The sequence below is a fragment of the Bradyrhizobium sp. NBAIM18 genome (genome assembly GCF_020193825.1).
Classification (GTDB): domain Bacteria; phylum Pseudomonadota; class Alphaproteobacteria; order Rhizobiales; family Xanthobacteraceae; genus Bradyrhizobium; species Bradyrhizobium yuanmingense.
Genome location: NZ_JADYVO010000007.1, coordinates 1 through 55,093, shown reverse-complemented (window position 1 = coordinate 55,093; position 55,093 = coordinate 1). Strand labels below are relative to the sequence as shown.

Annotated in this window: 53 protein-coding genes, 1 tRNA gene and 2 pseudogenes (1 of these 56 cut by a window edge); 21 read left to right on the top strand and 35 right to left on the bottom strand. The window is 65.3% G+C overall.

The genetic code is table 11. From position 1 onward, the window contains the following. Positions 1–626: the 3' portion of a tRNA preQ1(34) S-adenosylmethionine ribosyltransferase-isomerase QueA gene (queA, locus tag I6F17_RS17390; RefSeq protein WP_225129314.1), read on the top strand. The gene continues 448 nt to the left of window position 1, outside the view; the window shows 626 of its 1,074 coding nt (coding positions 449–1,074); its start codon lies off the left edge, out of view; its stop codon occupies positions 624–626. 121 nt (positions 627–747) lie between these two features. On the opposite strand, the gene I6F17_RS17385 is transcribed toward queA, so the two are convergent. The 5 genes and pseudogenes from I6F17_RS17385 to I6F17_RS17365 all read right to left on the bottom strand — a co-directional run bounded on the left by I6F17_RS17385 (position 748) and on the right by I6F17_RS17365 (position 4,953). Continuing rightward, entirely contained in the window at positions 748–1,773 is a 1,026-nt protein-coding gene (locus I6F17_RS17385; protein WP_225129316.1) for an aspartate-semialdehyde dehydrogenase, read from the bottom strand. A gap of 258 nt (positions 1,774–2,031) precedes the next feature. Beyond that, complete coding sequence (locus I6F17_RS17380; protein ID WP_225129319.1) at positions 2,032–2,181, bottom strand: hypothetical protein; 150 nt, start codon at positions 2,179–2,181, stop codon at positions 2,032–2,034. 173 nt (positions 2,182–2,354) lie between these two features. Next, positions 2,355–2,426: pseudogene (locus I6F17_RS37950) on the bottom strand (peptidase); the annotation flags it as partial. A 461-nt stretch (positions 2,427–2,887) separates the two neighbouring features. Then, positions 2,888–3,634: a TetR/AcrR family transcriptional regulator gene (locus I6F17_RS17370; RefSeq protein ID WP_225129361.1), complete on the bottom strand. Its 747-nt coding sequence runs from the start codon at positions 3,632–3,634 to the stop codon at positions 2,888–2,890. A gap of 134 nt (positions 3,635–3,768) precedes the next feature. Further along, the gene (locus tag I6F17_RS17365) at positions 3,769–4,953 is read right to left on the bottom strand and encodes a patatin-like phospholipase family protein (RefSeq protein WP_225129321.1); all 1,185 of its coding nucleotides are present in this window, start codon (positions 4,951–4,953) and stop codon (positions 3,769–3,771) included. Positions 4,954–5,169: 216 nt separating this feature from the next. On the opposite strand from I6F17_RS17365, the gene tgt reads away from it, so the two are divergent. Beyond that, positions 5,170–6,315: a tRNA guanosine(34) transglycosylase Tgt gene (gene tgt, locus I6F17_RS17360; RefSeq protein WP_225129323.1), complete on the top strand. Its 1,146-nt coding sequence runs from the start codon at positions 5,170–5,172 to the stop codon at positions 6,313–6,315. Positions 6,316–6,330: 15 nt separating this feature from the next. Here tgt and I6F17_RS17355 read toward each other — a convergent pair whose 3' ends face one another. Continuing rightward, on the bottom strand, positions 6,331–6,549 hold the full coding sequence (locus tag I6F17_RS17355) for a hypothetical protein (RefSeq protein ID WP_036012613.1): 219 nt from the start codon (positions 6,547–6,549) through the stop codon (positions 6,331–6,333). Positions 6,550–6,771: 222 nt separating this feature from the next. On the opposite strand from I6F17_RS17355, the gene cysK reads away from it, so the two are divergent. Further along, positions 6,772–7,749: a cysteine synthase A gene (cysK, locus tag I6F17_RS17350; protein ID WP_225129325.1), complete on the top strand. Its 978-nt coding sequence runs from the start codon at positions 6,772–6,774 to the stop codon at positions 7,747–7,749. Positions 7,750–7,752: 3 nt separating this feature from the next. Further along, complete coding sequence (locus I6F17_RS17345; protein WP_036012607.1) at positions 7,753–7,992, top strand: BrnA antitoxin family protein; 240 nt, start codon at positions 7,753–7,755, stop codon at positions 7,990–7,992. 194 nt (positions 7,993–8,186) lie between these two features. Here the strand turns inward: I6F17_RS17345 and I6F17_RS17340 are convergent, their stop codons facing one another. Both I6F17_RS17340 and I6F17_RS17335 read right to left on the bottom strand, forming a co-directional pair. After that, the gene (locus I6F17_RS17340; protein ID WP_225129327.1) at positions 8,187–9,620 is read right to left on the bottom strand and encodes a caspase family protein; all 1,434 of its coding nucleotides are present in this window, start codon (positions 9,618–9,620) and stop codon (positions 8,187–8,189) included. Positions 9,621–9,821: 201 nt separating this feature from the next. Next, on the bottom strand, positions 9,822–10,697 hold the full coding sequence (locus I6F17_RS17335; RefSeq protein WP_036012600.1) for a DMT family transporter: 876 nt from the start codon (positions 10,695–10,697) through the stop codon (positions 9,822–9,824). 153 nt (positions 10,698–10,850) lie between these two features. Here I6F17_RS17335 and I6F17_RS17330 point away from each other — a divergent pair, with 153 nt between their 5' ends. Then, positions 10,851–11,249 carry a RidA family protein gene (locus I6F17_RS17330; RefSeq protein WP_036039759.1) on the top strand — a complete coding sequence of 133 codons (399 nt, stop codon included), beginning with the start codon at positions 10,851–10,853 and terminating at the stop codon, positions 11,247–11,249. Between the two features lie 51 nt (positions 11,250–11,300). Here I6F17_RS17330 and I6F17_RS17325 read toward each other — a convergent pair whose 3' ends face one another. The 3 genes from I6F17_RS17325 to I6F17_RS17315 form a co-directional block, all read right to left on the bottom strand. After that, the gene (locus I6F17_RS17325) at positions 11,301–11,846 is read right to left on the bottom strand and encodes a hypothetical protein (RefSeq protein WP_225129329.1); all 546 of its coding nucleotides are present in this window, start codon (positions 11,844–11,846) and stop codon (positions 11,301–11,303) included. After that, positions 11,791–12,141 carry a hypothetical protein gene (locus tag I6F17_RS17320; RefSeq protein ID WP_036012597.1) on the bottom strand — a complete coding sequence of 117 codons (351 nt, stop codon included), beginning with the start codon at positions 12,139–12,141 and terminating at the stop codon, positions 11,791–11,793. Before I6F17_RS17320 ends, I6F17_RS17325 begins: the two co-directional genes overlap by 56 nt. A 229-nt stretch (positions 12,142–12,370) precedes the next feature. Continuing rightward, on the bottom strand, positions 12,371–12,958 hold the full coding sequence (locus I6F17_RS17315) for a formyltransferase family protein (RefSeq protein WP_036012580.1): 588 nt from the start codon (positions 12,956–12,958) through the stop codon (positions 12,371–12,373). A gap of 646 nt (positions 12,959–13,604) precedes the next feature. Between I6F17_RS17315 and I6F17_RS17310 the strand changes: the two genes are divergently transcribed. Further along, entirely contained in the window at positions 13,605–13,820 is a 216-nt protein-coding gene (locus I6F17_RS17310) for a hypothetical protein (RefSeq protein ID WP_036012594.1), read from the top strand. A 126-nt stretch (positions 13,821–13,946) separates the two neighbouring features. Continuing rightward, complete coding sequence (locus I6F17_RS17305; RefSeq protein WP_225129331.1) at positions 13,947–14,393, top strand: hypothetical protein; 447 nt, start codon at positions 13,947–13,949, stop codon at positions 14,391–14,393. A 24-nt stretch (positions 14,394–14,417) separates the two neighbouring features. Here I6F17_RS17305 and I6F17_RS17300 read toward each other — a convergent pair whose 3' ends face one another. Together I6F17_RS17300 and I6F17_RS17295 are read right to left on the bottom strand one after the other, a co-directional pair. Further along, complete coding sequence (locus I6F17_RS17300) at positions 14,418–14,720, bottom strand: hypothetical protein (RefSeq protein WP_027575377.1); 303 nt, start codon at positions 14,718–14,720, stop codon at positions 14,418–14,420. A 102-nt stretch (positions 14,721–14,822) separates the two neighbouring features. Continuing rightward, positions 14,823–15,050, bottom strand: a complete 228-nt coding sequence (locus tag I6F17_RS17295) for a hypothetical protein (RefSeq protein WP_225129334.1) — start codon at positions 15,048–15,050, stop codon at positions 14,823–14,825. 221 nt (positions 15,051–15,271) lie between these two features. Between I6F17_RS17295 and I6F17_RS17290 the strand changes: the two genes are divergently transcribed. Further along, on the top strand, positions 15,272–16,357 hold the full coding sequence (locus tag I6F17_RS17290; RefSeq protein ID WP_036039747.1) for an AI-2E family transporter: 1,086 nt from the start codon (positions 15,272–15,274) through the stop codon (positions 16,355–16,357). Positions 16,358–16,501: 144 nt separating this feature from the next. Beyond that, entirely contained in the window at positions 16,502–16,894 is a 393-nt protein-coding gene (locus I6F17_RS17285; RefSeq protein ID WP_157286040.1) for an NUDIX hydrolase, read from the top strand. A 4-nt stretch (positions 16,895–16,898) separates the two neighbouring features. Here I6F17_RS17285 and I6F17_RS17280 read toward each other — a convergent pair whose 3' ends face one another. Then, entirely contained in the window at positions 16,899–17,183 is a 285-nt protein-coding gene (locus tag I6F17_RS17280) for a Zn-ribbon domain-containing protein (RefSeq protein ID WP_225129336.1), read from the bottom strand. A 500-nt stretch (positions 17,184–17,683) separates the two neighbouring features. Here I6F17_RS17280 and I6F17_RS17275 point away from each other — a divergent pair, with 500 nt between their 5' ends. Both I6F17_RS17275 and I6F17_RS17270 read left to right on the top strand, forming a co-directional pair. Further along, on the top strand, positions 17,684–20,782 hold the full coding sequence (locus tag I6F17_RS17275; RefSeq protein WP_225129363.1) for a DEAD/DEAH box helicase: 3,099 nt from the start codon (positions 17,684–17,686) through the stop codon (positions 20,780–20,782). A 1,266-nt stretch (positions 20,783–22,048) separates the two neighbouring features. Next, complete coding sequence (locus I6F17_RS17270; RefSeq protein ID WP_036039743.1) at positions 22,049–22,720, top strand: hypothetical protein; 672 nt, start codon at positions 22,049–22,051, stop codon at positions 22,718–22,720. 13 nt (positions 22,721–22,733) lie between these two features. Here I6F17_RS17270 and I6F17_RS17265 read toward each other — a convergent pair whose 3' ends face one another. The 6 genes from I6F17_RS17265 to I6F17_RS17240 all read right to left on the bottom strand — a co-directional run bounded on the left by I6F17_RS17265 (position 22,734) and on the right by I6F17_RS17240 (position 25,724). Next, on the bottom strand, positions 22,734–22,904 hold the full coding sequence (locus I6F17_RS17265) for a hypothetical protein (protein WP_193375071.1): 171 nt from the start codon (positions 22,902–22,904) through the stop codon (positions 22,734–22,736). Between the two features lie 324 nt (positions 22,905–23,228). Continuing rightward, entirely contained in the window at positions 23,229–23,387 is a 159-nt protein-coding gene (locus I6F17_RS17260; protein WP_164936882.1) for a hypothetical protein, read from the bottom strand. Positions 23,388–23,498: 111 nt separating this feature from the next. Then, positions 23,499–23,636, bottom strand: coding sequence for a hypothetical protein (locus I6F17_RS17255; protein ID WP_225129369.1), 138 nt, complete (start codon positions 23,634–23,636; stop codon positions 23,499–23,501). 965 nt (positions 23,637–24,601) lie between these two features. Next, a complete protein-coding gene (locus tag I6F17_RS17250) occupies positions 24,602–24,817 on the bottom strand; it encodes a hypothetical protein (RefSeq protein WP_225129338.1) in 216 nt (71 codons plus the stop codon). Positions 24,818–25,068: 251 nt separating this feature from the next. Next, the gene (locus I6F17_RS17245; RefSeq protein ID WP_225112455.1) at positions 25,069–25,260 is read right to left on the bottom strand and encodes a hypothetical protein; all 192 of its coding nucleotides are present in this window, start codon (positions 25,258–25,260) and stop codon (positions 25,069–25,071) included. Positions 25,261–25,376: 116 nt separating this feature from the next. Continuing rightward, complete coding sequence (locus I6F17_RS17240; protein WP_036012559.1) at positions 25,377–25,724, bottom strand: response regulator; 348 nt, start codon at positions 25,722–25,724, stop codon at positions 25,377–25,379. Positions 25,725–25,963: 239 nt separating this feature from the next. Between I6F17_RS17240 and I6F17_RS37755 the strand changes: the two genes are divergently transcribed. Beyond that, the gene (locus I6F17_RS37755; protein ID WP_276573263.1) at positions 25,964–26,089 is read left to right on the top strand and encodes a hypothetical protein; all 126 of its coding nucleotides are present in this window, start codon (positions 25,964–25,966) and stop codon (positions 26,087–26,089) included. 843 nt (positions 26,090–26,932) lie between these two features. Here the strand turns inward: I6F17_RS37755 and I6F17_RS17235 are convergent. From I6F17_RS17235 to I6F17_RS17225, 3 genes are all read right to left on the bottom strand, one after another. Further along, positions 26,933–27,008, bottom strand: a tRNA-Lys gene (locus I6F17_RS17235). 316 nt (positions 27,009–27,324) lie between these two features. Continuing rightward, positions 27,325–29,988 (bottom strand): glycosyltransferase, encoded by a 2,664-nt coding sequence (locus tag I6F17_RS17230; RefSeq protein ID WP_036039735.1) that lies wholly within the window; start codon positions 29,986–29,988, stop codon positions 27,325–27,327. Between the two features lie 231 nt (positions 29,989–30,219). Then, positions 30,220–30,807 (bottom strand): hypothetical protein, encoded by a 588-nt coding sequence (locus tag I6F17_RS17225; RefSeq protein WP_036012549.1) that lies wholly within the window; start codon positions 30,805–30,807, stop codon positions 30,220–30,222. A 327-nt stretch (positions 30,808–31,134) separates the two neighbouring features. Here I6F17_RS17225 and I6F17_RS17220 point away from each other — a divergent pair, with 327 nt between their 5' ends. Then, entirely contained in the window at positions 31,135–32,694 is a 1,560-nt protein-coding gene (locus I6F17_RS17220) for a beta-(1-6) glucans synthase (protein ID WP_225129340.1), read from the top strand. Here the strand turns inward: I6F17_RS17220 and I6F17_RS17215 are convergent. Next, positions 32,654–33,034, bottom strand: coding sequence for a hypothetical protein (locus I6F17_RS17215; RefSeq protein ID WP_036012544.1), 381 nt, complete (start codon positions 33,032–33,034; stop codon positions 32,654–32,656). The genes I6F17_RS17220 and I6F17_RS17215 overlap by 41 nt on opposite strands. Before the next feature lie 141 nt (positions 33,035–33,175). On the opposite strand from I6F17_RS17215, the gene I6F17_RS17210 reads away from it, so the two are divergent. After that, a complete protein-coding gene (locus tag I6F17_RS17210; protein WP_157785148.1) occupies positions 33,176–33,322 on the top strand; it encodes a hypothetical protein in 147 nt (48 codons plus the stop codon). A 34-nt stretch (positions 33,323–33,356) separates the two neighbouring features. Here the strand turns inward: I6F17_RS17210 and I6F17_RS17205 are convergent, their stop codons facing one another. From I6F17_RS17205 to I6F17_RS17195, 3 genes are all read right to left on the bottom strand, one after another. After that, a complete protein-coding gene (locus tag I6F17_RS17205; RefSeq protein WP_162131179.1) occupies positions 33,357–33,512 on the bottom strand; it encodes a hypothetical protein in 156 nt (51 codons plus the stop codon). A 116-nt stretch (positions 33,513–33,628) separates the two neighbouring features. Beyond that, a complete protein-coding gene (locus I6F17_RS17200) occupies positions 33,629–34,069 on the bottom strand; it encodes an MgtC/SapB family protein (protein ID WP_036012541.1) in 441 nt (146 codons plus the stop codon). A gap of 133 nt (positions 34,070–34,202) precedes the next feature. Further along, positions 34,203–35,582, bottom strand: a complete 1,380-nt coding sequence (locus I6F17_RS17195) for a hypothetical protein (protein ID WP_225129342.1) — start codon at positions 35,580–35,582, stop codon at positions 34,203–34,205. A 174-nt stretch (positions 35,583–35,756) separates the two neighbouring features. On the opposite strand from I6F17_RS17195, the gene glmU reads away from it, so the two are divergent. Further along, a complete protein-coding gene (gene glmU, locus I6F17_RS17190) occupies positions 35,757–37,112 on the top strand; it encodes a bifunctional UDP-N-acetylglucosamine diphosphorylase/glucosamine-1-phosphate N-acetyltransferase GlmU (protein ID WP_225129344.1) in 1,356 nt (451 codons plus the stop codon). Positions 37,113–37,118: 6 nt separating this feature from the next. Here glmU and I6F17_RS17185 read toward each other — a convergent pair whose 3' ends face one another. Beyond that, the gene (locus I6F17_RS17185; RefSeq protein WP_036012532.1) at positions 37,119–37,337 is read right to left on the bottom strand and encodes a hypothetical protein; all 219 of its coding nucleotides are present in this window, start codon (positions 37,335–37,337) and stop codon (positions 37,119–37,121) included. A gap of 211 nt (positions 37,338–37,548) precedes the next feature. On the opposite strand from I6F17_RS17185, the gene glmS reads away from it, so the two are divergent. From glmS to I6F17_RS17170, 3 genes are all read left to right on the top strand, one after another. Beyond that, positions 37,549–39,375: a glutamine--fructose-6-phosphate transaminase (isomerizing) gene (gene glmS / locus I6F17_RS17180; protein WP_225129346.1), complete on the top strand. Its 1,827-nt coding sequence runs from the start codon at positions 37,549–37,551 to the stop codon at positions 39,373–39,375. Between the two features lie 83 nt (positions 39,376–39,458). Beyond that, positions 39,459–40,229 (top strand): DUF502 domain-containing protein, encoded by a 771-nt coding sequence (locus I6F17_RS17175; RefSeq protein WP_036012517.1) that lies wholly within the window; start codon positions 39,459–39,461, stop codon positions 40,227–40,229. Between the two features lie 106 nt (positions 40,230–40,335). Next, the gene (locus tag I6F17_RS17170; protein WP_225129347.1) at positions 40,336–41,193 is read left to right on the top strand and encodes an NAD(P)-dependent oxidoreductase; all 858 of its coding nucleotides are present in this window, start codon (positions 40,336–40,338) and stop codon (positions 41,191–41,193) included. Between the two features lie 161 nt (positions 41,194–41,354). Here I6F17_RS17170 and recG read toward each other — a convergent pair whose 3' ends face one another. The 4 genes from recG to I6F17_RS17150 form a co-directional block, all read right to left on the bottom strand. Continuing rightward, a complete protein-coding gene (gene recG, locus I6F17_RS17165; RefSeq protein WP_225129349.1) occupies positions 41,355–43,463 on the bottom strand; it encodes an ATP-dependent DNA helicase RecG in 2,109 nt (702 codons plus the stop codon). Positions 43,464–43,497: 34 nt separating this feature from the next. Next, positions 43,498–43,914 carry a hypothetical protein gene (locus I6F17_RS17160; RefSeq protein ID WP_225129351.1) on the bottom strand — a complete coding sequence of 139 codons (417 nt, stop codon included), beginning with the start codon at positions 43,912–43,914 and terminating at the stop codon, positions 43,498–43,500. 65 nt (positions 43,915–43,979) lie between these two features. After that, positions 43,980–44,603, bottom strand: a complete 624-nt coding sequence (gene prfH / locus I6F17_RS17155; protein ID WP_225129353.1) for a peptide chain release factor H — start codon at positions 44,601–44,603, stop codon at positions 43,980–43,982. Next, complete coding sequence (locus I6F17_RS17150) at positions 44,600–45,790, bottom strand: RNA ligase RtcB family protein (RefSeq protein ID WP_225129355.1); 1,191 nt, start codon at positions 45,788–45,790, stop codon at positions 44,600–44,602. Before I6F17_RS17150 ends, prfH begins: the two co-directional genes overlap by 4 nt. 315 nt (positions 45,791–46,105) lie before the next feature. Here I6F17_RS17150 and I6F17_RS17145 point away from each other — a divergent pair, with 315 nt between their 5' ends. Both I6F17_RS17145 and mfd read left to right on the top strand, forming a co-directional pair. After that, on the top strand, positions 46,106–46,396 hold the full coding sequence (locus I6F17_RS17145) for a succinate dehydrogenase assembly factor 2 (protein WP_036012510.1): 291 nt from the start codon (positions 46,106–46,108) through the stop codon (positions 46,394–46,396). After that, on the top strand, positions 46,393–49,911 hold the full coding sequence (gene mfd, locus I6F17_RS17140) for a transcription-repair coupling factor (protein WP_225129357.1): 3,519 nt from the start codon (positions 46,393–46,395) through the stop codon (positions 49,909–49,911). Before I6F17_RS17145 ends, mfd begins: the two co-directional genes overlap by 4 nt. Positions 49,912–50,043: 132 nt before the next feature. On the opposite strand, the gene I6F17_RS17135 is transcribed toward mfd, so the two are convergent. The 3 genes from I6F17_RS17135 to I6F17_RS17125 all read right to left on the bottom strand — a co-directional run bounded on the left by I6F17_RS17135 (position 50,044) and on the right by I6F17_RS17125 (position 54,706). Further along, a complete protein-coding gene (locus I6F17_RS17135; RefSeq protein WP_036039711.1) occupies positions 50,044–51,267 on the bottom strand; it encodes a hypothetical protein in 1,224 nt (407 codons plus the stop codon). 87 nt (positions 51,268–51,354) lie between these two features. Continuing rightward, on the bottom strand, positions 51,355–52,857 hold the full coding sequence (locus I6F17_RS17130; RefSeq protein ID WP_225129359.1) for a class I adenylate-forming enzyme family protein: 1,503 nt from the start codon (positions 52,855–52,857) through the stop codon (positions 51,355–51,357). A gap of 4 nt (positions 52,858–52,861) precedes the next feature. Then, positions 52,862–54,706: an extracellular solute-binding protein gene (locus I6F17_RS17125; protein WP_225129365.1), complete on the bottom strand. Its 1,845-nt coding sequence runs from the start codon at positions 54,704–54,706 to the stop codon at positions 52,862–52,864. A gap of 258 nt (positions 54,707–54,964) precedes the next feature. On the opposite strand from I6F17_RS17125, the pseudogene I6F17_RS17120 reads away from it, so the two are divergent. Continuing rightward, positions 54,965–55,093 (top strand): annotated as a pseudogene (locus tag I6F17_RS17120) (invasion associated locus B family protein); the annotation flags it as partial.

Sequence of the window (55,093 nt, the reverse complement as noted above, 5' to 3'; positions counted from 1 at the left end):
TCGCCGATCTCGGCAGCCTGCCGCTGCCGCCCTACATCGCCTCCAAGCGCACGCCAGACGATCAGGATCTTGCCGATTACCAGACCATGTTCGCGGCGAACGAAGGGGCGGTTGCAGCGCCGACTGCAGGCCTGCATTTTACGCCCGCGCTGGAGCAGGCGCTGCACGCCCGCGGCGTCGGCCTCAACCGCGTGACGCTGCATGTCGGGGCAGGGACGTTCCTGCCGGTGAAGGTCGACGACACCGAAGTCCACAAGATGCACGCCGAGTGGGGCACGATTTCGGCCGCAACGGCGGAGCGGCTCAACGGCGCGCGGAAGAATGGCGGCCGCATCGTTGCGGTCGGCACCACGTCATTGCGGCTGCTCGAAAGCGCCGCGAGCGAGGACGGCACAATCCAGCCGTTCGCCGCCGAAACGTCGATCTTCATCACCCCCGGCTATCGCTTCCGCGCAGTCGATATTCTGATGACGAATTTCCATTTGCCGAAATCGACGCTGTTTATGCTGGTGTCGGCCTTCTCCGGGCTCGCGACGATGAAGCAGGCCTATGCGCACGCGATCGCGCAGGGCTATCGCTTCTATTCGTATGGCGATGCGTGTTTGCTGTTTCGAGCGGTCCCGTAGGGTGGATTAGCCGTCAGGCGTAATCCACCGCTTCTGTTTCCGCGGATATGAAAGAGGTGGGTTACGCCCAGCGGCCGCGCTTCGCGCATCCGCTAGGCTAACCCACCCTACGCACCTCCCGTTACGCCATCACCCGCTGCGGCAGGAGCTCCGCGATCTGCACCGCATTCAGCGCCGCGCCCTTGAGCAGCTGGTCGGCTGCCACGAACATCGAGATCGAATGGCCGGTGGGATCGCTGAGATCCTTGCGGATGCGACCGACCAGGACGTCGTCCTGGCCCGAGGCGTCGATCGGCATCGGGAAGTAGTTCTTGGCGCGGTCGTCGACCACCTTGACGCCGGGCGCCTGGGCCATGATGGCACGGACTTGGTCCTCGCTGATCGGCTTCTCGCATTCGAAGGTGATGGCTTCGCAATGGGCGCGCAGCACCGGCACGCGCACGCAGGTGACGCCGACGGCGATGCTGTCGTCCTCGAAGATCTTGCGGGTCTCCTTGATGACCTTGGTCTCTTCGTCGTTGTAGCCGGTCTCGGGGTCGATGGCGGTGTTGTGGTTGAACAGGTTGAAGGCGTAGGGGTGCGGCATCACCTTCGGCGTATAGACCTGCCCGTTGAGGTTGGCGCGGGTGGATTCGACGAGCTCCTCCATCGCGGCGGCGCCGGCGCCGCTGGCCGCCTGATAGGTCGAGATGATCACGCGCTTGATGCGGTTCTTCTGGTGGATCGGCCACAGCGGCACCAGCGCGGTGATCGCGGCGCAGTTCGGGTTGGCGATGATGCCCTTGTGGTCGCGGATGCGGCGCGCGTTGATCTCGGGGATCACCAGCGGCACGTTCGGGTCCATGCGGAAGGCAGAGGAGTTGTCGACCACGACGGCACCGGCCTTGACCGCGATGGGTGCGAACTTCCTGGAGATGCTGCCGCCGGCGGAGAACAGGGCGATGTCGACGCCGTCGAAGGAGCGCTCGGTCAACTCCTCGATGACCACGCTCTGCCCGCGGAACGACACCGTCTTGCCGGCCGAGCGGGCGCTCGCCAGCGCCTTGAGCTTGCCGACGCGAAAGCCGCGCTTGTCCATGGTGGCGATGAATTCGGCGCCCACCGCACCGGTGACGCCGACAATCGCGACGACGGGATCGTTACTCACTTTGTCCTCCGTTCCATTGAGAATTTAGACAACAAAAAAGCCCCGGACCATCAAGGGCGGGGCTTGCAGTAAAGCTGATGCGTTTAAGTCGACGACCTACGCGCGCACGCCTCCCCGGGCCCCTTCGGCCGTGGTGGTTTTGGTCGTGCGTTTGGTGGTCGTGAACATGGCCGCGACTTATGCGGGAGAGTCTTGCGGCCGTCAATGGCTTTTCGGCCCGGCCGATGCCGGGGGCAGCCTGCCGCTATTTGGCACCCGCTATTTCCCCTTGGCGCCCGGCGGCTCCAGGGTGACCTCCTTGAGGTCGTCGCCGCTGACGACGACGATCGAGAAGTTCAGCCGGCCGCGTTCGCGGACCAGCCCGCCGCTGATGGCCTTGCCCGCAGCGGCACGCTCGGCGACGCGCACGGCATCGGAGAGGCGGTGCCTGATCGCACCCAGCGCTGCGAGGTTGCTGCGGTCCTCGCGGTCGAGCTCGGTGAGGGGTAGGGCCGCTTCCCCGCCGACCAGTTCGCCGGCGAAGCATTGATGGTGTGGCGCCAGATCCGGTCGTTGTGCAGTGTCTTCACCCGGTAGACCGGCACGCCCGAGCCGCCATCGAAGCTCACATCGGCGGTGGTGGCGCCGGCATGGCGGGCTTCGGCAATCGCCATGGCCTGGCTGATCGTGATCGAGGAGCTGCGGAATCGCTCTATTTCGCGGCTGACTGCCTGGCGGTCCGCTTCGGCATCACCATCTGTGTCGCTGTGAAGCGGTCGGCGTGCTCGCGGTCACGACAGCCTGTGCCGGCGCGGCGATGAGCAGCGCGGGCAATGCCATCGCAAGCAGGTGCGAGGTCCATCGTTTGGCAGTCGTCATGCTCGAAACCCTCGGGCTAGCGAGTGTGCCGGATGATCGTAAAGAATTCGCGGCCGGCCTTGGGCATCGGCCGGCCGCGGAGCGCCGCGGCAGGCTGTACCCGCCGCGGCGATCTGGGTGATACGGGCCTCCTTTGGGGCTGGTGAAAAAAGCGGTCCGCATCGCCTTATAACTAAACCATACCGTATCGTTTTATTTCGGTCAATGACGCCGCACCGTCGCCCCCTGGGGGAAAGCACGCAAGCTCACGGAATTGTCAGCGGGAGGAGCGGCGCCGTGGCGCGAGTTTCGAGGTGTCCTGGACGCGGTCGGCAGGCCCCAGCGCGCCGGCCAGGAACAGTTTGATCGCCGCACGCATGCGCTTCTCGGCAGCCTTCAGTTCCAGCGCCGTTCCGAACGTCGCCATGCGGTGGGTGTGACCGACGACGACGTCGAGGAACACCTCGGCTGCGATGGTGGTGTCATCGACATCGAGCGCGCCTTGCGCCACCAGATGGTCGAAGAAGCGCGCCGTGGTGGCGACGGCCTTGAGCCAGCCTTCCTCCTTGCCGAGCTTGGCGACGTCGGGGAAGTTGATGGCCTGCGCCGTCATCATGCGGCTGAAGGCGACGGCATCCGGGCCGCAGGTGAAGGTCAGCATCTCGCGTCCGATCTCGACCAGCCGCTGCTCGACCGGGATGTTCGAGGCGCTGGAGAGCTGCGTCTCCGCCGCCGCCGACAGCGGCGCAAGCCAGCGCTCGATCTCGCGCCTCAGCACGGCCGCGAACAGGCCGCGCTTGTCGCCATAGCGGGAATAGACGGTGGGCTTGCTGACCCGCGCAGCTTCCGCGACCGCATCGAGCGAGGTCGCATCGAAGCCGCGATCAAGGAACAGGCGGGTGGCGACCTCGATCAGCCGCAGATCGCGCTCGATCGCAGCGGTCTTCGTCGGCCGGCCACCACGCGATTTCGGCACCTCGCGCCGTGGCGCTGCCGGTCTTGTCTTGGTCGCAGTCAATCCCATGCCCAATGATTCCTGCGCGGTCGTGATATCGGTCATTCGCTCTATATCGCGCAGGAGCGGAGGCGTCACGCGAATCTGGCCGAATTGGCCATATCGTCAACGGTTTCGGTATTGCCTCGTTCCGTCACGAGGGATCACGGCAGCGTCGAGGTCCAGGCCTGGCCGGATGCAGCCTTCTCGTATCCGTACTGGTAGAGCGCCCGCATATAGGTTGTGTCGAACCCTTCCGACGGCGGCGCAGGATAGTCGCGCGCGATGTAGGAGAGATGGAAGCCCAGCCGGTTGCGCTTGGCGAAATCGTAGGTCGAGAAGATGATCGAGCGCGTCTGCGATTGGGTGATCGCCGACAGGCTGCGCGAGGCGACGTCGATGGTGCCGTTGGAGACGAGCTCGAAGTTGCGTTCGATCTTCTTGTTGACGAGGATGTAGATGTCCACCTTCGCATTGCCGGGCAGACGGCCGCTCTGGAACAGCAGGGCTTCGGGCAAGGTCAGCACCGGCGCGGTCACGCCGCCATCGACATGCATCTCCTGAAACTTGCGGCCGCCGCCTTCGGCATCGATCATGATGGGCGGAAACACCAGGGGAATGCTGGCGGAGGCCGCCATCACGTCGCGAAACAGCTTGAGCGCCTCGGGCGTTCCGACCGCGGCAATCCTGCCCATGTCCCAGATCGCGGTGCGCTGCGTGTCGAGGTCGGTCGTCACCACGAGCAGCCTGCGGCCCTTGGCATGCTCGCGCGCGACTTGCGCCATGATCTCGGGCCCGACATAGCGTGCAACGAGCTCGCGCAGCCGCGTGTTGCCGAACAGGCCGGATCCGAACACCACGCGCATGATGCTGGGATCGTTCAGGAGGCTCTCCGCGATGCCGCTGGTGTAGACCTCCTTCAGCGTGTCGTCATATTGCGGTCCGAGAAACGCGAACGGCGCAATCAGGCCGCCGGTGCTGACGCCCGAGACGACCGAGAAGGTGGGGCGGGTTCGGGCCGCGGTCCAGCCGTTGAGCACGCCGACGCCATAGGCGCCGTCAGCGCCGCCGCCGGACAGCGCCAGATAGGTTCTCGTCGCAGTGCTGTTGTCTTTCTCCAAGCTGAACTTGGTGGCCGGCTCGTCGGCGTAGCGCCGGAGGCCGTCGATATCCAGCACGCGCGAGGCGCTGGCTTCAGCGGCCGTGTAGGGCGTGCGGGGCAGGGCGGTGCAGGCGCCGAGCGCCAGGCTGCAGATCAGGACCACCGATCCGATCAGCCCGACGCCAGTCTGCCTGATCCGGTCACGCGAGGAGACGGATGCGTCGGTCGAACACGAAGGGTACGGCATTGTCGGTGGCTGGCGATCACGCATCTACCGCCGCCGGCAAGTTCGCCGCGGCATCTCGTTCCAGCCCCCAGACAAAAACTACACTGTATCGTTTCGTTTGACAAGGGTGCGGGCACACGATCCTTGTGTGGGTCGTTGTCCAGTCTGATGCACAAACCGGCCCGAAGCGCGGTCGGCGGGTTGATCAGCCTGCTCCGACACGCAATAAGCACCGCCATGAATCCCGACAATGACCTTCCCAATCACTTTGAGTTGCTCGCCACCGACGGGGCCGCGCGCACCGGGCGCCTGACCACCCCGCATGGCGTGGTGCGGACCCCGGCCTTCATGCCGGTCGGCACCGCCGGTGCCATGAAGGGCATGCACTGGCGCGAGGTGCGCGATGCCGGCGCCGACATCGTGCTCGGCAACACCTACCATCTGATGCTGCGTCCAAGCGCCGAGCGGATCGCGGCGCTCGGCGGCCTGCAGACGTTCACAGGCTGGAACGGACCGATGTTGACCGATTCCGGCGGCTTCCAGGTGATGTCGCTGGCGGATTTGCGCAAGGTCAGCGAGCACGCCGTCACGTTCCGCTCGCACATCGACGGCGCCAAGGTCGAGCTGTCGCCGGAGCGGTCGATCGAGGTGCAGCGTTTGCTCGGCTCCGACATCGCCATGCAGATGGATGAATGCGTACGGTTGCCTGCCGAGCGCGCCGACATCGAGCGCGCGATGCAATTGTCGCTGCGCTGGGCGGAGAGAAGCAAGCGCGCCTTCGCGAGCGCCCCGGATGGCTACATGCTGTTCGGCATCGTGCAGGGCGGCGACGTGCCCGAGCTGCGCCGTGCGAGCGCGCAAGGCCTGGTCGGGATCGGCTTCCATGGTTATGCGATCGGCGGGCTCGCCGTCGGCGAACCGCAGGCGGTCATGCTGGCGATGATCGACGAGACCGCGCCGCTGCTGCCGAAGCAGCGGCCACGCTATCTGATGGGCGTCGGCACGCCCGACGACATCCTCGAAGCGGTGAAGCGCGGCATCGACATGTTCGATTGCGTGATGCCGACCCGCAACGGCCGGCACGGCGTCGCCTTCACGCGCTACGGCCAGGTCAATTTGCGCAACGCGCGCCATGCCGACGATCCACGCCCGCTCGATGAAGAGAGCTCATGGCCGTCGACGCGGAACTGCGCGCGCGCTTATCTCCATCATCTCGTCAAGGCCGGCGAGACGCTGGGCGCGATGCTGCTGTCCGAGATCAATGTCGCGTACTACCAGTCCCTGATGCAGGGCATCAGGGACGCGATCGCGCAAGGAAATTTCGAGGAGTTCTATCAGCGTACGCGCGCGGACTGGGCGAGGGGCGATATCGCCCCGCGCTAGCTCAACAGTCCAAACTCAGTTGCACACGAGCCGCCGCTTCACGGCATGCTTGGTCACGAAGCCGTAGCCGCAATTGTCGCAAGTCCAGAGGTAGCTGATGATGTGGTCCGAGACGTAAGCGGAAGCTTCGGCGGCGACCATGGAGTCGGCGCAGACCGGACAGGTCGGCAACTCGCTGCAGCGCGGATCACGCCTGAGCACTACGGTCGACATCACTTCAGCAACCGCTGACATCGTGGTGACCTCCCTGCTTTAAGACCTAAGTCTAACATAAGCAGAATCAGTTGACGAGGTCGCAACACAAATGAGTTGGTTTTCTGCTAATTAAAGCTCACGCGATTTTGCGATGCAGCGTATTTAACATGTGCTGCATTGCCGCTTGCGTGTCGCCGCAAGCTGTCCGTAACTGCGCAGGGCCGCGACAGACGTGCAGATCGTCGCCACAGGGAGTTCATCATGGACGTATCGTCCAACACGGGTGCAGCGCACCAACCCGGCCGTGGCCGGATCTATGACTCGATCGTCGATGCCTTCGGCAACACGCCCATCGTGCGCTTGCGCCGGCTGCCCGGCATGCACGACGTGAACGCGACCATTTTGGCAAAACTTGAGTACTTCAATCCTGCCGCGAGCGTGAAGGACCGCATCGGCGCGGCCATGATCATCGCGATGGAGAAGGCGGGCATCGTCAAGCCGGACACCGTGCTGATCGAGCCGACCTCCGGCAATACCGGCATTGCGCTCGCCTTCGTGGCGGCCTCCCGCGGCTACCGGCTCAAGCTGGTGATGCCGGAATCGATGTCGATCGAGCGACGCAAGATGCTGGCCTTTCTCGGCGCGGAGCTGGTGCTGACGCCGGCGGCGCAGGGCATGAAGGGCGCCATCGCGGCCGCCGAGGAGCTCTTGAAGACGACGCCGAATTCGGTGATGCCGCAGCAGTTCAAGAACCTCGCCAATCCGGAGGTGCACCGCCGCACCACCGCGGAGGAGATCTGGAGCGACACCGGCGGCAGCATCGACTTCTTCGTGGCCGGCGTCGGCACCGGCGGCACGATCACCGGCGTCGGCCAGGTGCTCAAGCCGCGCAAGCCGGGCTTGCGTGTGGTCGCGGTCGAGCCGGAGGAGAGCCCGGTGCTCTCGGGGGGACAGCATACTCCGCACAAGATCCAAGGCATTGGTGCCGGCTTCGTCCCTGACATCCTCGACCGCTCCGTGATCGATGAGATCGTGAAGATCAACTCGACCACGGCGATCGAGACCTCGCGCGCGCTGGCGCGGCATGAGGGCATTCCGGGCGGCATCTCCTCGGGCGCCGCGATCGCCGCCGCACTTGAGATCGGCAAGCGGCCGGAAGCTTCCGGGAAGACCATCCTGGCGATCGTGCCGTCCTTCTCCGAGCGGTATCTTTCGACGGCTCTGTTTGAGGGAATCTAGGACATGGCGGATCAACCGAGACGGCCGCGCACGCTGGGCGATGCCAGGACCGAGGCCGAGGCGGCGTTCAAGAAGGTGACGGCCAAGGTCGCCACGGCGCCGCCCAAGCAAAACGCCGTGCCCGGCATCAAGGAGCAGGTCACGCTGCGCATCGACCAGGACGTGCTGGAGTTCTTCCAGGAGGGCGGTCCCGGCTGGCAGGATCGCATCAACGAGGCGCTGCGCAAGGTGGCGGGGAAGTAGACGTCGCGGATGGGCTGTAGCTTCTCATCCTGAGGAGCTTGCGAAGCAAGCGTCTCGAAGGATGAAGGCCCCGCTGGTCGAGGCGCGCCTTCATGGTTCGAGACGGCGCTTCGCGCCTCCTCACCATGAGGATCACAAACGAAGAAAAAGCCCGGCGCGAGCCGGGCCTCTGTCGTCTGGGATCCGTCTCGCTCTCAGCGGCGGAACATGCCGCCCATCATGCCGCCGACGACGCCGCCGACGAAGGCCGCACCGGCAGCATCGCCGGGATTGCTGCGTGGCTGGGGAGCCGGTGCCGGCGCGCTGCTCTGAGCCGGGGCGGTGGCGGCGCGCCGAGCCGGCTTCTGGCTGCCGTCGCTCGCCGTTGCCGGGGCAGCCACGATTTCCGAGAGCAGGGCCTTGTGCTGGTTCTTGTTGAGATAACCCGACGAGGGATAGCCGCGCGCAGTCTGCCAGCGCTTGAGCACGGACCGCGTTTCGTCGTTGAATACGCCGGTCTGGTTGGTGTCGAAGCCGAGCGCCGTGAGTCGACGCTGCACGTCGCGACGCTTGTTCTTGTCGAGACCGATTTGGTCCTCGGTCACTTGGGTAGCCTCATCCGTGAAGGTGGCAGGATCGACGCCGGCATTGAGCGTGCGGGTCGCGGTCGAGGGGCCGCTCTTGATCGCCGCCAGCCGCGCCAGCGCCAGCGCCTTGAACTGGCCGTTCGGGTAGGCGGTGAGGTAGGCATTGAGCTCCTCGGACTTGTTGGACTCCTTGACCGAGCGCCAGTATTCGAGCTCGACACCGTCCGAGCTTCCGGTCGCCGCCGGCACGATGCCGGTCGCGGTTGGGGCCGCGGCGGCGACCTGGGTGGTCGGCGCCTGATTGAGATAGACGGAGCCGGTCAGGTTGGTGTGGCCCCAGGGCAGCTGGCCCTTGCGGGTCTCTTCATTGACCTGAGCGCGCACCGACGTCATGGCCTGCTGGATCTCGACGCCGGGCTTGGTGATGTTGTCAATCAACGCCCGCGTGAACGGGCTGTTGTTGCCTTCCTGGCCGTCGAGTGCGGTCTGGCCCGGGCCGGTGGCGAACGCGATCAGCGTGCCTTCGCCGGACTTCATCTCGGCGAGGCCGCTCTGGACGTTGACGCTGCGGGTCGCCGAATTCGACTTGATCTTCGCGGCGAACGGATTGTCGCGGCAGGCGTCGAGGAAGACGAGCTTGACCTTGGCATCGCCCATGGTCTGCTCGAGCGTCAGGTCGATGTTGATGGCGGCGCCCAGCTTGACGTCCATCTCCGACTTGATGTCGGCATCGACGGGCAGCAGGTAATTGGTGCCGCTGACGGCGATGCCGTGGCCGGCATAATAGAACAGCGCGATATCGGAGCCTTGCGCCTTGCGGCCGAAATCGAGCAGCTTCTCAGTCATCTGGTCGCGGCTGAGATTGGAGCCTTCGATCACCTCGAAGCCGACATTGCGCAGCGTGGCCGCCATCGCCTTGGCGTCGATCGGCGGGTTCGGCAATTGCGCGACGTTCTTGTAGGAGCCGTTGCCGACGACGAAGGCGACGCGGCGGTCAGCCTTGGCGGCACTGATCGACAGCGCCATGCACATCAGCGAAGCGAGGAGGGTGAGATAGCGCATTCTGAAATCCCCAGAATCGAATTGCAGGCAGCAACAAATCGGCCACGAACCTACACGAAGTGCCCGACTTCGCGCCACCAAAACGGCAGTTCGTTGCGTTCAACCCGCTGCTGTGTGGCCGAATGTGCACGATGGAGTGTCGCTCCAACGTGATCCAAATCACACGGCCACTTGGTTTTGTCGCGCGAGACGGCGCGAGGTTCACCTGGCCCGGGCGGGAACCGACGAAGCGGGCTTCAAATTGAGTAAATTGCCGAACAGGATCAGCGCGGCGCCGAGCACGGTCCAGGCGTCGAGCCGCTCGGAATACAACAGCCAACCGGCAGTTGCAGTCAGTGGAACCCGCAGGAAGTCCATCGGAACCACGACCGTCGCGTCGGCGTAGCGCATCGCACTGGCCAGGCAATAATGTGAGAACGTGCCGCAGACGGCGATCACGCCGACCCAGCCCCAGACATAGAGCGACGGCCACGTCCAGACCAACAGCGTCGGAATGAAACCCGCAACCGACTGCACCACCAGCATCCAGAACAGGATCGAGAGCGCGCTCTCGGTGCGGGTCAGCGATTTGACCAGCGCCATCGCCACGCCAAATCCCATGGCGGCGCCAAGCGCGATGAGCTGGCCCGGATTGATCTCCCCGGTCGAGGGGCGGACAATGACGATAACGCCGACGAGGCCGAGCACGATGGCGGCGATCTTCCATGGCGTCATCCGCTCGGACAGGAAGCTCGCCGCGAGGACGGCCGTCCAGATCGGCATGGTGAACTCGATTGCCACCACCTGGCCGATCGGGATCAGTGTCAGTGCGAAGAACCAGCCGAGTTGGGCAACATAGTGCACCAAATTGCGGCCGACATGCTGCGGCAACCGCGATGTCTTGAGCACCTTCCAGCCGCCGGCGCGGTAGATGATCGGTGAGAGCAAGACGAAGCCGGCCAGCGACCTCATTTCCATGATCTGAAAAACATTCAGCTCGCGCGTGGTCTCGCGCCCGGCCACCGCCATGATCAGCATCAGCGACAGCCAGCCGGCCATCCACAGTGCAGCCATCATTTTCGACGGTGTGGTGCTCATCTGCGGCGGATACGGAAAGGGATGGACCAAGGAGGGGCGGCCGGTATCGGCGACATTGCCGCCGTTTGCAACGGCCAAATCTGCGGATGCAGCGATGCTGGGCGGCATGCTAAGGCATCAGCGAACAACGACAAAGATCGGGAGACATTGCCCATGCGCATCTTGCAGCCGGCCGAGTGGAAAAAACCGCGCGGCTTTTCCCACGGCGTCGTGACCGAGGGGCCGGGCCGGTGGGTGGTACTCGCCGGCCAAACCGGGGGCGACGAGGCCGGCAGTTACGATCCCGACATGGCAGCCCAGGTCGCGACGGCGCTGAAGCGGATCGTCAAGCTGCTGGGCGAGGCCGGTGCCGGCCCCGAGCACATCGTCCGCCTGACCTGGTACCTGACCAGCCGCGCCGAGTACGAAGCGGCAGGTGCCGGCATTGGCGCGGCCTGGAAGGAAACGCTCGGCCGCAATTTTCCGCCCTCGACGCTGCTCTATATCGGAGGCCTCGTGGACGAGCGTGCCAAGGTCGAGATCGAGGTCACGGCGTTCGTGCCCGGCCCATAAAAAAATCGATCCGGCGCGGGCGCCGGATCGATTGTCGCGTGAGCTAGCGTCTTATTTCGACATCGAGATGTGCGCGCCGCGGAACTGACTGTCCGCGCGCATCGTGACGTTCTGCTTGTTGCCGGACGTCTTGAGAGAGATGTTGGCGTTGAAGCCCGCGGTGGAGGCCACCAGCTCGTAGCTTCCGCCGCTGCCGCGGCCCTGGAGCGAACCGGAGATGTTGCGGCTGGTCTCGGACCAACTGCCTGCAATGGCGCCGCCTTCGGCCTTCACGTTGGCGCCGAGGTTGAATTTGTAGGCATCGCTGGCGCAGGTCAGCGACATCTCCATGGTCGGTCCGATCGGAGCGTATTTGGCCCGGCAGCGGATCCGCTCGGTCGAGCCGTCATCCAGCGTAACCGTGCCACCGCCGCTCCAGCTGCCCGCCAGTGGGGCGAACGGACCCGACTGGGCACTGCTTTCGGTCGCGGCGATCCCAGCCCCAAACAAAACGGCGGCCGCGATCAGCAGCCGCCGGTTCCCGGCGCGAGCCACAATTGGTTTATTGGCGCGATGCTTCCCACCGCCCGCTGCACGGTATGCCTGCAGATGCTCCATTCCACTTCCCCGATCCGGCGTTGCCGCTGAGTTGACCGTTGGCATATGCACCATTGATCGAAACTTTCACAAGTCCCCCGCTGCCGATGGTGCCGGAAACGTTAGCGCCGGGCGCGGTGATCTTGCCGCCGGCAACCGTCAGCATCGAGCTTGCGGTCGGCTCGCACGAACCGCTCTTGGTCACGATGGTGACTTGCCAATTTCCGTCATAGGGATTCTGGGCGAAGGCGGGGGCGGCGAGGGTGCCAGCGAGAACTGGGGCGGCACAGAACACCGCAATGCGACCAAAACGCATGAATTCGTCCTTGAATGTGTCTGAGTTGTTGACGCTTATTCGGACGAAATGTGACGGAAATTTGTTGCGATGCCAAAGCGAAAATTGTGCCTTTAGGAACAATGGTTTATTTGCGCTTTTGGCTCCAATTTCCGAAGCAGAATCAAGGGCGCCGCACGTTAAGGGTAAACGTCAGGACGACTCGGAAAGAGCTTGCTCCAGGAGACTTCGGCTCAGAGGGGGTCTTGGCTCAGGAGAGGCTCGGCGCGGAGGTCGCGAACTGCTCGTCCTGGACTTTGGCGGGTAGCGCCTTGTGGACCTTGGCGTAATCGATCACGTCGGCCAGCAGCTTGAGCCCGAGCGGCGCCAGCGCGCGCTCCCAAAGCTCTCGTGCGGTCTCGCCCTTCTTGACGAAACACCAGTCCTGGGCGGCGATCGCGCCAGCATCCATGCGGTCGGCGAGATGGTAGATCGTGCCGCCGGCGATCGGGTCGCCTTCCTTGATGGTCCATTCCACCGCGGCCTTGCCGCGGTGGCGCGGCAGCAGCGAGGGATGATAGCCGATCCCGCCGAGCCTGGCGGCGGCGAGCGCATCCTTGCCGATCCTGGCATGGCTGTGCGCGGTGATGATCAGATCGGTGTCCGGGGCGATCTCGGAGGCCACCACCAGCTTGGGATTGGCTTGCACCTGCACCTCGATGCCCGCCGCCTTGGCCGCCGCGGCGAGGCGGTCGTCGGCGTCCGCCACCACGACCCGGACGACCGAGACGCTGTGCTCCCGGAGCATGTTCAGGGTGGTCACGCCAAAATGGCGGGAGCCGACGAGGGTAATTCGCATGGGTGTCCGATCCGTCTCGCAACTGCGTCATCCCCCGATAACACGTCCGCATGCCCTGTCACCACCCGCGCAGCGTTCGCGTGGGTTATCAACAATGCGCCGGGCGCCGCTTGCGCGAACTCCGGGATTGCGCCGTCGCGCTGGCTTCCATGCGGGCATGACACCGGCTCGGGAGTGAAGGCAGCGCAGCGTCGGGTTTTTTGTTGTCGCGACGCTGCTGGCGGCCACGTCGGCCCAAGCCGGCGGGCCTTACCCGGCGGTCCCGCCCGAGACCGGCGTTGCGCCATCAGTGGGGTCGATCTCGGACGCCTACCGTTGCCTGGGGCCCTGCGTCGTCGACGAGAGCCTGCAGCGGGTTCCTGTGTTTCGTTTTTAACAGAGATGCCTCGGATTGGCTGATAAGGGTGCGCCAACCGGGGCTGGCGACATTTTCAACCCGCATCCGTTTTCGAACCCGGTTTTGGCCGCCGGCGTGACCGCCGGCGGCCTTTTCATGCCGTGCCTCGCGAAATCATCGAACGGTAACACGATCTCAACCAGCTTGGCGTATCGACGAATCCGTCGCGGATTTGTATTGCGTACCGCGACACCGAAATCGTCCGCCGGCATGGGCGCGCCGCCGGGCCTTTTCGCCGGGACAGATCTCATGCCGAACGCGATCGAGCAGATCGTCGACGCCTATGTGCGTCTGAAAAACCGCCGTGGACTGGACGAGCTGATGATGCACAGGCAGCGGCTCGCGGTCGATCTGAAGAGCCGGTCCGGCTATGATTTCAGCCTGCCGATCGGTCAGATCGACGAGGAGATCGCGATCATCGAGGCGGGGCTCAGCCGGCTCAAGTCGGATAAGTCCACGATCTAGACGTCGGCATCGTGCGCGATGCCTGGCGTTGACGCATTGTCGCAGTCCGAGCCCGGTTCATGCGGAGTTCAGGCCAGCCATGCGTCAATTGCCATGTCGTTTCGTGGGACGCGAATCCTGATAGGCTTGTCCCCATGTTTTGAAGGAATCGTCATGATCGAACTTGCGCTGGCCGGCCTGCTTGCGTTTGCAACCGTGCCTGCGGCGCCGACAGCGCCCATGGTGGAGCAGGTTCAGTTCAGGGGCGGTCCGGGCGGGCAATGTCCACACGGCTACGATTACAACCACTCGAACGGCCGCTGCTATCCCAACGACCGTCACGCGCCGGGTGTCTACACCGGGGGCCACGGCTCGGGCTATGGGCGCCGTGGTGGCCTGTGCCCGCACGGTTACGACTATAATTACACGACAGGCGAGTGCTACCCGAATCGTGCGCACGCGCCCGGCGCTTACGGTCGCCCTCAATATTACGGACGACGCGGCGGGCTCTGTCCGGACGGCTATGATTACAATTACTCGCAGGGACAGTGCTACCCGCACGGGGCACGTGCGCCGGGCATGTATGGGCGGTAGTCATCGCCGTGCTGAGGCGGGCGCTCAGTCGCGCCGGCCGCCGTCGATCACCGTGAACAGCGGCCGCGCCGGGGTGGGTTCGACCAGCAGCTCCTCCACCAGTGCGGTTGCGGCATCGACATATTTTCGGGTCGGCTTGTCGAGAGGGCGCTTGGCCTCGTCGTCGAGCGCGACTTTTGCGGCCTCGACCAGCTTGCGCATGCGCGCGGCATGGTCGTCGCCCGCGGTCAATGTCGCGCGCGCCAGCGAGCGCAGCACGAACAGCTCGCCCTCGAGGCGAAGCAGACGGTCGTTGAGCCTGGTCAGGACGGCGTTGAGGTCGGCCATGGCGTTCGAAGCGGAGGATCCGTCCTGATCTAGCCGCGATCGGTGAACGGAGTGCAAACGGCGCCGGCGCAATTCGGCGGATCGGGAGTCACCGCAGGCGGCTTACCATTCGACGCCGGCCCAGCGCCGCCCGAACACGGGCGGCCTCGTCTTCACGGCCTGCCAGCCGAAGAAGTGGTGCTTGCCGGACCAGGCATGCACGATGCTGCTGCAGATGCCGCATTTGAAGCTGCCGCTGTGAGCCTCGCTGTGCTCCTCTCTGGTCGCGGTGTAGTTCATGCCGCAACCGGTGCAGGTGAATTCTTCGATCGTCCAGATGCTGTTGGCCATGGCCCAGAATGCATTTCAGTGACTGCGGATGGAAGGTAGTCACCAGCATTTGCAGCGGCGTAAACCGGCGCGGGGAAATCCGGTTAACCCGCGTTAGCCAAGCCGGGTTGGGACGGGCGATGCGGTATCCGGCAGCCGGTCGTCTTGACGCCAGATGCGTTGCTGGCAATAACGGCTGAGCCCGCAAGCGCGGAAGTTGCGTTCATGCCGCAAGGAAAGCTGTGCCCGTGAAAAGCCTCCGTCAGTTGCTGACGGGCGAGGACGTCATCCAGCTCGTGATCCGCCTCGGCCTGCTCGCCCTGCTGATCATCTGGACCTTCCTGATCATCCGCCCATTCGTGCCGATCCTGGCCTGGAGCGGCGTGCTGGCGGTCGCGTTCTATCCGGCATTCAGCTGGGTCGCCAAGATCCTGGGCGGCCGACCCAAAACCGCAGCAATAATCCTGACCCTGATCACGCTGGGTATCGTCATCGGCCCGGCGACCTGGCTCGGCATCAGCGCGGTGGACGGCGTGCGTGAGCTGGCGCACCAGCTCGGCACCGGCGACCTCGTGCTCCAATCGGCTCCGGAGCAGCTTAAGTCCTGGCCGCTGGTCGGCCCCTGGCTCTACGAGCTCTGGGATCAGGCCTACAACAACGTTCGGACTGCGGTGCGCGAGGTGGCGCCGTATCTTCAGCCGCTGGCGGGGCCGCTGCTCTCGCTCGCGGGCGACGCCGGCCTTGGCACGCTCCAGTTTCTCGTCTCGGTGTTCGTGGCAGGCTTCCTGTTTCCGCATGGGCCGCGCCTGGTCGCGGCCGGCCGCAACTTCCTGTTTCGCATCGTGCCGGAGCAAAGCGAGCATTTCCTCTCGCTCGCCGGTGCGACCATCCGCGCCGTGGCGCAGGGCGTCATTGGCGTGGCGATCGTCCAGGCGCTGCTCGCCGGAATCGGCTTCAAGCTCGCCTCGGTGCCGAGCGCGGGCCTTCTTGCCTTCATCGTCCTGCTGCTCTCGATCGTGCAGATCGGTGCTTTCCTGGTGCTGCTGCCAGTGATCATCTGGATCTGGACCGCTAAGGACGTCACCACCGCGCTGCTGCTCACCGTGTTCTTCGTCCTGGTCGGCTTCATCGACACCATGCTGAAGCCGCTGGTCATGGGCCGTGGCCTGACCACCCCGACCATCGTGATCTTCGTCGGCGTGATCGGCGGTACGCTGGCCCACGGCATCGTCGGACTGTTCATCGGACCGATCATCCTGTCGGTGGCCTGGGAACTGACGATGGCCTGGATCAGGACCGAGGACCGGGCGGAGACGGGGAAGGGGTGATCTCGCGCCCGCCAGCGCGCGGACTGCCCGCCATGGCGCACCGGGATCGGGTTGGTTCGGCCTGTGATCAAGCTGCGCCGCTAACTTGTCTGTTCGACTAGACAAGTTACCATTGGGGCGATTCTGTTTTCGACAACGGCAGCAATGGCAAAGTCTTCCAAGCTGGTTGCCGCCAGGCGCGGCAAGGTATTGTTGGTCAGACGCCGGTCGGACGGCCTGTGGATGTTTCCGGGCGGCCGCAAGCGTGCGCGCGAGTCGGAGAAGGACTGCCTGCGGCGGGAGATCAAGGAGGAATTGCCCAAGCTGAAGCTCGGCAGGATCAGCCTCTGGAAGGAAGTGAAGGCGAGGAACAAGCGCTCCGGCCGCAAGATGAGCGACGCGATCTTCATCGCCAAGTCCGCCAAGGGCAGGCTGGCGATCGGTGACAAGAAGGAGATCGACCGCGCCGCCTGGCATAAGCCCCGCGGCATCCGCCTGACGGCGACTTCGCGCTACATCCGCGACCGCCTGTTTCCGCGCAAGCGGCGGCGAAGCTGAGCCGCTAGTCCTCCCGCGCCGCCGATCGCGTCCTGCCAGCAAACCTCCTCGATTGCGCCACCTCCGGCTCGGGTGCGGCGAGCTTCTCGGCCTGGAGCTCCCGCATCTCCTTGCGGACCTGGCGCGCACTGCGCATCGCCCGCTTGATGAATGGATGCTGCGAGTCCTCGGCGAAGAACAGCACGACTTCGCAGCTCGGACATTGCCTGGAATAGCCGTCCTGCAACCGGCCGGCGCGATCGCGAAACACGTTCTTGCACCGCGTGCACTGAACCTGGACCGAACTCATGCGCGGATGACAATCACTTTGAAATGGATCGTCAGCTGATCCGAAATGTCTGAAGAAAGCTTGAATGCCGGCTTAGCTGGATGCCGTCAGATATCGCCGAGCCAACAAGACGTGTGAACCAGTTCACAAGCGCGCGGCGAAACCGCTGCTATGAAGACGTCATTGCTTAACCGATTCATTTCGAACGAAACGCCCCAGCGTGGCTCCAAGCGCTGGGGCTTTTTCGTGCCTCCATTCTCACGGCCAAGAGCAGATCGAAAGGGATCGCGCCGCCGCCTCGAACGTTATCGAGGAGGGGTGCGTTCGCAGGGCAAATCCCATATGCATGGCGCCGAGCTGCCGATTCGAGGGGCAAGGCGGCTCGCATTCAGTTTGCGGCGGTTCAAGAGCAGAAACGGGTCCAAGTGAGGCTTTCCACGAAGGCAAGGGTGGCCAAGAAGCCGCCGAAGAAGAGCAAAGGATCGCAGCGCGCCACGATCTCGTCTTCGTCGCCTCTCGGCATGATGGCCCTTCATCTGCTTGGACAATGGAAGCAGTCCGGACGCAGCGGCATCGTGTTTCTCGCCGAGAGCGAGAACAGGGCGGAGCGGCTCGGCAGCGTCATTCACGCGCTCGACCCCGTCTGCGAGGTGCTGGTGTTTCCGCGCTTGAATACCTTGCCGTTCGATCAACTGGAGCCCTCGCACGAGCTCGCGGGGCGCAGAGCCTCCGTGCTGAGGCGCCTTGCGAAGTCCAAGAAGCCGGTGTTTCTGGTATCGACGGCCGAAGCGGTGATGGAGCGGATGCCGCTGCCGGCCAGCCTGTCGCGCCTCAGCCTGAGCTTGAAGGTGGGCGGCACGTTCTCCGAGCAGGAGCTGGAGTCCCGCCTGCAATCCCTCGGTTACGATCTTGACGATGAGCCGGATTATCCGGGCGGGGCGCTGTTCCACGGCCAGACCTTCGAGATATTCCCGGCAGGCGCGCTGGGGCCGTTCCGGATCGAGCATTCGCAGCACACGATCAAACGGATCGTGGCCTTCGACCCGCATGAGCACAGGATCATCTTCGAGACCAGGGAGCTGCTCGTCGATCCCATGTCGGAGCGGCTCGGCCTTGCCGCCAAAGGCGGTAAGCGCGCCAGCCTGTTCGATTATTGCGCGGGCGCCAGATGGATCGCCGATGCCGGCGTGCCGTCGCATGCCGACGGATGGCTCGATACGATCGAGGAGGCCGCGCCCCGCAGCGAGCGGGAGCGCGAATTTCTCGGGCGCAGCGATTGGAAGCGGCTCTCCAAGGGCATCAAGGTGCTGCCGCGGACGGCACCGTTCCAGGCCATCCCGGAATTTTCGAAGCTGACATCCTCCCGGAAGGCGTTGCGTGGCTTCGTCGAGGAGACGCGCCGGGCCGGGTCGCGGCTGATCCTCGTTGCCGCGCACGAGGACGATCTGCGCGTGATGGAGCGGATGAGCGGCGTCAAGGCGGAGCGCTGCGAAGACTGGGAGGAGGCCGCGCGCGGGCGGGGCGGCGAGGCAGCGCTGCTCGCCGATCTCGATGCCGGTTTCGTCGTGCCGGCGAAGAAGCCTCTGGTCGTGGTGACGGCGTCCGACGTGCTCGGCAGCCGCGCGCATCATCCGCAGCCGATGGCGCGCGCCTGGAGCGCGGCCTTCGACCATGCCGATGCGCCGGAGCAGGGCACGGTGGTCGTTCATCTCCAGCGCGGCCTTGCCGTGCTCGACGGCCTGCAGACCGTCAACACCGGCGGGGGCGCGATGCGCGAGATGATCCGCCTGAAGTTCGCCGGCGACAATGCGGTGCTGGTGCCGCCGCCCGATCTCGCCTTGATGTGGCCTTACGCCGCCGAGCTCGGCAGGCTTTCGCTCGATAAGGCGGACGGCAGCACGTGGTGGGCGCGCCGCAGCGAGGCCGAGCGCGAAATCCAGATCGCCGGCAAGGCGCTCGCCAAGCACATCAGCCAGCGCCGGCGGCGGCGCGGCGAAAAGCTGGTGCCGCCGGGATCGGCCTACGAGAAGTTCGTCGCGCGTTTTCCTTACTTCACGACGATCGACCAGGCCCAGGCGATCCGGGACGTGCTGGATGATCTCGCATCCGGCCATCCGATGGACCGGGTGATCTGCGGCGACGTCGGCTTCGGCAAGACCGAGGTCGCGCTGCGCGCGGCGGCCGCGGTGGTGCTGTCGGGCAAGCAGGTGGCGGTCGCGGTGCCGACGACGGTGCTGGCGCGCCAGCACGTCGCGACGTTCCAGAAGCGATTTGCCCCGTTCGGCATCGAGGTCGGCAACCTCTCGCGCGCCACTTCGGGCGCGGCGCTGCGGGAGACCAAGGAGGGCTTGCGCAGCGGCCGGATCAAGGTCGTGATCGGCACGCAGGCGCTCACCGGCAAGGACGTCAGGTTCGACGATCTCGGCCTCGTCATCGTCGACGAGGAGCAGCATTTTGGCGCTGCGGAAAAGGCAAAGCTCGCGGGGCTCGCCAAGAACGTCCATGTGCTGATGATGAGCGCGACGCCGATCCCGCGCACGCTGGCCGCCGGCCTTGCCGGCTTCCGTGATCTCAGCGTGATCGCCTCGCCCCCGGTGCACCGGCTTCCGGTCGCGACCCGGATCGCGCCGCTGTCGGATGCGGCGATCGCCTCGGCGCTGCTGCGCGAGCAGCGCCGCCACGGCCAAAGCTTCCTGATCTGCCCGCGCATCCAGGATCTCGATCCCATGCTGGCGCGGGTGCGGGCCGTGGCGCCGGACCTGCGCATCGTCTGCCTGCACGGCAGGCTGGCCGCGGACGAAATCGACGACCGCATGATGAGCTTCGTCGAAGGCCATGCCGACGTCCTGCTCGCGACCAACATCGTGGAGAGCGGCCTCGACATTCCCCGCGCCAACACCATCGTGGTGTGCTGGCCGGAAAAATTCGGCCTCGCTCAACTGCATCAGCTGCGTGGACGCGTCGGCCGCGGCGGCATCCGCGCCTTCGCGCATCTGCTCACCGAGACGGAGTCCGGACAATCCGAGAAGCGCCTCGCCGTGCTCGAGGAGTTCAGCCGGCCGGGCGCGGGCTTTGCCATCAGCGAGCGCGACCTGGATCTGCGAGGCGCAGGCGACTTGTTTTCCGAGCAGCAATCCGGCCACGTCCAGGTGTTCGGGCCCGTGCTCTACAGCCACCTGCTGAAGATGGCCTCGGAGAAGAGCGACGAGCAGCTGTGGGTGCCCGACCTCAACCTGCCGGTCGGGGACATGCTGCCCGAGAGCTACGTGCAGTCCGAGCCGGTGCGGCTCGAGCTCTATGCCCGCGCCGCACGATGCAACGACGAGGACGATCTCGACGACCTCGAGGAGGAAACCTCCCGCCGCTTCGGACCCTTGCCAAAGCTCGCGCGCGACTTCTTCGCCGCGGCCAAGCTCAGGATCGAATGCAAACGACGCGGAATCATCCGCCTCGACGTCGGCCCGGACGCTGCGGCCGCGACGTTCCTGCCCGGACGCCTGCGCAAGTCGCGAGGCAAGTCACTGCAACGCGACGGCGACCGCGTCGTCTATCACAGCCCGATGTGCGATGCGCCGTTCGAGCGGGTGGAGGAGCTGTTCGAGCTGCTCGATGAGGGGTAGGGGCTTGCGTTTCGTCAGCGCGCGCAACTGCGAATTCGTAGCGGAAACCCTGCTCCACCATTATAGTTAATTTGGGCGTGGCGAAGGAGATCGTCCGATGTCACATGCCATTCGTCCAGTGATTGCCACGATTGTCGCAGGCTCATGTCTGTTGGCCCTGGTGCAAGCGGGCGGCGCAAATGCCGGCTCCGCCGGAGCGGGCATGGGAACGGGGCAGGGGAGCGCTGGCGGCTCGGCGCCTTCTGGAATGGGGACGAGTGCGGGCAATGCAGGTCCCTCAGCCCCCCCAGGGATGGGGACGAAGGACATCGCGCCCGGCGGAGATCTGGGCACCAACAGCGAAGCGACCAATCCGAACGTCCAGCCCGCCACGCCTGCGAGGTCGCGGGCGGCAGCTCAGGCCGCGAGAAATGCCGGGGCTGGTCGCGCTCAAAATGGCCTGCCGATCGGCGCAATTGGCAGCGGCACGAGCAATGAAGATCAAAAGGCCGCTGGTTCGGCGTTCTCCCAAAGCAGATTCCGACCGGCAACACAGGCTCAAGGAAACGCCAGTGTTGGTTCAAATAGTCTGTCAGGGAGAGGCTCGAGCCTTTCGGACCAGATCAGTCGGCCGCGAGCCGCACGAGCTGGAGACAAGGTGCTGGATGCCAAGGCCCGGGTCGAGCGACGAACGACTGTGTCGCCCAAACGCGTTAAGAGCCCGATAGGACCAGGTTTGTAATCTGCGAGCGACGGGGGAACAGGTCGACTCGGTGCATCGCGCTCTCCACATGTGGCGCTCGCGTTTGAGCGGACGGACGAGCTGTTCGAGCTGCTGGATGAGGGGTAAATCGGAAAGTGCGAAAACAACCCCATGCACAGTAGCTATGTGTTTGTGCGATAAGGCGTTCTGCATTCGGCGCGTCCATCGCGGCCGAGGTGGCCCAAGCAAGCGTGGTCCACGACCCGGATCGGGCCTATCGTGCCGAGTCCGTGCCGGAGGCGCCGTCACTTGGCCGTTGATTTGTCGGGCAAAACAGTGGCATCATGCCAACTTCGGAAAATCCGTTGCTGGCATGGCTGTTGCCGAATGCACGGCGAGGAGCTTGCACCGAATCCGTAATCGGCCGGGGTCGCCTGGCCGTCCGCCGGCCGCGCCGCTAACGCGGAATTAATCCAGAAAGCCGACAATTTTAGGCAGTTGTGTATGGGTGCTGCGTAAGCGGATCGTCGCGAGGGCGTTCCAGGGGCGGCTTCCTGTTGCTCGCTCCATGGGGGTCAGTGCAAATGACCACGTCCTTCGAAACGCCAAGCTTCGCCGAAGAGCTCGACGCCGTCGCCCTTGCAGCCGCTGCAGGCGCGCAGGAACCCGCAGGCCCGGAAGCTGAGCCGCCGCCGATCACCCCCCGCCGCAAAACGATTCTGCCGCTGGCGGTGTGTGCCCTGGCCATCAATGGCGCTGCGGCCATCTATACGTCGCCCTCCGGCATGCCGTCACTGAATGTTGCCAGCCTGGCTGAACTGCTGCCGCGACAGGAAGCGTCGGCGCCGAAACCGGATCCGGTCGTCACCGCCCTGAAGGAGATCCAGTCGGCCCAGCAGCAGCACACCGCTTCGCTGCAGGAGAACAACCAGACGCTGCAGCAGAATGCAGCCTTGCTGCAGCAGGATTCACTCTTGCTGCTGTCGCTGCGGCAGAGCATCACGGACGAGCGGGTCGACGTGAAGAAGATCTCGTCGCAGCTCACCACGCTGATCGCCAAGGTCGACTCGCTGCAGAACGTGATGATATCGGACGTGACGTCGTCCGTTCGCAGAGCGAATGCGCGCTACGGACTGTCCGCCGCGATGCGCAAGCGGCTGGTGCGCGAGCCCAAGCCTCTGGGGCCTCTGGGCCCGGTGTCGATCGGAGGGGCGCCGCTGAGCGTCCCGGCCGCGGTGGCGGGGCCGGAGAGCTGAGGATGCGTCCTAGCTAGGCCGCTTCCTCCTCGAACGAGGTATAGACCCGGCCTGTGGGATCAACGACCTGAACGTCCCAGCACCCGTCCTCGACCAGTTCCCTGGCCTTTTTGAGGGCCGCGGCGAGTGACGCCCGCTTGAGGCTGACGATGCCCGCCGTGTCGAAACCGTTGATTTCAAACATGCCGTTCCTCCGGTTTTGGGGAATCCTACACGTTTCCGGCGCGATGTCAGCGGGTTTGTCAAAGTTTCAGTTGCTGGGCCTTGGCCGCCAACCGTATTCCTGATGGGAAATCGTGGCGGTGATGTCGGCCTCTTTGTCTGCCGAGAGGCGCCAGGCCGCTACTCCAAAGCACAAAGTCAGGACCAGGGCCGTCGCAAGCAGAAGCATCGAGACGAAATGGCTCACGCGCATCACCAGCGGTTGGAAGCTACGAGAGAGCGAACACGGGTTGCCGATTCGGAAAATACAGACGGGCTGACCTAAAGCCCTGGTTTCCACATCAAGTCACACAGGACCAAAGGCGCTCACGATCCCGATCGTGATCGGGACCAGCGCGACGATCGTCCATAAGGCGGGCGAGCTGGAAGACAGACCGGCGAAAAAGATCAAGAGACCGAAGCCCACAAGGGCCGCCGAGATGGCATAGGCGAGTGCTTTTTCCATCGTTCGATCCACGAGGAAACGGGATGGATTGCGCCTGTAGGACTCACTGCCGTTCGAAACGTTCCCATGCTGATCTGGATTGGCGGTGCATCAGCATCTCTGCAGCTCCGCTCAGCATGTCAACCACCACTGCGGCTCCGAACTGTCGAACACTTCGCGCTTGGCTGGAACGGTAGCCAAGTCGCGGATCAGGGCGCGTTCGGCCGCATCTTTGCGAAGTTTCTCGATCTGCGCCAGATAGTCCTTCATTGGCAACTGGCTCCGTTTGCGCAAACAAAACGTACAAGCAATGTGCGAAAGCGAGCAGAAGTGATTGCCGATTTTTCCTAGTCTTCGATGGCTTTGGCCTTCCCCAAGGTCCAAGCACCTCCAGCGGCCCCGGCCTCACACCCCAAAAGCCCCTTACGGTCGGGGCCGTCATTGGATCGTAGCCGTGACGTCTGCTCCTGAGCGTTCGCGGGTGGAGGAGCCGAGTCGCATCGCTCGAGCTGCGACAACGGCGCAGCGCTCTTCAAAGGAACTGGCTCCATGCCTCTGCATTCCTCGATTGCATGATTTTCCCACTTTTCGGTCGGCTCGGGTGACGGAGGGGGTACATGGGCACTTTCGATCACACCGCTGTTCTGAAGCAGCGTTTCGATGAGCTTGCTTCTGGGCTTTCCGAATTGGAAGACCTGCGCTCGCGCGTAGTCGCAGCCGAGCAAATGCAAGAGAGGCATAGTCACGAGGGCAAGCCGCCCCCGACAATTCGCAACGGTGGCACCCCTAAATCGCGATCAGCAGAAACCGATCGGCCAAAGAGGCGCTAGGCGCGGCCCCCGGTTCACGCTTCAGAACAAGGGCCGCCGCTCTGGAACAGCGGCCCTGCCGGGTTACGATAGATCCGAGATGAAACTTGCCAGCCCCGGTAACGACATGGTTCCTCCTGGAGGGACGTTCCTGCATCAACAAACGTGAATCCAAAGGAACGGCCCCGGGCGTCCCGGGGCTGGCTGCGGACACACCGAGGCCGCCCGACGCACCACTCAGCGTGGCACGCCGGGTGATATCGTCTGCTCAAACATTCGAGCTGGGTGTCTCAAAAGATACCGTCCGGGATTAAAATTTCGAGGTCTAGGCCAGAACCAGCCCCGACCGCACGCGAACGGCGGCCGGTGAACACGTTCGAATGCGGCGCCCGAGAAAGTAGACCCGCAGCCTTGGGGCCCGCCGGTTCACGCCCGCGAGCCACCCCCATTCGCCGCACGCGGCTTCTCCGTGCGCGGAGGCATCAGCAAAAGTAGCAATTGTTCAGCTCGCTCCTTGGTCAGATTGGCCGCCATATCGGTCCCGATCAGTGCTGGGCCCCTGCGTTCTCGATCGTAGACCATCCAACCCTTGCCGCCCATGCGAATGAAAAATCGGCTTTGCGACGGAACCTCGTCAGTCAATGAAGCATGCTCCCGATTTGCCCAGCACCTCTCAGGAAGCGGCATTCTTCTTTGTAGCTTCATTCGCATATGTGAATCGTTTCGGGAAAAAGTGGCAATTGGTCGAGTTTTCGTTCACAGTTGAGTGCACTGTCACCGTAGATTGTCAGATCCGGCGGGCGGGCTGCTTGAAACGCCTCGCTTGACTTGACGACCGTGGTCACGCGCCAGCGGTTGTTGAGTTCGTGGGGAAGCCAATGATGCAGTGCGCATCAACCGGCGAAGCTCCGGCCTTCCTGCGTCAGCTCGAAGCTCTCGCCATTTGCGCAGAGCAAACCCGCCTCGACCATTTGCTTGGCAAATGACAGGCTGCACACCGGCTGCGAGCCGCCCGGATGATACAGCCGCGTGCCCCGCGCGATCAGGTGCCCATACAGCAGAGCGAGCCGCAGCGGCCTGACCATCCCGGGCGAGACATTTGGCATTCCTGCCAAAGCGTGCGGAAGGCCCTTCGTTCCTGCGTGGAGTCGAACGACTGACAATTGTCAGTCTGCGGAGCATTGACCGCGGCTGGCTGCAGCTAATCGCCCGCGAGCGACTGCATCGCTTCCAAGAGGCGTTCAAGCCCGAACGGCTTCTGGAGCATGATGCTGCCGGACACCGGACGCGGAGCGGCGTGCGTGTAGCCGGTGGCGTAGATCACAGGCATGCGCGGATTGGATTGCCTGCACTGGATGGCGACATCCCAGCCCGTCAGCGAGCCCGCCAACCTGATGTCGGTGAACAAGAGATCGGGTGTGGCTTCGGCACAGAGCTCGAGCGCGCGCTCGCCGCTATCAGCTTCCATCACCTCGTGCCCGTGAGTCTCCAGGATGTCGACCACCACGTCCCGGATCAGGTCTTCGTCTTCGGCTACAAGAACCCGCAAGTCTCCCTCCAGTCGCGCTCTTCGTCCACGACGCGAGGACCCATGCGCGGAAAACATAGTGCCGGCTGGTCGGGCCGCCTCCGCCAACCCGGCCGACGAGCCAGCGAGGCTCAAGCTGGAACGGGTGGCCTTTGTTCCTGCCCACCTGCTGAGCCGGACGGCATTTCGATTTTTGCTACTTGATTCTATTGGTGAGCGCGCCGGGGCTCGAACCCAGGACCGGGAGCCTGGATCGGGCAATGAACCAAGAGCATGGTTGGCGAGGCGACTACTTCACCGACATGGAGCAGGACGACAGCGACGCTGAGGACGACGATCCGGAGGAGGCGAAGCAGCAGGCTCCGGAAATGTGCCCGTGCGCTTGATTCTGCTCATGCCATATCGGTTGTCTCACGAGTCTCGAAATCGAACGCTGCCGGGCTCGAAATACATGTCCCGGCAGCGTGTCATTCTCAAACTGAGCGCTGAAATCCCAGTTGGCTTCGACTGTGCAACGGACATGCCACAGACTTGTGACAGGAGCCCGCCGGTTCGTGCTGGCGGGCCTTTGATAGCTTAATAGTAATGGCGCCTTGGGCGGTGATAATAGTCGCCATAACCGTAATATCCCTGCCGGCCCTGCTGAAACTGTGGCGGCACCGTGCCGTTGGGGTAGCACCGACCGTCTCGAATATCGACGTCGGCGCCGTGGCCGCATCGGACGGGATGTCTACCGTAGCCTCCACCGTAACCTCCGCCGTAACCTCCGCCGCCGCGATGATAGTACTGCCGCGCAGCCTGTTCTTGAGGAGGGAGGGCTCCGTTCGGATAACACATGCCGTCTCGGGCGCTCAGGTCCCAACCGTGGCCGCATGGAGGCGGGTGTCTTGGCACACCATACTGGACCTGCTGGATGGGTGGCTGAACCAGCCCCGGCACGGGCGGGCCCATAAGTAGCGCTGCGGCGAGCACGGAAACGATCATCTGAGAACCTCCATGGGGCGCAGCGTGCCTCAGCACGTATGAACCCGCTGTGAATGGCACGGCTCACGTTGGCGGCTTCTTGGCAAAGCCTAGGGTTAGCACCATAACCACTGCCAAGAGAACCCAGCCGACAATATCGATGGCGGTCTTGGCTGCACCCGGCGAGTGTGCACACTGTGTGCAGGCCCCAAAAAGTCCCCTCAACTCGAAGGGCTGAATTTTGGCTCTAGGTGCTTGATCTAGCTTGGTGAGCGCGCTGGGGCTCGAACCCAGGACCCCGTGATTAAAAGTCACGTGCTCTACCGGCTGAGCTACGCGCTCCCATGGCCGCTGATGGCTCGAAGAGATCGCCATCGTGTTCGGACATTCGAGAGGCATGTCTTGCCGCTTCGCCTAGAGATCGCGTCGCGGGGAAAACCGGCTGTTTCCGGATCATGCCTTCGGCCCGCGCTGTGTAGGGGGAGTGGCTGCGGAGGTCAATAGCGCGGGTGGTTGCCGAAGATCGCGGCAGGAGCGGGGATTTGCCTGGGCTATCCGTCGCTTAGGCCAAAATTCTCACCTCGATTGGCGGCCGGTCATCCACGCCGAAGACCGCTTGCCTCCAGGCACGAGGTCCGAAGACCGGCGTGGAGCAGGATCAGTTCGTCTCCCGCCGGACCTCGCTCGGCACCGGCTGCGGCGTTGTGCTCGGGTGGGGCAGCGCGACCGGACGCAGGCCGATCAGCTCGGCGGTGCGGATCGCGCTGTCGCGCCAGAACTGGAACGAGTTGATGCGGCTGAGCTCGAGGATGGCGATGGCGACCGCGGCGAGGAACGGCAGGCTCTGCAGCACCAAGACGCCCGCGAAGATGTAGATCTCGGTGATCTGCTTGTAGCTGTTGGTGGCGATCAGCACGCCGGCGCCGACCAGGAGCAGGGTGCCGATCACGGCTTCCCAGAACGCCTGGAACTCGATCGACATGCGGGACAGGCCGCCTTTGGAGGTGCGGGCGAAGGCGATGTGCTCGGTGATCAGGCCCTGCGCCACCGCGCGCGACACCGTCCATTGCACGCTCATCGCCGCGATCATGGCGCCCAGCATCTGGCCGGGCTTGATGGCGACGCGTGCGCGGTACATCGACAGGAAGTGCACCAGCGAGACGATGAAGGCGCCGATGATCGGCAGCGTCAGGATCTTGTCGGGAATGGCGATGTCGGCGAAGGCGACGATCGGCACCCAGATGAGGTTGAGCAGCGCCACGACCACGCCGAGGCTTTCGGCGCCCAGCCAGTTCAGCCAGCCGAGGCCATATTCGCGCTTCTGGTCGGGCGTCAGCCGGCTTGCGCCGGGCAGGAAGCGGCGCCAGTGCTTCTTGACGATCTGCAGGCCGCCATAGGCCCAGCGGTGCCGCTGCTTCTTGAAGGCCTCGTAGGTGTCCGGCAGCAGGCCTGCGCCGTAGCGGGTATTCGTGTAGTGGGTGGTCCAGCCGAGCTCCTGGATGGCAAGGCCGAGATCTGAGTCCTCGCAGATCGTGTCGCTCGACCAACCACCGGCCATGTCCATCGCGGCGCGGCGGATCAGGCACATCGTGCCGTGCACGATGATGGCGTTGGCCTCGTTGCGCTGGACCATGCCGATGTCGAAGAAGCCGGCATATTCGCCGTTCATGATGTAGTGCATGATCGACAGATCGCCGTCGCGGTGCTCCTGCGGCGCCTGCACGAGGCCGACGCGCGGGTCGGCAAAAGCAGGCACGAGGTCCTTCAGCCAATCGGGCTCGACGACATAGTCGGCATCGAGGATGCCGATGATCTCGGCATCCGCCGCGGTGCGGTCCATCGCAATCCGCAGCGCGCCGGCCTTGAAGCCCTGCACCTTCTCGGCGTTGATGAATTTGAAGCGTTCACCGAGCGCGCGGCAATGGTCCTGGATCGGCTGCCAGAAGGCGGGATCCGGCGTGTTGTTGATGATGACCACGCATTCGTAGTTCGGGTAGTTCAGCCGCGACAGCGCATCCAGCGTCTGCTTCAGCATCTCGACGGGCTCGAAATAAGCGGGGATATGGATCGAGACCTTGGGGCAGTAATCCTCGGGCACGTTCTCGACCGGCTTGTTCTTGGCGATCAGGCGCTGCGGCGGCCGGCCGAAGGCAACCGCGGCGATCTCGTCGATGCGCGCCATCGCGATGAGGACCAGCGGAACAAGGAGGATCATGCCGAGCGTCAGCGCGAAAGCCGAGCCGAACAGGAAGTAGTGGCCGTTCCAATAGGCGAACACGGTCGCGGCCCAGGCGCCGACGCCGTTGGCGGTCGCCGACAGCAGGAAGGCTTGCCTCGCGGTCGCCTTCTCGATCCGCAGGATCGGCAACGACAGCAGCACGCCGACCAGCAGCGCGATGCCCATCAGCTTCCAATAGTCGGGGTTCTCGACCGGGCCGGTCCAGGCGAATTTCGGCTCGCCGCTGGCATTGAGGACGCCCCAATACGGACCGACGCCGCCTTCGAAGAATTTCCAGGGCCGATCGAGGGCTTCGACGATGTTGTAGTCCATGCCGAGCGCTTCGGCGCGGGTGACGAAGTTGCGCAAGGTCAGCGCCTGCTGGAACGGACCTGGATCTGCGTTGCGCAAATTATAGCCTGCGCTCGGCCAGCCGAACTCGGCGATCACGATGCGCTTGCCCGGGAACTGATTGCGCAGGAGGTTGTAGCGGTCCACGGCCTGGTCGACGGCCTGATCTGAACGGAAATTTTCCCAATAGGGCAGCACGTGCGCGGCGATGAAGTCGACGCTCGAGGCGAGGTCCGGAAAATCGCGCCAGATGTTCCAGATCTCGCCCGTCGTCACGGGAACACGGACCGCGCTCTTGACCTTCTTGATCTTGCTGATGAGGTCCTCGACCTTCATCTCGCCGCGGTAGATCACCTCGTTGCCGACCACGATGCCGATCACGTTGCTGTTCTTGCGGGCGAGCTCGATGGCGGCCTTGATCTCCCGCTCGTTGCGATCCTCGTCCTTATCGATCCACGCGCCGACCGTGACCTTGAGGCCGAACTCGGCCGCGATCGGCGGCACCAGTTCGCTGCCTTCCGTCGCGGTGTAGGACCGGATCGCTCGCGTGAGGGTCGAGAGCTTCTTCAAGTCCGCGCGAATCTTGTCGGGGTCGACGTTGAGGTCGACGACATGGCCCGGTTCGAACGGCGTATAGGACAGGCTCGGCACCAGGCCCTTGAAGTCCGGCGCAGGTTCCCTGTCGCGCAGGACTCCCCAACTGCCTGCGTGGAGCGCAGACACGAGCAACAGAACGGCGGCGACAACGCGCATCGCGGCTAAACCAATAGGGGCTGAGGTGGCAGGGAAGCGGATCCGACCCCGAGATCCGACCAAGTCCGCGGCAAAGGGAGCATATCTCTGCCGCGCGGTTTCACAACTGTCATGGCCTCATGTCCTTATGAGGGCATGGCCTTTTCGAACGACGCGCGGCAGTGCCGACCGTCTCTATGGCCGGTCGTTCCTGAACGGCAGCTGAAACGACCGGAGCTATTTTGGTTGGGGCTATTTCGCCGGCGTGGGGGACGGGCTTGCCGCAGGCGAGGGGCTCGCGGCCGGCTGCGGCTGCGCATTGGCGGCCGGCGCTGCCGGCTGGGCGGCCGCGGCCGCCGCCTGCTGCGGCTGGGCGGCCGGGTTGATCCAGCACGCGTGCACGCGGCTATCCAGAGTTTCGGCCACCTTGGGGTCGATCTGGCCGCCGAAACGGGTCAGGCAGCGGAACGCGGCCTGGATGTGGCCGCCGGGACAGCCGAAGCGGTCGTAGAGGTCGAGATGACGGAATGCGGTATCGAGGTCGTCCCGCCACATCAGCCGCACCACGCGCCGGCCGAGCCAGACGCATTCGGGATTGCCGGCCGGGCCGTTGATGACCTGGGCGGCTTCCGCGAACTCGTCGGTGCGGCGCTGATTCTGGGCGGCGTCCTTGGCGGCGTCGGCGGGCTGGGCGGCCGCCTTGCCCTGTTCGGGGCCCGGCGGACCGCTCTGGGCGGAAGCGCCGCCAGCACCGGTCAGAACGAGCAGGCAGGAGACGGCCAAGGTGGCGGCGAACTGCCGCAGGACCGCATTTCGTGACTCGAACACCCGTTGCCGCATGAATTCCCCAATGTATCCGCTGGCCGTCCGCGTCAGGAGCCCCGCGGACGCGCTAGCTGATGGCGTCCAAATGGGTCTCCAATGCGGCGGAAAAGTCTTTCGGAGTCCATGACCTGTATTTCGAATTTTGTCCAGCAAAGTCACGATCCTAGATCACGGTGAACCGGCGCAGGTAAATTCCTTGGGGGCGCAAGGGATCCACCGGACGTGCCCCCTTGGCAGACGGCGTGCGAGAAGGTAATCGACGGCCCTTCGCGGAGGACGGAACCGATTTCTCTTCGTACGCCACTGGCGCTTCTGCTCGTCTCACTGGGTGCGATCGCTGCCGTGTGGTGGTGGCTTGCCACGCCGATCACGCTCGCGCGCGCCCCGATCGATCCCGCCGACAAGGTTCAATGCGTCTCCTACGCGCCGTTCCGCGGCGAGCAGTCGCCGCTGGAGGCATGGACCCATATCGATGCCGACCAGATCGAGCAGGACCTGCGCCAGCTCAAGGAGATCACCGACTGCGTCCGCACCTATTCGCTGGAGAACGGGCTCGACCAGGTGCCGGCGATCGCCGCCAAGGTCGGCGGGATGAAGGTGCTGCAGGGCATCTGGCTCTCGAGCAACCGCACCAAGAACTACGAGCAGGCCGGGCTCGCCATTCGCCTCATCAAGCAATTCCCTGACGTCATCACCTCCGTCATCGTCGGCAACGAGGTGCTGCTGCGCGGTGAGATGACGACGGCGGACCTCGTCGCTCTCATCCGCCTGGTGAAGACCCAGGTCGGCGTGCCCGTGACCTATGCCGATGTGTGGGAATATTGGCTGAAGAACCGCGAGGTGTATGACGCCGTCGACTTCGTCACGATTCATATCCTGCCCTATTGGGAGGATTTCCCGATCAGGGCGAAGTTCGCTGCTGCCCATGTCGAACAGATCCGCGAGCGCATGGCGGTGGCGTTTCCCGGCAAGGAGATCCTGATCGGCGAAACCGGCTGGCCGAGCGCGGGCCGCATGCGCGACGGCGCACTGCCCTCGCGCACCAATCAGGCGCGCGTCGTCTCGGAAATCCTCGGCCTTGCGAAGGCGCAGAAGTTCCGCGTCAATCTCATCGAGTCCTACGACCAGCCCTGGAAGCGCAGGCTGGAAGGCACCGTCGGCGGCTATTGGGGCCTCTACGACTCGGTGCGCAGGAGCCTGAAATATCCGCCGGGACAGCCGATCAGCAATTTCCCGTACTGGAAATGGTACATGGGCGCCGGCATGGGGCTTTCCGTGCTGGTGTTCGCTGTCGCGCTGATCACGCTGCGCCGCCGGCCGTGGACACCGCGTTTCCCGGCCTGGCTCGGCGTCGGCATCTCGGCGACGACCGCCGGAATCCTGCTCGGGATCGGCGCCGACAAGATGTACTACGAGAGCTACGGGATCGGCGGCTGGCTGCTCTGGGGCGCGTTGCTGCTGGCCGGCATCCTGTCGCCGATCTTCTGCGCGCAGGCGATGGTGATCGGCCGCAGCCTGCCGACCTTCCTCGACCTGCTCGGCCCGCGCGAGGGCCGGAAATGGTCGAAGCTCACCGCGGTGCTCGGCGTGACGCTGGCGGTGACCGCGGTGATCGCTTCCGCGAGCGCGCTCGGCTTCGTGTTCGACCCGCGTTACAAGGATTTTCCTTACGCCGCGCTGACGATGGCCGTGGTGCCGTTTGCGCTTCTGATGCTGAACCGGCCGCAGATCGGCCAGCGTCCGATCGCCGAAGCGGTGTTCGCCGGGGTGCTGGCGCTGTCCGCCGTGTACGTGCTGTTCAACGAAGGTCGCGACAATTGGCAGTCGCTATGGACCTGCGCGATCTATCTGTTGTTCGCGCTCACGCTGTGGCGGGCGCGGGCCGAGCAAAGCCAAGAATAAGCAGGCCGATCGCAAGGCCCGACAGCACGACATTGTAGAGCACGATGCCGAGGCCGGCGGCGATGAGGCCGACGGTCAGCAGCACGATTGACGGCCGCATCAGGTTCAGCGTCGCAACCACCAGCGCCACGATGCCGAACACCGAATTCTTGAACAGCACGGTCGAGACCGAGCGCGACTTGCAGACCAGGGTCTGAAGCCCGGCGTCGCAGGCGAGCGCGACCTGCGAAAACTCGATCGCGAGATAGCGCACGTAGAGCGCGCAGCCGACGGTGACGAATCCGACCACGAGCAGGAACTGCACCTGGTAGGGCGTGAGGCGGAAGGGCTTCTTTGTCATGGCGGCAATATGGTCGGGAAGGCGCGGCCAGGCAACAGCGCAGGCGAGGTTTCTGTTGATCCGCCCGGGCACTCTCCAGGAACACGCGAGCCTCCCGCTGGTTCTCAACATTGTGTTGCCAACACCGCCTAGGAGTGAGGCATGGACAAGCCGACGCAGGAGCAGCTGAGCGAGCTCAAGAGGCTGAGCAGGGAGGCGCGGGTCGAGGATTGGTCGGAAATCGTCCGCTCGAAGGAAGAGGCGGAGATGCGCATCCGCGATCTGAAGGAAAAGGCGCGCATGGAATAGGTCATCGCCTGCGCCAAGGACGATCAGCGGGCGATCAATTGCGACCTTGCGTGTTCCGGCTCTGCTCCGCCAGCCGGCGCTCGTATTTTTCAGCCAAGGCGAGCAGTCGCTTCCTGATGTGGGGATCGGCCCGCTCGGCCAGTTCGCGGATCAACGCGAGTTGCTCCCGCAGAAAGTTCGCGTCCGTCATCTCCGCTCCGAATCAAGTCCGGTGCGGAGTGTGCCGTGTCAGGTTGGTCTCGTTCGTATCATTTGGTACTTGGGCGGAGGCATGAAGCCGCTCACCGGCCATCTGCGACTACCAGACTACTTCAACCCCAAGCGACGTTCGAGCCAGCTGAGCGCGAACAGCACGAATAACGTGACTGCGATGGCGGCGCCCACCAGCAGCCAGGCGCCCAGCGCGCAGGCGATGCCAAGACCGGCAGCGATCCAGACAGTCGCCGCCGTAGTGAGGCCATGAACCGTCTTGGCCTTGACGTCGTGCAGGATGACGCCCGCACCGATGAAGCCGACGCCGCTCAGCACGCCGGTAACAATGCCTTGGACCACCCTCGAGACTGCATCCGGGTGGTCGCGCAAATTCTGAAACTCGATCACGGAAATCGAGATCAGCGCAGAGCCCAAGGCCACCAGCGCGAGGGTGCGCATGCCCACCGGCTTGTCGTTCATGTCGCGGTCGATGCCGATCACGAGGCCCGTAGCCGCCGCGACGAGTAGCCTCAGCACATCATCCAGTTCGTTCATCAAGACCCGCGTTTCTGGAGGGGCGACGCTTCGCGCACGTCGGACATGGACCTGCGAACTTGCTGCCAAGCGCGGCCGAGGTCCAAGCGTCCGTTGGTCGCATGCTGGCTGCGTGCGCGCCGGGGCCGAGGCGTCATTGTCGCCGGAAGAACGACGACAGCGTCGATCCCGCGGACGACGCTGCCGCCTCCGGTTTCGCCGGCGCTGGTGCCGGCTGCGCGGCGGGAGCGGGGGCGGGCTCCTCGCGCTTGGTGCGTTTTGAGGAGTAGCTGCGGCGGCGTTGCGGCTTTTCGGGCTTCGCGCTCGACACAGGCGCCGTTTCGGCTGCAGGGCCAGCGTCCTGGCTCCTCTCCGAACCCTTGTCCGGGACTCTGTCCTGAGTCTTCTCTTGCGTCTTGTCTTGTACCTTGTCCGGACCGCTGCGCATCGACAGGCGCTGGCCATCGAATACGGTGGTCTCGCAAGCGCGGCCGTTCTCGACGAGACCCGCGCAGAATTTTGCGGCGGCGGCGGCGTTGACCAGGGGGCCGGCGCCGAGGCGGAGCTGCATGCCGAGCCCGGTGTTGCCTTCCTTGATCATGATGATCGGACGCAGTGTTGCGATCTCCGGGTTGGACTTGGTCACGCCGCGCCAGAGCGCGCGCAGGCCGTCAACCGAGTTGGCGCCGCCGAGATCGATCGCAAAGCGCGTCTGCTGAACGGCGATGGCAGGGGATTCGCTCTCGGCGGCGTCCGGCGGCTTGGTTGCTGCCGCCACGATTTCGGCCGCGGCGGGCGCCGGCTCGGCCTCCTTCTCGGCGGCCTTCTCAACCGTTTCTGGTTGAATCAGCTTCGACGCGGCCGGATCCGGCGGCGCCATCAGCGACTTCGTGGGTACCAGCGGAATCGTCGGCAGCGCCGAAGTCATGGCCGGATTCTGTTGCACGAGCGAGGCGGCGGCCGCGGTCTGTGGCGGCTGGCTCGGCGGCTCCTTCGACGCTTCCTTCTGAGCGTCCTTTTGCCCATCCTTGGCGGCTTCGCTGCGCGGCTTCTCGCTCGTCGGGGCCGGCGTCGAAGCGACCGGCGCGACACTGGGAGCCGTGGGTGCCGCGTCCTGCGGCTTCGCGCCCGGCGGCGGCGTGGCCGTTTGCTTGGCAATGGCGCCGGTGACGGAATCGAGCCCTTGCTCCAGCACGGTGACGCGCGAATACAGCCGGTCGCGGTCGCTGTTCAGCGTCTCGATCGCGGCGGCGAGCCGGCGCGCTTCGTTCTGGCTCTCCTTGGTCAGCAGCTGCAGCCGGTCGGCCTGGCGCACGAGATCAGCGGACGCAACCCGGTCGCGCCGCCAGCCGAGCTGGGCCTGGTTGGCTATCACGGCAATGACGACGGCGCCGACGGCCGCCACGCCCCACGAGCCCAGCCGCCACAGCAAGCGCCGGTCGAAGGCGCTTTCCTCGGCCAGAAGTCCGGAGAACAGCCCGCCGGTCTCCTTGGTGGAGAAGGCATCCGCCAGTGGGTCGGAATCCTTTGCCATGAATGTTAAGCGCCCAGCCCCGTCCGGCTTCCCCGAATCAATCAGGGAACATTAACAGGAAAAGCGCACCGCACTTGAATTCCGGGCGTTTGCGGGGTTAGCAAGGCGGTAGTTCCGAGGGGCTGCGCCGCCCGTCCGCGCCAATTTGATTCGGCCATAGCTGTCAGGATTTCGATGACCGCCCGTTCCAGCCTCACGATCGTGCTCGCCGCCGGCGAAGGCACGCGCATGCGATCGAGCCTGCCGAAGGTGCTGCATCCGGTCGCGCACCGGAGTCTGCTCGCGCATGTGCTCGCCGCCGCACCCAAGGGAACCGGCACCTCGCTCGCGGTCGTGATCGGTCCCGATCATCAGGCAGTCGCGGATGAAGCCAAGCGCATCCGCCCCGACGCGCTGACCTTCGTGCAGGCCGAGCGGCTCGGCACCGCGCATGCGGTACTGGCGGCGCGCGAGGCGATCGCGAGCGGCGCCGACGATCTCCTGATCGCGTTCGGCGACACGCCGCTGATCTCGGCCGAGGCCTTTGCGCGGCTGCGCGCGCCGCTCGCCCGCGGCGCAGCCATTGCCGCGCTCGGCTTTCGCGCCGCCGACCCGACCGGCTACGGCCGCTTCATCGTCGAGGGCGACCGCCTGGTTGCGATCCGCGAGCAAGCCGACGCCAGCGCGGACGAGCGCAAGATCGCTTTGTGCAATGCCGGCGTGATGGCGATCGACGGCCGCCGTGCGCTCGACATTCTCGGGCAGATCGGCAATGCCAATTCCAAGGGCGAATATTATCTGACGGATGCGGTCGAAATCGTCCGCAGGCAGGGATGGGAGTCGGTGGTGATCGAAACCAGCGAGGACGAGGTGCGCGGCATCAACACCAAGGCGCAGCTGGCCGAGGCCGAAGCCGTAATGCAGGCGCGTTTGCGCAAGGCGGCGATGGAGGCCGGCGTCACGCTGATCGCGCCGGAGACGGTGTATCTGTCCACTGACACCGTGTTCGGCAAGGACGTGACGATCGAGCCGTTCGTGGTGATCGGCCCTGGCGTGTCGATCGCGGACGGCGCGGTGATCCACTCGTTCTCGCATATCGTCGAGACTACGCTCGGCAAGAAGGTCTCGATCGGACCCTATGCGCGGCTGCGGCCCGGCACCTCGCTCGGCGACGGCGCGCGCATCGGCAATTTCGTGGAGACCAAGGCGGCGACGCTGGAGGCCGGCGTCAAGGTCAACCATCTCTCCTATATCGGCGACGCCACCGTCGGCGCCAATTCCAACATCGGCGCGGGCACCATCACCTGCAACTACGATGGCTTCAAGAAGCACAAGACGGTGATCGGAAAGGGCGCCTTCGTCGGTACCAACTCCTCGCTGGTCGCCCCCGTGACGATCGGCAACGGCGCCTATATCGGCTCGGGCTCGGTGATCACGAAGGACGTCCCCGACGACGCGATGGCGCTGGAGCGGAGCCCGCAGACCATCCGGGAAGGCGGCGCGGCGCGTTATCGCGAGATGAAGACCGGCGGCAAGAAGCCGGAGACGTGAGCGGCGCTATTCTTCGTCGGCGAATTCGGAGAAGATCGCGCGGGTCAGGCGCCAGCCGCGCGGCTTGGCGCGCTTCACCGGCTCGCCTTCGGGATGCTTGATGAAGAGGGGCTTGTTCTCTTTGCCGCGCAGCGGCGGCGGCCAATGCGCAAGGTGCGTGCCCGTGGTCTCGCTGGCGCGCAGATACATCGACGACAGACCCTTGCGGTCGGATGAGCCTTTCATGGCCTGGTTCTCCTGACCGGAATCGTTGGCCAAATGTATTGACAATAAGTTAACGGGCGCGGTTTAAGCCGGCCAATTCGACGCAGCGGTCGCGGGCCCGTGCTGTCTCAATCAGCAATAATTATTGAGTATCTGGTTCCCTGCGATTTTCGCTAAAAACCAAGCGCGTCGTTTAGGCGATTTTTCGACGATTTGGGGGATAGTGATCCGCATGTGCGGGATAGTCGGCATTCTCGGGCGCGAGCCGGTTGCAGAGCAATTGGTGGATTCGCTCAAACGCCTCGAATATCGCGGCTACGATTCCGCTGGCGTGGCCACGCTCGAAGGCAAGCACCTGGAGCGCCGCCGCGCCGAGGGCAAGCTGAAGAATCTGGAGAAGCGGCTGGAGGCCGAGCCGCTCAAGGGTACCACCGGCATCGGTCACACGCGCTGGGCCACCCACGGCAAGCCGACCGTCAACAACGCCCACCCGCACGCGACCGAGCGCGTCGCCGTGGTCCACAACGGCATCATCGAGAATTTCCGCGAGCTGCGCGAGGAGCTCGAAAAGAAGGGCACGGTGTTCCACACCGAGACCGACACCGAGATCGTGCTGCATCTCGTCGACGATTTGCTCACGCGCGGCAATAAGCCCGTGGAAGCGGTGAAGCTGACGCTGGCGCGCCTGCGCGGCGCCTTCGCGCTCGGCTTCATCTTCGCCGGCGACAACGACCTCATGATCGGCGCCCGCAACGGCCCGCCGCTGGCGATCGGCTACGGCGACGGCGAGATGTATCTCGGCTCGGACGCCATCGCGCTCGGCCCGTTCACTGATACGATCAGCTATCTCGAGGACGGCGATTGGGCCGTGCTGACCCGCAAGAGCGCCGCGATCTTCGACAAGGACGGCCATGCCGTCCAGCGCGACAAGATCAGGCACGCCGCCTCGACCTCGCTGGTCGACAAGGCCAATTACCGTCACTTCATGGCCAAGGAGATCCACGAGCAGCCGGAGGTGGTCGGCCACACGCTGGCGCGCTACGTCGACATGGCAACCGAGCGCGTCGCGCTGCCGGTCGCGCTGCCGTTCGATTTCAAGAACATCCAGCGCATCAACATCACGGCCTGCGGCACAGCGAGCTATGCCGGGTTCGTCGCCAAATACTGGTTCGAGCGCTTTGCGCGCCTGCCGGTCGAGGTCGACGTCGCCTCCGAATTCCGCTACCGCGAGGCGCCCTTGCGCAAGGGCGACCTCGCCATCTTCATCTCGCAGTCGGGCGAGACCGCCGATACGCTGGCGGCGCTGCGCTACGCCAAGGCCGAGGGCGTGCACACGATCGCGGTCGTCAACGTGCCGACCTCGACGATCGCGCGCGAGAGCGAGACGGTGCTGCAGACGCTGGCGGGACCCGAGATCGGCGTCGCCTCGACCAAGGCGTTCACCTGTCAGCTCATGGTGCTGGCAAACCTTGCGATCGCGGCCGGCAAGGCGCGCGGCGAATTGTCGGACGAGGACGAGACCAAGCTGGTCCACGGGCTCGTCGAGGTTCCGCGCCTGATGGCCGATGCGCTCACGAGCGAGCTCCAGATCGAGAAGCTAGCGCACCGGATCGCCAAGTCGCGCGACGTGCTGTATCTTGGCCGCGGCACCAGCTTCCCGCTGGCGCTCGAAGGTGCGCTCAAGCTGAAGGAGATCTCCTACATCCACGCCGAGGGCTATGCCGCCGGCGAGCTCAAGCACGGCCCCATCGCGCTGATCGACGAGACCATGCCGGTCGTCGTCATCGCACCCCACGACCGCGTGTTCGAGAAGACCGTCTCCAACATGCAGGAGGTCGCCGCGCGCGGCGGCAACATCATCCTCATGACCGATGCCAAGGGCGCGGCGGAGGCGACGGTCGAGTCCCTCGTCACCATCGTCATGCCCGATATGGCAGCAGCCTTCACGCCGATGGTCTATGCCGTCCCGGTGCAGCTGCTCGCCTATCACACGGCCGTCGTGATGGGGACCGACGTCGACCAGCCGCGCAACCTCGCAAAATCGGTGACCGTGGAATAGGCAATCTGGATATCGATCGGCCGCTCTCTTCCAAAACCTGCTAGAAGACCCTAGCTTGTGGTAGCGACCGACCTGGAACCCGAATGACCCCCCGCGACGACGCGCCTGCGCCTCTTGATCCCGTTCCGGAACCGCATACCGGCCTGATGGGCCGTTTCCGCAATTATTTCCTGACTGGCCTCGTGGTGACGGGGCCGATCGCGATCACCCTCTATCTGGTCTGGTGGTTCGTTACCTGGGTCGACGGCGTGGTGCGGCCGTTCGTGCCGCTGGCCTACCGGCCGGAAACCTATCTTCCCTACGTCATTCCCGGCTGGGGACTGATTGTCGCATTCTTCACGCTGACGCTGGTCGGCTTCCTCGCGGCCAATCTGATCGGCCGCACGCTGGTCGATGTCGGCGAGACCTTTCTCGGCCGGATCCCGGCGGTGCGCGCGATCTATCGCGGCCTGAAGCAGGTGTTCGAGACGCTGTTCTCGGGCAAGGGCTCGAGCTTCCGGAAAGTGGGCCTGGTCGAGTTTCCTTCGCCGGGCATGTGGTCGATCGTACTGATCTCGCAGTCGCCGAACGAGGACATCTCGCGCAGCCTGCCGGGGCAGGAGGAGCACGTGTCGGTGTTCCTGCCGTGCTCGCCGAACCCGACCACCGGCTTCTTCTTCTATGTCCCCAAAAGCAAGATCATCGAGGTCGATCTCACCGCCGAGGACGCCGCGACGCTGATCATGTCGGCCGGCGTGGTGCAGCCGGGCTCGTCGCCCGATCCGAAGAAGGCGGCCGCGCTTGCGGGCATGGCGAATGCTGCGCGGATTGCCAATGCCTCCACGCTCCGGCCCGAGCCTGCGAAGGCGGAGTAGGGCCATTCCGCCGCGGGATGGTCGCGTTCACGCGGGCGCATTCGTCCTCTGTTAGTCTCAGGTCGACCGAACCTGCCGCTCGGAATTCTTCGACCTGGAGTGCACGATGTCCAAAACCATTGCGATCCTCGCCCCCGGTGCGATGGGCAGCGCCGTGGCCCGCCGCCTCAGCGAGAACGGTGCGCGCGTGCTGACGTCGCTGCAGGGGCGGAGCGAGGCGACGCGCAAACGTGCGGCGGACGCCGGCATGGTCGGCGCCGAGGACGACGCGATCGCGGACGCCGACATTATCCTCTCGATCGTGCCGCCGGGCGAGGCCGTCGCGCTGGCCGAACGGCTGGCCGCGCTGATCGTCAGGCGCGAGAAGAAGCCAGTCGTGGTCGATTGCAACGCCGTCAATGTCGATACCGTGCAAAGAATCGAGGAGATCATCGGCTCGGTGCAGGCGCCATTCGTCGATGCCAGCATCATCGGCTTTCCGCCGCAGCCAGGTGGCAAGAGCCCGGCCTTCTACATGTCGGGCGAGCATGCTAAGGACGTTGCCGTGCTTGGGAATCTTGGCCTCGACGTGCGGATCGTCGAAGGCCCGGTCGGCGCGGCCTCGGCGTTGAAAATGTCCTATGCCGGCATCGTCAAGGGCCTCGCCGGCATCGGATCGGCGATGGTGATCGCAGCCACGAAGGCGGGCGCGGCCGATGCACTGCGCGACGAACTCGCGCTGAGCCAGCCCGCCATCTTGGCGCGGCTCGAAGTCGCGCTGCCCGACATGCTCCCGAAGGCCTATCGCTGGGTCGCCGAGATGCGGGAGATTTCAGGATTCCTCGGGCCCGATCATCCCGCCAGCCAGATCTACGAGGGCTTTGCGCGGTGGTTCGAGCATCTGGCGGAGGATGCGAAGGGGGAGGCTGTGGATGCGGGATTGATGAAGGCCTTCGCGGCGAGCATTGAGCGGAAGAACGTCTGATCGCGCGCATTCTCGCTCTCTCAACACGTCATTGCGAGCGCAGCGAAGCAATCCAGACTGCCTCCGCGGAAAGATTCTGGATTGCTTCGCTGCGCTCGCAATGACGTGGAGGTTCCGGTGCCTTTGCGTCTGTCACGAAACCTTGCGGCACTGCCTCAAAGTTAGCCCGCTCCGATCAGCGGAATCGCCTCGTCGCGCTCATAGAGATACAGCAGGCACCGCAGCGCTTCGCCGCGTTCGCCCTTTAATTTCGGATCGTCCTTCAGGATCCGCAGCGCTTCGTCTCTGGCCTGGGCGATCAGCTGGCCGTGCACCTCCGGGCGCGCGATGCGGTAGCCGGGCAGGCCGCTCTGGCGCACTCCCAGCACGTCGCCTTCGCCGCGCAGCTTCAGGTCCTCCTCGGCGATGCGGAAGCCGTCGGTGGTCTCGCGGATCACTTTCAGCCGCGCCTTCGACATCTCGCCGAGCGGCTCGCCATAGAGCAGGATGCAGGTCGATGCTTCGGAGCCGCGCCCGATGCGGCCGCGGAGCTGGTGGAGCTGGGCAAGACCGAAACGCTCGGCGTTCTCGATCACCATGATGGTGGCGGCCGGAACGTCGACGCCGACCTCGACCACGGTGGTCGCGACCAGCAGGCCGATGTCGTGCGCGGCGAACTGGGCCATGACGCGGTCCTTCTCGGTGCCCTTCATCTGGCCGTGGACGAGGCCGACGCGATCGCCGAAGCGCTTTTGCAGGGTCTCGAAACGCTTGGTGGCGTTGGTGAGATGCTCGGTGCCCTCAGCCTCGGACTCCTCGACCAGCGGGCAGATCCAGTAGACCAGCTTGCCGGCTTCGAGCGCGCGGCCGACGCCTTCCATGACCTCGCCGATGCGGCTCATCGGCACGGCGCGGGTATCGATGGGCTGGCGGCCGGCCGGCTTTTCGCGCAGCTCGGAAATGTCCATATCGCCGAAATAGGTCAGCACCAGCGTGCGCGGGATCGGCGTTGCGCTCAGCACCAGCACGTCGACAGCCTCGCCTTTGGACGTCAGCGCGAGGCGCTCGCGCACGCCGAAACGGTGCTGCTCGTCGACGATGGCGAGCGCGAGATCCCTGAAGACGACATCGTCCTGGATCAGCGCATGGGTGCCGACGAGCAGGTCGATCTCGCCGTCGGCGAGCTCGGTGATGATCTCGCGCCGCTCCTTGCCCTTCTCGCGGCCGGTGAGGATCGCGACCCGCAATCCCGCGCGCTCAGCGAGCGGAGCGATGGTCTTGATGTGCTGGCGCGCCAGGATCTCGGTCGGGGCCATCAACGCGGCCTGCTTGCCGACCTCGGCGACCGCGGCGGCCGCGAGCAGCGCCACCACGGTCTTGCCGGAGCCGACGTCACCTTGCAGCAGGCGCAGCATGCGCAGCGGCTGCTTGAGGTCTTCGGCAATCGCCGCCGCAGCGTTGCGCTGTGACGGTGTGAGCGCGTAAGGAAGGGCATCGATGATCTTGTTGCGCAGATGTCCGTCGCCGGCATTGCGCACGCCCGCGGGACGGCGCAGCTGCGCGCGGATCAGGGCGAGCGCGAGCTGGCCGGCCAGCAGCTCGTCGAAGGCGAGGCGCGACCAGAACGGCCGATCGGGCAGGATGTCGGTCAGCTCGACCGGCTGGTGCACGCGATTGAGCGCCTCCGCGATCGGCGGGAAGTCACATCGGCGCAGCACCTCCGGGCTGATCCATTCCGGCAGTGCGGGAAGCTTTTGCAGCGCCTGCGCGATCGCGCGGCGGAGCGATCCCAGCGCAAGGCCTTCCGTCAGCGGATAGACCGGGTCGATCCCCGACAGCTTCGAGATCGCCTCCTCGTCGAGCACGCGGTCGGGATGCACGATCTGCGGGATGCCGTCGTACATCTGCAGCGTGCCGGAGACGTAGCGCTTCTCGCCGACCGGCAGCAGCTTCTCGACATACCCGGGCTTGGCGCGGAAGAAGGTCAGCACCACGTCGGCGGTATCGTCGCTGGCGTAGACCAGATACGGCGCGCGTGCGTTGCGCGGTGGCGGCGGGCGGTGGCGGTCGACGGTGACCTCCAGCGTCACCATGGTTCCAACGGCCGCGTCGCGGATCTTCGGCCGGGCCCGGCGGTCGATCACCTGGCTCGGCAGATGCAAGAGCAGATCGACCAGCCGCGGCGTCTCGCTGCGGCTGAGCAGGTACTGCAACAGCTTGTCCTGCTTCGGACCGACGCCGGACAGGCTGGTCACGGGAGCAAACAGCGGATTGAGCAGGCTGGGGCGCATCGGGAGATCTAGCTCGGCGTCATTGCAGGCGGAATCAAGTGGTTCCTTTTTCCATTTTGTGAGCTGCCGCCCATTTCATGAAATCAATTGCATATTGCTGCTGCTCACTGGTCGCGCGCCAGTCAACCAATTGGTCTGATAAACCGAGACTCGTCAGAACTTCGTCTATCAAGGACTCAGCTCCGAACTCCGCAAGGATAGCGGCGTCGACTTGGACGTATGGCCCCTTCTCGCCATAGTGATCAATCAAATGTTGGCGCTCGATGAGCACGACCACCCGTCCCGTGGGGAGCCGAAGGCACATTGCACCTGTCGGGCCTAATTCGTCTGTCCAGCTTTCGATCTCAAACCCCAGGGACTTTGCAATTTCGGAAAGCCGCACCTGAAAGCGCATAATCTCATATTCGGGGTTGGAAAACCGATAACCGAAAATCTGTACCACGTTCGTCATGGGGGCGTTCCAAGGCGGTGAGACGGGAGCCATAGCGAGGCGCATCCGGCGCTCGCCAACCTATACTAAAATGCCCGGAAGGCGCTGCCCTTGAACCGCTTCACCGGTCGCCCGCGTTCCAGGCTATCGTGCGCGGCATGCGCATCGTTCTGTGCGGTGATGGCCGCCACTTCACCTTGCAGCCGGAGTAGTGCCGCCATTCGCTCCAACGCCAGCGCCTTGTTGCGGTGCTGCGAGCGTTCCTCCCGCACCACGACGGAGAGACCGCTCGCGATGTGGGTGGCGCGCACCGCGCTCTCGGTCTTGTTCTGGTGCTGGCCGCCGGGCCCACCGGCCCGGAAGGCTTCGAAGCGGACATCCTGGACGGCGAGCGCCTTCGGTGCATTCGGCACTGCCGGAAGCTCGAACACGCCGAAGAACCAGTTCTTCCGCTTGTGATGCGGCCGGACCGGGCTTGGCGCCACCCACTGGATTGCACCGATCCACGGCTGGGCGAACGCCGCCGCGGCCCCGCCATGGATGACGACGATAGCCGAGGCGGGACCATGCCCGTCGGGCTTCGGTCCCTCGACGCAATCGGTTTCGAGCCCGAGCGCGGCGGCTTCGGCTGTCAGCGCCGAAACGGCCTTGCCGACCGCGATCCGGCATTCCGCCGGACCGCGTCCGCTGGTGAACAGGAGGCGGATCATCGGCGCTCCTCCTTCCAGCTCTTGTCGCGCTTGCCGCTCGCCGCGGCGGTGGACTGACCCTTCTTGAAGGTCAGCAGCGGCCGGAACGTAGCCACCACGCGCACCAGACCAAACTCCACGAGATCGGCGATGACGCGCTCGATGCTCTTGTAGGCGTCCGGCGCTTCCTCCGCCAGCAGGCCGCGATCGGCGCAGACCACGATGCCGCCGAACGGGTTGCGTTCCAGCTTTGCGACGTCTGACTTCTTGACCCGGACGCGGCCATGCATGGACGCACGGTCGTATTTGCGCCCCGCGCCGTGCGCGAGCGATGCAAGCGCCTCGGCCTGCATGTCCGCCAAAGGCTCGACCAGATACGACAGCGTTCCGCGCGACCCCGGCACCGGCACCAGTCCGCGATCGGCCGCCGCGGCGCCCTTGCGATGCAGTGCCAGCACATCGCCGGCGGCGCTGGGCCGGCACTCGACCATGTTGTGGGCGAGGTCGCTCACTGGACGCAGACCGGCGCGCGCGGCCGCTCCGGTCCGCTCTGCGATGATGCGGCGATTGAGCTTCGCCCATCGCACCGCGTGATCGTGGTCCGCCAGATAGGCATTTGCCGCGTCGCTGCCGATGGACAGCGACGGCTGTCCGCCTTGCAAGGCCCGCTCCAGGATCGAGAAACCGAGACCCCGCGAGCCCGAGTGAACCAGGACATAGGCCAGGTTCCGGTCGAGGCCGGCGCGTGCAGCTGCGTCCGGCGCCAGGATCTCGTCGAGAGCCTGGAACTCGCAGAAATGATTGCCCCCGCCGATACTGCCGAGGGCGGCATCGAAGACGCTGGCGCCGAGGTCTGCGTCGGCAAGCGCGGCCTCGACGCCGCCATCCCAGGGCTGGTCGAGCGCTTGCATGCGTTCGGCCAGATGGTCGAGCCGCAGCTTGCGTGCTGCGATGTCGAGCTCGAACAGGCCCATGCCGCAGCCGATGTCGGAGCCGACGAGTTGCGGATGGATCCGCTCCGACAGAATGGCGCAGCCGACAGGTCCGTACTTGCCGGGATGCAGATCAGGCATGGCAGCGACCGACCGGACTCCGGGGAGGCCGGCGACCTGTTCCAGTTGAAGTGTTGCATTGCCTTCGATCCACGATTTGGATGAGGCGAAGAGGTGGATCGGCGCGCGGCCGTCCACGTTGGGAAACGTGCCCATTGAAAGCTTCCAGAAGATAGGGATCGTCGACACGCGCGAGATGCGCGTGGTTTCCCTAACGGCGCGGCCAACGCACGCGCAGTTTAGGCGATGCCCTCGACGGGGCGGCGAGACATGGACGTCATCGAGCCTTCTCCCTGATGATCGCGCCAGGCGGCGCCGGATCGGGGCAGACACATAGCGGCGAAAGCGAGAAGCCGCAAGCCACAGCCGGTGTGCTTCCGGCGACAAAAGCCTGCTGACATTTGGAGGTCCACCGCCTATATCAGCCCCGCCCGGCACGTCCGGGCTTTCTGCGTTGACTGGATTTGGGACATGACGGGAACGACACGATCGAGCAGCGGGCTGGATGACCGCCGCAAGCGGCTTCTGTTCCGCTGCTGGCACCGCGGCACGCGCGAGATGGACCTGATCCTCGGCCGCTTTGCGGACGCTGAGATCGGCAATCTGTCCGATGACGAGCTGAGCCAGCTCGAGACTTTGCTCGAGGTCAACGATCCCGATCTCTATGCCGCCATCACCGGCGACAAGGTGCTGCCGGCCGACGTCGCCGGCGCGCTGTTTGCCCGCATCAAGGCGTTTCCGATCGCGGACGGCAACGCATGAAGCAGGGGATGAAATCTCCGGCCGAGCTGCTGACGCCCGGCCGCGCGCTGACGCTTGCCAATGTCGCGGAAGGTGCCGAAGGCCTCGTCGTCTCCGATCTCGCCCGTGCCATCGCTGCGCGGCCGAAGAAGCCGGCGGTCAGCCTTGCGGTGGTCTGCCGCGACGGCGGGCGCATGCAGTCGCTCGAACGGGCCTTGTGGTTCTTCGCGCCCGATCTGCCGGTGCTGACCTTTCCGGCCTGGGATTGCCAACCTTACGACCGCGTCTCGCCACATGGCGGCATTCTCGCGCAACGCCTGACCACACTGGCGCGGCTGGCCTCGCTCACCGGCAGCGACAAGCCGCTGATCGTGCTGACCACGGTGAACGCGGTGGTGCAGCGCGTGCCCGCGCGCGAGCTGGTCGCGGCGCAGGCGCTGTCGGTCGCGCCGGGCAATGTCGTGCCGATGGACACGGTCGTCGCCTGGCTCGAGCACAACGGCTACAACCGTTCCTCCACCGTGCGCGAGCCCGGCGAATACGCCGTGCGCGGCGGCATTTTGGATCTGTTTCCGGCCGGCCTCGAGCAGCCGGTGCGGTTCGACTTCTTCGGGGACAGTCTGGAATCGATCCGTTCCTTCGACGCGGAGACCCAGCGCACGCTGCTCGACATGCGCTCGCTCGACCTCGTGCCGGTCTCCGAGTTTCAGCTCGTCACCGACACCATCCGCCGTTTCCGCATGGGCTATGTCGCCGAGTTCGGCGCGCCCGAGCGCGACGATGCGCTGTATGAAGCGGTCAGCGAAGGGCGCCGCCATCCCGGCATGGAGCACTGGCTGCCGCTGTTCCAGGACCGGATGGACACGCTGTTCGATTATCTGCAAGGCGCGGCGATCGCGATCGAGCCGCAGGCCGAGGACGCCGTGCGCGAGCGCTTCAAGCAGATCCTCGACTATTACGAGGCCCGGCGCGAGGCGATGGAGCATCCCGGCAGCGGCGCCATCTACAAGCCGCTGCCGCCCGACCGGCTGTATCTGACCGAGGAGGAATGGAGCAAGCGCCTCGGTGCGATCCCGCTGGCGCGGCTGACGCCGTTCTCGGTGCCGACCGACGGCACCGGCGTAGTCGATGCCGGCGCGCGCAAGGGCCGCGACTTCGCGCCGGAGCGCAACGACAGCAATGTCAACGTGTTCGAGTCCGTCGTCGCGCATGTGATGGCCTTGCAGGCGCAGCGCAAGAAGGTCGTGATCGCACTGTGGACCGAAGGCTCGCGCGACCGCATGACCTCGATGCTGCGCGACCACAAGCTCGCCCACACCACCAGCGTCAATTCCTGGCGGACGGTGCAGGCGACGCCGCGCAACGAGACCATGCTCGCGGTGCTCGGCCTCGAGAGCGGCTTCGAGACCGACGAGATCGCCATCATCAGCGAGCAGGATATCCTCGGCGATCGCCTGGTGCGGCCGCGCAAGGCCAGTCGCAAGCTCGACAATTTCATCTCAGAGGTGACGAGCCTCACCGCCGGCGACATCGTCGTCCACGTCGATCACGGCATCGGCCGCTTCATCGGCCTGCAGACGCTGGACGTCGCCGGCGCGCCGCATGACTGCCTCGAGCTGCATTATGCCGCCGAGACCAAGCTGTTCCTCCCGGTCGAGAACATCGAGCTGCTGTCGCGTTACGGCTCTGATCAAACCACGGTCGAGCTCGACCGCCTCGGTGGCTCGGGCTGGCAGACCCGAAAAGCAAAACTGAAGAACCGCATCCGCGAGATCGCGGGCGAGCTGATCAAGATCGCGGCCGAACGCATGCTGCACGAAGCGCCGAAGCTGCCGGTGCAGCAGGGCGTCTACGACGAGTTCTGCGCACGCTTCCCCTATGACGAGACCGAGGACCAGCTGGGCGCGATCGAGTCCACGCTGAAGGATCTCGAAAAGGGCCGCCCGATGGATCGCCTGATCTGCGGCGACGTCGGCTTCGGCAAGACCGAGGTGGCGCTCCGCGCCGCCTTCGCCGTGGCGCTCGACGGCAAGCAGGTCGCGGTCGTGGTGCCGACCACGCTGCTGGCGCGCCAGCACTACCGGACCTTCAGCGAGCGCTTCAAAGGCTTTCCCGTCAATGTCGCACAGGCCTCGCGCCTGATCCCGACCAAGCAGCTCAACGAGGTCAAGAAGGGTATCGCCGACGGCTCGGTCGACATCGTCGTCGGCACCCACGCGTTGCTCGGCAAGGCGATCAAATTCCGCGACCTTGGCCTGCTCATTGTCGACGAGGAGCAGCATTTCGGCGTCAGCCACAAGGAGCGGCTGAAGGCACTGCGCGCCGAGGTGCACGTGCTGACGCTGTCGGCTACCCCGATCCCGCGCACGCTCCAATTGGCACTGACCGGCGTGCGCGAGCTCTCGATCATTGCCTCGCCCCCGGTGGATCGCTTGGCGGTGCGTACCTTCGTCGCCCCGCACGATCCCCTGATGATCCGCGAGGCGCTCTTGCGCGAGCGCTATCGTGGCGGCCAGGCGTTCTACGTGGTGCCGCGCATCGACGATCTCGCCGAGGTCAAGGACTTCCTCGACAAGAACGTGCCCGAGATGAAGGTCGCGGTCGCGCACGGCCAGATGCCGCCGGCCGTGATCGAGGACATCATGACCGCGTTCTACGACGGCAAGTTCGACGTTCTGTTGTCGACCACCATCGTGGAGTCCGGCCTCGACATCCCCAACGCCAACACGTTGATCGTCCATCGCGCCGACATGTTCGGCCTTGCCCAGCTCTACCAGCTGCGCGGCCGCGTCGGCCGCTCCAAGCTGCGGGCCTATGCGCTGTTCACGCTGCCGGCGCAGCAGAAGATCACGGCGCAGGCCGAGCGCCGGCTCACCGTGCTGCAGTCGCTGGAGACGCTGGGCGCCGGCTTCCAGCTCGCCTCGCACGACCTCGACATCCGCGGCGCCGGCAATTTGCTCGGCGAGGAGCAGTCCGGCCACATCAAGGAGGTCGGCTTCGAGCTCTATCAGTCGATGCTGGAGGAGGCGATCGTCAATCTCAAGGCCGGCGTCTCCGAGCCCGCCGCCGATCGCTGGTCGCCGCAGATCACCATCGGCATGCCCGTGCTGATTCCGGAGGACTATGTCAGCGACCTCTCGGTGCGGCTGTCGCTGTACCGGCGCTTGGCCGATCTCGACACCGAGGAGGAGATCGAGAATTTCGGCGCCGAGATGCGCGACCGCTTCGGCGTGCTGCCGGACGAGGTGCGGTATCTGTTCAAGGTCGCCGCGATCAAGGCGTTCTGCCGCCGGGCCAATGTCGAGAAGATCGACGCCGGCCCGAAGGGCGCCGTCATCGTCTTCCGCGACAATTCCTTCGCCCATCCCGAGCGCCTCGTGAGCTTCATCCGCAGCTACGGCCAGGCCGCCAAGGTGCGCCCCGACATGAAGGTGGTGTTCCTGCAGGACTGGGAAACGCCGGAGGAGCGGCTCGCGGGCACGACGGAGATCATGCGGCAGCTGGCGCAGCTCGCCGAGAGCAAGAAAGCGGCGTAGAGGCACCGGCCTCACCGCGTCATTGCGAGGAGCCCTTGCGACGAAGCAATCCAGAGTCTTTCCGCGGAGGGATTCTGGATTGCTTCGCGGCGCTCGCAATGGCGGTGGTTATTGCGACAGCCCGCGAGAAAGCTAAGACGCCGCCCTGGACGCGTCCGCCGACAGCCGGGCCAGCAGCGACCGTGCCGTATCCGACGGCGACAGCGAGTCCACGCTGACCACGGGATCGCTGCGCATCTCGTGCTTGCCATTGGAAGTGTGCCGCATCACCGCGGAGAGGCGGCGGGCGATCATATGCGCGGTGCGGAAGTCGGTCTCGGCGAACACGACGATGACCGAGCCGTCCTTCTGCGCGGCGCCAAAATCCATCTGCCGCATCAGGCGGCTGAGGATGCGGGCGGCGTCGAGCTGGGCGCGGGGATTGTTGGGATCGAAGGCGAAGCGGGCGACCGAGAGGCCGCCGCCGCGGGCGAGCGTCTGCTCGACCGCCTTGGCGAAATCGCGGGCGAAGGCTTCCACCGTGAGTAGGCCGCTGCGCGGATCGAGCCAGCCGCCGGCATCGATCGAGCGCAGCGTGCGGCTCAGCTGCGCTTCCATGGCGTGCTGGCGGATCAAGGGCAGTGCGTTGGCGGCGATCCTCGGCGGCTCGCCGGTGATCAGCTCGAGATTGGGCAGGTCGTAGCTCTGGGTGAGCTGGTGGGCGGTGACGACCACGGGCAGGCTGCGGAAGCGGGTGTCCTCGGCGAGCACGGTCAGAAACGCATCGGTCACGCGCGCGGTAAAACCTTCGGCGAGCACGACGCCGTCGAGATCGCGGGTGTTGAGGTGTTTCGCGGCAGCCTCGATCGAGAGCGCACCGACCACGCCGACGCGTTCGCCGAACGCGACGGAGAGCGCAGGGTAAGCCGCGCCGCGGCCGATCAGGAGCACGGTGGCATCGCGTGCGGGATCGCCCTGCGGCAGCGCGATTTTCACTTCGGGCAGCCGGCGCAGAACCGTTGCGTGCAATGTGCGCACGCGCAGCGCCGCCCGGAGCCGCGCGATCAGCCGGTCGGGATTGCTGCCGCGCGAGGAGAAGGGCAGGGCGTTGTGCGGCAGCGTGCCCGCCGCATCCAGGGCCACGAAGGGCAGGTAAGGCGATTGAGCGGCGATCTTCTGAGCAAGCCGCGTCACATGCGGCTCGTGCCCGGCATGCACCGCAGCGAGAACCGCGGCCGGCTGCACCTCTTCGACCGCGCGCGGCGCGCTGGTCCAGTCGGTGTCGACGACGGGAAAGAGCCGGGCCTCGTCCAGCGCCGCCACGAAGGCGGGGCGTTCGGCATCGGACACAAACAGGATCGGGCCCGCCTGGGACATGTAAAAACTCTGATCGCGCAACAATTTGCCGCCGCAATCTAGTTTGGCCGCCTTAATGCTGCGTCAACGCAGGCGCTGAAACCGTGCCTAGACCGGCCCGGAGCGGTCGCGAAAAGCCTCGACCATCAGGGGGTTAAGCCCGAGCTCGCTGAGCGCCTCGCGGGCGCGGGCATTGTCCTGGGCGCGCCCGGCGAGCCGGTGGCCGGAGAGGCGGTCGGGCAGCGCCGTGAGCAGCGCGCCCTGGCCGAGCCGGCGCGCCCATTCCTGCAGGTCGTTGGAGAGGAAGCGATAGCCGCCGACGGCCATGATGCCGGAGGGCGGCGCGGTGATGCAGATCGCGCCGCTCGGGCGATCGAGCCGCGCGGCATAGCCGGTGTCGACATAGTCACGCGGCGGCTGCGCCGTCAGCGTCTCGCCGACCGGCTGCGGCGGGGCGTAGGCCGCGATCGGCACCATCGCGCCGCGCAGGCCAAGCGTACCCCTCGGCGTCAGCAGGATCTCGCCGGCGATGGAGGAGCCGGACTGCTCGCGCGGAGCGCCGTGCGGCCCCGGCATCACCGGCACCGGCATGCCGTCCTCGCCGCGGCGGGCGCCGAACAATCCGGCCTCGCCGAACAGGTAGACGTCGGTCAGCGGCGCATGCGGCGCGATCCAGGGATCGCTCGCCGCGACCTGCTCGGGCGCGCGCCACAGGCCGATGACGTTGCGCAAAGTGGGCATCCGCGCCGCGAGGTCGGCATCGCCGAGCCGCAGCGCGAGCTGCGCCGGCGCGATCAGCACCTCGCATTCGTGCTCGTTGATCTGCTGCTCCAGCACATCGTTCTCGAACGGATGATGCAGCGCCAGCGTGCCGCCCGAGAGCAGCCACACCGCGAGCGAGGAGGCGAGCCCTGCGAACGACATCGGCGTGAAAGCCGCCATCAATGTCGCGCCCTGCTTGATGTCGGCCTCGAGCGACATCGCAAGGCCGCCCGCGATCAGGCTGAAATGCGGCCGCGGCACCGGCCGGAAGCCCTCCGCCGTGACGTCGAAGGAGATCATGGCCGCCTTGCGGCCGTCCTGGATCACGGCGCGCGTGGTGCCTGGCGGGCGCGCCAGGACGTCGTCGAGAGAAGCCATGCCTTCGGGCAGGTCGCTTCCGAAGCCGTAGACGTGCCGGATCGAGAACGCCTCGGCCGCGGCGTGCATGGCGAGATCGGCATAGCTGACGCCGTCGACCGTGCTCATGGTAACGATGGCGCGCGCGGCGGTGCGGTTGAGCGCTGCGGTCAGTTCCGCATGGCGCCAGAGCAGCGGCAGCACGGCGACGACGAGGCCTGCGCGATGGGCCGCGAGCACGGTCAGCACGAACTCGACCGTGTTGGGCAGCTGGATCGCGATCACGGAATTGGCGGGCAGGCCCGATTCGACGAAATGCGCCGACAGCGCCTCGATGGCGGTATCGGCCTCGGTATAGGTCATCCGCCGCGGCTGGTGCCCGGTGATGCGTGCCTTGTTGAGCGGATCGAGCAGGGCGGTTGCGTGCGGCTGCCGCATCAGCGTGCGCTGAAACAATGTGTCGAGCGTCGGCGATATTGCTGGCTGGTTCACGGCGTCACTTCGCTTGATGAGCTTGCGGCTGCCCCTTCGACCACCAGGTCTCGGGCAAATAGCCCGAGAGCGAGGTGGTCTTGGGCCGTTCTATCCGATTCCAGCGCGCGATCCATTGCTCCGATACGTTAAACAGCGGGATTGTATAGAAGCCCGCGATGAGGGCGCGGTCGAGCGCGCGCACCGCCGAAACGAAATCCGTATGTTCACGGGCCTCGAGCAGGGCGGCGATCATGGCATCGACGGCGGGATCCCTGGCGCCCATGTAGTTGCGGGTGCCCGGATTGTCCGCCGCCGCACTGCCCCAATAGAAGTACTGCTCGTTGCCGGGCGACAGCGACTGGTCCCAGCGGTTCTGGATCATGTCGAACTCGTAGGCGAGCCGGCGCTGGTCGAATTGCACCGGATCGACGGAGCGAACGCTGGCCTCGATGCCGGCGCGCCTGAGGTCGCGCTGGAAGGCGAGCGCGATGCGCTCCTGGTCGCGCGTCGTGACCATGATCTCGAAGGTGAAGGGGGCCTTGGTCGCGCGGTTGCGCAGCACGGTGCCCTCGAGATCGTAGCCGGCCTGCGACAGCAGCTTCAGCGCGGCGCGCAGCGTGGTGCGGTCGCGGCCTGATCCGTCAGTGACCGGCAGGCGGTAGCTGCCGTCCAGGATGTCGGGCGGAATCCGTGCGGCGAACGGTTTGAGCAGCTCACGCTCGCGCGCATCCGCAGGCTTGCCATAGGCCGACAGCTCCGAGCCGGCGAAATAGCCGGCCACGCGCGAATAGAGCCCGAAGAAATAGCTGCGGTTGACCAGCTCGAAATCGAGCAGCAGCGTCAGAGCCTGCCGCACGCGGATGTCGGCGAAGACAGGACGGCGGGTGTTGAACACCAGGAATTCGGACGGCTGCGGCAGGCCGGGCTTGACGGTGTCGCGGATCACCTCGCCGCTTTTGGCGGCCGGAAAATCGTAGCCGTCGTGCCAGCGCAGCGGCTCGTGCTCGACGCGGAAATCGTAGAGGCCGCGCTTGAACGCCTCGAACTGCCCGTTGGCCTCGCGAAAATAGTCGAGCCGGATCTCGTCGAAATTGTAGAGCCCGCGATTGATGGCGAGGTCGCGGCCCCAATAATCGGGATTGCGCGCAAGTGTCACGCTGGCGCCGGGCTTCACCGCGGTGACGCGATAGGGGCCCGAGCCAATCGGCGCGGTCAGCGTCGTTTCCTCGAAGGTCGCGACGTCGATCGCGTGCTTCGGCAGGATCGGCATCAGGCCGAGAATCAGCGGCAGCTCGCGGTCGTTGGCGCCTGTCAGGTCGAATCGGACGGTGAGGGGGTCGGGCGCTTCGGCCTTGGCGACCTTGCCGTAGTACTGCCGGTGATTGGGGCGGCCGTGGTCGCGTAGCAGCTGCCAGGAGAACAGCACGTCCTCGGCCGTGACCTGCTTGCCGTCGGAGAAGCGCGCGCGGGGATTGAGACGGAAAGTGACGAAGCTTCGCTCGTCATTGGTTTCGACGGTCTTGGCGAGCAGGCCATAAAGCGTGAACGGCTCGTCCTGCCCGCGCGCCAGCAGGCTCTCGACCACGTAGTTGCGGACCGGCTGCACCGCCAATCCCCTCACGATGAAGGGATTGAGGCTGTCGAAGGTGCCGAGAATGCCCCAGGTCAGGCGCCCGCCCTTGGGGGCATCGGGGTCGGCGTAAGGCATGTGGCTGAAGCCGGCGGGCATCGCCGGCTTGCCGTGCATGGCGATCGCATGGGCCTCCTCGGCCGCGGCGGTGCCCGCCGACAGCATCCCGGCAAGCGCAAGGGCAAGCGTATAGAGGCGGAGGCCGGGGCCCTCGAAGAGGCGCTGGAACATGAACATCGGCACAAGGTGATTCGAGGACCGTCGGGCGAATCTTATCACAGGGAATTTGATGGGGCTTTCGCGCCAGACCGGCCAAAGACGCTTGTCGGCATTGATCTTTTCGTCGGCCACGTTAAGAAGGCACCCAATCGCGCAAGAGCGTCGAGCCCGTCACTTATCCGCCTCAATTGACGGGGAGAGAGCCGCGCCCAAGGCGGCCAGGTTCGGCGCTTCGGAGCGGTTCGGGCACTTCCCGTTCAGAAAGGGTTTTCCGCAATGAATTTCCGTTACTTGGCCGCGTCCGTCCGGCCGCGCGGGCGACTTCTCGCCCTGTTGACGGCGACGGCGTTGGCCGTTCCGTTTGCCGCCGAGGCCCAGACCCCTGCGCCGGCCCCCGGCGCCCCC

Coding starts and splice junctions, on each gene's coding strand:
- I6F17_RS17370 (WP_225129361.1), bottom strand. CDS start 3,634: ATGGGATTGACTGCGACCAAGACAAGACCGGCAGCGCCACGGCGCGAG.
- I6F17_RS17365 (WP_225129321.1), bottom strand. CDS start 4,953: ATGCCGTACCCTTCGTGTTCGACCGACGCATCCGTCTCCTCGCGTGAC.
- tgt (WP_225129323.1), top strand. CDS start 5,170: ATGAATCCCGACAATGACCTTCCCAATCACTTTGAGTTGCTCGCCACC.
- I6F17_RS17355 (WP_036012613.1), bottom strand. CDS start 6,549: ATGTCAGCGGTTGCTGAAGTGATGTCGACCGTAGTGCTCAGGCGTGAT.
- cysK (WP_225129325.1), top strand. CDS start 6,772: ATGGACGTATCGTCCAACACGGGTGCAGCGCACCAACCCGGCCGTGGC.
- I6F17_RS17345 (WP_036012607.1), top strand. CDS start 7,753: ATGGCGGATCAACCGAGACGGCCGCGCACGCTGGGCGATGCCAGGACC.
- I6F17_RS17340 (WP_225129327.1), bottom strand. CDS start 9,620: ATGCGCTATCTCACCCTCCTCGCTTCGCTGATGTGCATGGCGCTGTCG.
- I6F17_RS17335 (WP_036012600.1), bottom strand. CDS start 10,697: ATGAGCACCACACCGTCGAAAATGATGGCTGCACTGTGGATGGCCGGC.
- I6F17_RS17330 (WP_036039759.1), top strand. CDS start 10,851: ATGCGCATCTTGCAGCCGGCCGAGTGGAAAAAACCGCGCGGCTTTTCC.
- I6F17_RS17325 (WP_225129329.1), bottom strand. CDS start 11,846: ATGGAGCATCTGCAGGCATACCGTGCAGCGGGCGGTGGGAAGCATCGC.
- I6F17_RS17320 (WP_036012597.1), bottom strand. CDS start 12,141: ATGCGTTTTGGTCGCATTGCGGTGTTCTGTGCCGCCCCAGTTCTCGCT.
- I6F17_RS17315 (WP_036012580.1), bottom strand. CDS start 12,958: ATGCGAATTACCCTCGTCGGCTCCCGCCATTTTGGCGTGACCACCCTG.
- I6F17_RS17310 (WP_036012594.1), top strand. CDS start 13,605: ATGCCGAACGCGATCGAGCAGATCGTCGACGCCTATGTGCGTCTGAAA.
- I6F17_RS17300 (WP_027575377.1), bottom strand. CDS start 14,720: ATGGCCGACCTCAACGCCGTCCTGACCAGGCTCAACGACCGTCTGCTT.
- I6F17_RS17295 (WP_225129334.1), bottom strand. CDS start 15,050: ATGGCCAACAGCATCTGGACGATCGAAGAATTCACCTGCACCGGTTGC.
- I6F17_RS17285 (WP_157286040.1), top strand. CDS start 16,502: ATGGCAAAGTCTTCCAAGCTGGTTGCCGCCAGGCGCGGCAAGGTATTG.
- I6F17_RS17280 (WP_225129336.1), bottom strand. CDS start 17,183: ATGAGTTCGGTCCAGGTTCAGTGCACGCGGTGCAAGAACGTGTTTCGC.
- I6F17_RS17275 (WP_225129363.1), top strand. CDS start 17,684: ATGATGGCCCTTCATCTGCTTGGACAATGGAAGCAGTCCGGACGCAGC.
- I6F17_RS17270 (WP_036039743.1), top strand. CDS start 22,049: ATGACCACGTCCTTCGAAACGCCAAGCTTCGCCGAAGAGCTCGACGCC.
- I6F17_RS17265 (WP_193375071.1), bottom strand. CDS start 22,904: ATGTTTGAAATCAACGGTTTCGACACGGCGGGCATCGTCAGCCTCAAG.
- I6F17_RS17260 (WP_164936882.1), bottom strand. CDS start 23,387: ATGGAAAAAGCACTCGCCTATGCCATCTCGGCGGCCCTTGTGGGCTTC.
- I6F17_RS17255 (WP_225129369.1), bottom strand. CDS start 23,636: ATGAAGGACTATCTGGCGCAGATCGAGAAACTTCGCAAAGATGCGGCC.
- I6F17_RS17245 (WP_225112455.1), bottom strand. CDS start 25,260: ATGGTCAGGCCGCTGCGGCTCGCTCTGCTGTATGGGCACCTGATCGCG.
- I6F17_RS37755 (WP_276573263.1), top strand. CDS start 25,964: ATGAACCAAGAGCATGGTTGGCGAGGCGACTACTTCACCGACATGGAG.
- I6F17_RS17230 (WP_036039735.1), bottom strand. CDS start 29,988: ATGCGCGTTGTCGCCGCCGTTCTGTTGCTCGTGTCTGCGCTCCACGCA.
- I6F17_RS17225 (WP_036012549.1), bottom strand. CDS start 30,807: ATGCGGCAACGGGTGTTCGAGTCACGAAATGCGGTCCTGCGGCAGTTC.
- I6F17_RS17215 (WP_036012544.1), bottom strand. CDS start 33,034: ATGACAAAGAAGCCCTTCCGCCTCACGCCCTACCAGGTGCAGTTCCTG.
- I6F17_RS17210 (WP_157785148.1), top strand. CDS start 33,176: ATGGACAAGCCGACGCAGGAGCAGCTGAGCGAGCTCAAGAGGCTGAGC.
- I6F17_RS17205 (WP_162131179.1), bottom strand. CDS start 33,512: ATGACGGACGCGAACTTTCTGCGGGAGCAACTCGCGTTGATCCGCGAA.
- I6F17_RS17200 (WP_036012541.1), bottom strand. CDS start 34,069: ATGAACGAACTGGATGATGTGCTGAGGCTACTCGTCGCGGCGGCTACG.
- I6F17_RS17195 (WP_225129342.1), bottom strand. CDS start 35,582: ATGGCAAAGGATTCCGACCCACTGGCGGATGCCTTCTCCACCAAGGAG.
- glmU (WP_225129344.1), top strand. CDS start 35,757: ATGACCGCCCGTTCCAGCCTCACGATCGTGCTCGCCGCCGGCGAAGGC.
- I6F17_RS17185 (WP_036012532.1), bottom strand. CDS start 37,337: ATGAAAGGCTCATCCGACCGCAAGGGTCTGTCGTCGATGTATCTGCGC.
- glmS (WP_225129346.1), top strand. CDS start 37,549: ATGTGCGGGATAGTCGGCATTCTCGGGCGCGAGCCGGTTGCAGAGCAA.
- I6F17_RS17175 (WP_036012517.1), top strand. CDS start 39,459: ATGACCCCCCGCGACGACGCGCCTGCGCCTCTTGATCCCGTTCCGGAA.
- I6F17_RS17170 (WP_225129347.1), top strand. CDS start 40,336: ATGTCCAAAACCATTGCGATCCTCGCCCCCGGTGCGATGGGCAGCGCC.
- recG (WP_225129349.1), bottom strand. CDS start 43,463: ATGCGCCCCAGCCTGCTCAATCCGCTGTTTGCTCCCGTGACCAGCCTG.
- I6F17_RS17160 (WP_225129351.1), bottom strand. CDS start 43,914: ATGACGAACGTGGTACAGATTTTCGGTTATCGGTTTTCCAACCCCGAA.
- prfH (WP_225129353.1), bottom strand. CDS start 44,603: ATGATCCGCCTCCTGTTCACCAGCGGACGCGGTCCGGCGGAATGCCGG.
- I6F17_RS17150 (WP_225129355.1), bottom strand. CDS start 45,790: ATGGGCACGTTTCCCAACGTGGACGGCCGCGCGCCGATCCACCTCTTC.
- I6F17_RS17145 (WP_036012510.1), top strand. CDS start 46,106: ATGACGGGAACGACACGATCGAGCAGCGGGCTGGATGACCGCCGCAAG.
- mfd (WP_225129357.1), top strand. CDS start 46,393: ATGAAGCAGGGGATGAAATCTCCGGCCGAGCTGCTGACGCCCGGCCGC.
- I6F17_RS17135 (WP_036039711.1), bottom strand. CDS start 51,267: ATGTCCCAGGCGGGCCCGATCCTGTTTGTGTCCGATGCCGAACGCCCC.
- I6F17_RS17125 (WP_225129365.1), bottom strand. CDS start 54,706: ATGTTCATGTTCCAGCGCCTCTTCGAGGGCCCCGGCCTCCGCCTCTAT.